Below are 57,671 nucleotides of genomic sequence, written 5' to 3' on the forward strand. Positions count from 1 at the left end.
CCCCCCCTTCCCCCACCGCCACCACCACCGCCGCGGACAATTGAGCCTGCAGTTGCGCTAGCGAATTTGGGCCCATTGTTGCGAGGCCCAGAAGGTCGCCCCCCCAGTCCTGGGTAGTAGCAGGGCCCACCACAAGTACCGTCAGCCAGAATTCCCGGCTCCATGAGAGTTCCCCAAAAAGCGGAAACAGGGTTCGAGTACCGACGAAGCCGAGCAATCCGGGCCGCAGTCCTCATCGCCTCACTCCGGGCAATCTGTTTGAGCTTGCGATTGACTTCGGCCATGCTTTCACGAATTTTCGTAGCGGCGTTATGGCCACTCGGGTCGACATACATAATCGGGTTCGCATTACCGTAGGTGAACCGGTTGGCCTGAACCGAAGGGAACGGATCCAATGTCATGGTGTCGCGGGAGGCGAAGCGTCCGGTTCCGGGCTGGTACCAGCGGGCGTGCATGTTGACATCACCGGTGTCGGGGTCCGTCCACTCGCCCTGGTAGCCCACCGACGACGCGAGACTGTTGCCGAGCTGTTCGCCGAAGGGGCCGAAGTCCGTCGAGGTGACCACCGTGCCAGTACTGGTGTGGGCAGCCACCAAATCCCCATGAGAGTTGCCGTAGGCCAGAGCCGGAGTCTGCCCCTGGTCCGCGACACTGGTCAACTCCCCCGAAACGTCACGCCCGTACTGGGAAATCGGTGTGTCCGTCCCGTCCAGCACAGCGGTCGGGTTGTTGCCGAGTCCCTGGTAAACGAAGGTGTGCTCCTGGCTTCCGGCTCCGCGCTCGGCCACACGACCCAAGGCGTCGTAGGAGTACTCACCGGACCCGTTGCCCGCGCTGATCATGCGCTCGAAGCCGTCGAACTGCGGGGTGCGCAGCTCGCCGTCGACGAATTGGGACCTGAGGGTCCCATCGGGGTTGTAGGCCCACGTGTCTCCCCCGCTGGAGGCGATGAGCTGGTTGCGCTCGTCGAACTCGAAGGTCTCAGGACCGGCCTGGACACGGTTTCCGGAGGCGTCCCAGGTGTACTCGGTCTCCTGTTCGTCCGTTGAGGTCCAAGAGATCAGGCGTGATGCCTGGTCATAGGCGAACTTGTGCCTCCCGGAAGGCATGGTGCCCTCAGTGGAGCGTTCGGTGATGTTTCCGGCACCGTCATAGGCATAGGTAGTGGACACAGTTGTCTCACCCGCGGAGGAGACCAAGGTGTCCTCAGTCAGTTGGGAGAGCGGATCGTAGCTGAAACTCCGTACTGAACCGCCGTCGGTGGTCACCGAAGCGACCTGGCCGGTCTCGTCGTAGTCGATACTCAGATCCGTGCCGGTCACCGGGTCGTGCTGCTCGATGACGCGTCCGGCGGCGTCATAGCCGAAGGTGGTGGTGCCAGTAACGACATCCAACCTGGTGTCGGCGCGTCCTGCCGCGTCATAGCTAATGGTGGTCCCCGGCGCCACGCCCTCGAAGGAGACGGTGTCCGGCCCTAGGAACTGCACCTGGTTGCCGCGGTCGTCGTAGACGATCTCGATGTACCCGTCCGGGGTACCGATCTGTTTCGGACGCCCCAGGAGGTCGTACCCGAAACCACGGTCCTCGGTGGCGACCGCAGAGCCAGTCGCCGTTTCCCGAGTCAGGACGCCCAGCTCGTTGTAGGTGCGCTCACGCACCATGCCGCCAGGCACCTCCTGCCGGACGGGGTTGCCTCCGGCATCGTAGAAGGTACTCCAAGTGCGGTCGGCCAGATCCGCAGCCGTATCGGTCGCGGGTTCGATGAGGTCGGCGACTTCCCCGTTGGGCGTGTAGGTGGTGTGGGTACTGTTCCCACGGCCGTCTGTGATCCGGGTCTGCTGCCCCAGAGCGTTGTAGCCGAAGCTGGTCGTGATGCTCTGGGAGCCATCGACCGGTTCGATGAGGCTGGTCGGCAAGCCCTGGGCGTTGTACTCAGTGCGCACCGCATTGCCAAGGGGGTCGGTCTGCTTGATGGGCAGGCCAGCGGCGTCGTACTCGGTTGACTGGGTTCGGAGCTCGTTGTTCTCCGCGTCCAGGATCCGGGTCCGGACCAGGCGTCCGGCCAGGTCGAACTCCGACAACGCCTGTGTTCCCGCCGGATCGGTGACCTTGTACAGGCGTCCGGCGAGGTCATAGTCGAATGTGGTGGCCACACCGACAGGATCGACCGTTTCCACCAGCTCACCCAGCGCGTTGTAGGCACTGGTGCTCTCGTTGCCGAGCTGGTCGGCGACCGAGACCTGGTTTCCCATCACGTCATAGGCGAGGTGCGTGGTGTAGGCCGCCGCAGCAGGGAGCCGTTCGATCTGGGTGTCGGTGACCTGCCGACCAAGGTCGTCATAGGTGGCCTCGGTTCTGGCCTCCAGTGGGTCGACCACAGCGAGCATCTCCCCGGCCGGGTTGTGGAAGAAAGTCCACTCGCCGGCTTCGGCGGCACCAGTCAACTTGGGGTCGGTGATCCCCGTGAGGTGACCCAATTGGTCCCAGGTGTAGACGCGGGTGTTGCCCAGGGCGTCAGTCTGCTCGATCATGCGGCCCAGAGCGTCGTAGCTGGTCCGCGCTCGGGGGGTCACCGGCTCGCCGTCCGCACCATCGAAGGTCGGGGCCTGGGCATCGGTCTGCTGTCCGAGCAGGTCATGGCCGAAAACCGAGGTGTTTCCTTCGGCATCCCGTTGATGGGTGAGGTTACCGACCAAGTCGTAACCAAACGCGCTGGTGGGGCTACCCGTGATGGTTAGCTCACCGTGTCGTTCGATCTTCGTCTCAGGCAGTGCTTCCTCGACCAGGCGTCCGAGCTCGTCGTAGGTCATCCGCGTGGTGAAGTCCGACGTTGTCGCTCCGCTTTCGTTTCCACGCGGGTCAGTGATCGCGGTGACCAGTCCGAGTTCGTTGAACTCGTAGCTGGTCAGGAGCTCCTCACCATCGACCTGAACGGCTTCCTCAATGAGGTTCCCGGCCGAGTCGTATGCATAGCGCATCCGCTCAACGCGTTCGGAGGGGTCGGTCAGAACGACCTCGAGGACGTTGTCGCGCGCGTCGTAGGTGTAGGAAGTACTCCGAGCCAGGCCTTCGGGGTCATGGGTCTCGCTGGCCAGTCGGGAGGCTTCGTCCCAGACCATGTCTGCGCGTGTGGTGCCGTTGCCCGTCAACGTACGGATCGGGTTGCCCGCCGGGTCGTAGAGGTGTTCCTCCAGGACTACGTCTTGAGGTTCCTCGCTGTCGTTGAGCATCGCGCCGGTGGCGATGGTCTGCGCGGGAAGCCCGTCGGCATAGTAGGTGTAGGAAGTGGTGCGGCCGACAGCGTCGGTGGTTGAGGCCAGGTTGCCGTTCGGATCGTAGGCGTAAGACTGAAGCACAAGAGGTGCGGGGGCATTGTCTTCGTCTGGGTGGCCGGTCCAGCCTTCGATGATGTGTTCGGCCACGTGACCGCGGTCAGTGTAGGTAGTGCGGAACTCAGTGCCGACTGCGTCCTGGTGGTAGGTCTGCGCGCCGGTGGGGTCGTAGCCGTAATGCTCGGTATTCCCCTCCGGGTCGGTCCGGGCCGACAGGTGCCCGTAGCGGTTGTAGGCAAACTGGGTTGCGCGGTCCGGATCACCGCCGGTCAGGTCGCTGATCGTCAGGCGGACGGGGTTGCCGTCCTTGTCGTAGACGTGGCTAGTTCGCTGCTGGTGGGAGGTGTCGGTCAGCTGGTTGGGGACGGCGGGCCCAGTCTCGGTAAGTACGCGTCCAGCGTTGTCGTAGGTGAACGTCGTAGTGATGCCGTCGGTGTTGTCCTCCGTGATGTCCGTAGAGGACTTCACCCTGCCGAGCCCGTCATGGGTGTACTCGGTAACCAGCCCGGAAGGTTCCCGCACCCGGGTCATGTCGCCGTGGGTGTTGTAGGTGAAGCGGGTCTTGCCCTCGTCGGCATCCCAGGTCTCGACCAGGAGTCCGGCCGGAGCCATCCCGCCGTCCGTGGCTGGTTCCTTGTCGTCGGTGTAGAAGTAACGGATTGTCCGACCGTCGGGGAAGTCCTCAGTGGCAGGTCCGGTTTCGGAGATCTGGTCACCGTAGGAGTTGTAGCCCCACCAGGTGCGGTAGGTAGCGTCCAGGAAGTTCTCGGATCGGGCGTCCATGTGTGAGACGAGCTGGTCGTTGCGCGGGTCGAAGGGGTCGTCCGGGTCGTGATGGAAGGAGAACCACTCCCAGTGGCAGTTCTCAGCCTCCACGTCGCGGCAGCTCATCTGCCCGAGGCGGTTGCCGCGTTCGTCGTTGAAGAACCGTAGTTGTGCGCCGTTGGGCAGGGTGGTCTTGACCAGGAACCCACCGGTGTCATAGCCGTAGGTGGTCTGGTGACCTAGTTGGTCGACGTCAGTGACAGAGCGGTAACCTGCCAACGCGTCGTAGCGTGTCGAGGAATCGGCCGCGCGCGGGTCGGTGATGGTCACCTCTGCGGTGACCTGGGGCTCTTCGTCGTTGATGTTGCCGTTGTAGAGCCGGTCTGAGTAGACCCACTTGCCGCCGTTGTGGTCGTTGTGGATCCGCACCCTTGCGGTGGACTCGTCGAAGGACAGATGGGCCGAAAGGTTCCCTTCCGGTGTGGTGACTTCCTTCAGCCGGTCTGCCGGGTCGACACCGGAAGAGTGATGCAGTGCGACGGTGTCGGGGTGCAGAGGGCGCTGGTAGATCGCGACCTCGTCGATTTGCCCCTGGAAGGGGAAGTTCCCTAGCGAGGGCAGGGTCGCGGGCCACCCGCTGTTTCCCATGCCGTGGCCGACATAGACGAACTTGGTGTTGCGGTGCTCGACCTGGCCGCTCTTGGTCCCGATCTCCTCGCCATCCAGGTAGAGCGTCTGCGTCGTCCCGTCCGAGGTGAGGGCGACGTGGTGCCACTGCCCGTCGTTGACCGCACCGTCGGTGGTGATCGGATCTACCTTGCCGGAGGTGGTCCAGAACTGGGCCCGGAGCTTGCCGTCGGTACCCACGTAGACGAGCTGGGTACGTTCCTTGGGACTGGTGGGTTTGTCCAGAGCACCAATGACGGTGCCGTGCTCGGTGGTGGAGAACCAGGCCTCTACGGTCAGGCGAGTACCGATCCGGTGCAGGATCGACTCGGGCAGCTCCGCGTAGGCGCCCGCACCGGCCTCCATCGCGTTGGTGTTCGTCCCCGCGAGCACGCCGTCAGCGCCCGTCGGCTCCCCGACCATGACGGCCTTTTCACCGCCCAGGGCCGAGGGAACCTCGTTAGCGAAGGCCTCCCCGCCCGTCTCCTCGAAACGCCAATAGCCGTAGGGATTGGCGTCCATCACTGCGGCCCGGTAGTGCGAACCATCCTCGTAGGTGTAGGAGCTGCACTCCTGCTCCGGGTTGCAGGCCTGGCTCAGCCGCTGGCCATCATAGGTGTAGGTCCACTCAGCGGAGTCGTCACCGCCGCGCGCAGTCACCGACCTGACGCGCCCGTCCGACCAGGTGAAGTCCAAGGAGCGACCGCCATCCGCGGTCACCGTCGAGACCTGACCCGAGGCATCGTGGGAGATGGTCTGGGAACGGTCTCGATGGTCGGTGATCTCCAGGAGGAGACCGGCGTCGTCGAAGACGTAGGAAGTGGAAGCCTTGTCCATCAGCCGCCAACCCGTGGCGGTCTCGGCCAACACCGCGTGCATCCCCGAGGGGGGTGTGAAACTGTCATCGGCATTGCGCGCGAACCGGTGTTGACGACCGTCGGGGTACGTCACTACGACGTTCCCGGTGCCGTCCACGTCCTGTGCCAGGCGCATGTCGTACCGGGTGGACCACCCCGCGCCGAACATCCCGTCCTGGCGAGGGTCAGCGGAGTTGTAGGTGCGCATGACGCTCAGCGGCAGCCCCGCCGTCGGTACCGCGGCGTCGGTCACACTCTGGGTGTAATTGCCGATTAGCGCGTTGACCGTTCCCTGCTCGCCCGAGCCTCCGCCCGCCAGGTTGGAGGTGACCGAGGGCTGGTCGGGTTCAGCGATCAACCGTAGCCAGCCGCTTTCTGTGTGCTGGCTGCCATCACGGACGAAGACGTTCCACCAGTACTGGTTGCCCCACTTCATCTTGCCTTCCGGCAACTGCCAGGAGGTCTCCTCCTGCCAGCCGGAGTCCACGCACTCCCAGTCCGGCCACTCCCCGTCACAGAAGTTGAACCAGAACTCCATCCCGTCGGTGGGCCAGGCGTCATTGTTGCGACCCAGAGCAGTGAACTCAGGGGCCAGGGTCGCCACGCGCGCACCGTCGCGTGGGCTGTAGTCCAGCAGCTGCGGCGGGAGGTCGGGGATCTCCAGCTGAACTTGGGCTGTCATGGGCACGCCCCAGGCCGCAAAGGACTGGGCCTTGTGGGTCATGTCGAACTGGATGGTCCATGTGCCCGGAGGCAGGGGGTCGATCTTGGCCCGGACGGTCGCGGTTTGCCCTGTGGCCACGTTCCTGGGCATCTTGGTCGTGGGAGCGACGTGGTAGACGCGGTTACCGTTCTTGTCGAAGACCTGGTAACTGAGCTCGTAGCCGTTGGTACCTGTCCAGGTCTTGTCGCCCCGGTTGGTCACCTTGACGTCAACGTTGGTGCCCCGAGTGGCGTGCGGGGTGGGGTCGAAGACCGGAGGGGTCTGAGCGAAGGCGTAGTCCGCGCGGTAGGGGCTGTAGGTGACCGTCATGTACGGCGCGCCCCACGACTCGCGGCTGCCGAACTTCTTCCACCCACTGTTGCTGGTGTTGGAGGCCCGGACGGTAATGCCGTGGTTGGGTTTGTCGCCGTCGACCCAGGCCTGGATGAGGTTGCGGCCGCGCGTCCCTAGGTCGATGCCCTCGTATCGGGCGGGGCAGGAGCTGGAGCTAGCTCCGGCCGGCATCCAACCGCGTGCGAAGCTCGCGCTCCCAAGGGCGGTGGAGTTGTAGCTGGGTCCAGGGAAGTTGGAGATGGACTTCTGCGACCAGGACTGAGTTACTTCGTGCACGTGAACGGGGCTCGGGGTGCACGAGTAGGACCAGTGGTTGAACAAGTGGAGCTTGGCGCCGTAGATCTTGTGGTTGCTGAGCTCGTTGACCATCGCGTTGAATCGCAGGTACGAGGCAGTGCGGGTGGAACCGCCGTTATAGGTGCCGGCCTTGAGCTCCTGCTCGGTGTAGCGCGAAGTATTGAACCCGGTCTGGACGTATGTGTCCTGGGAGGCGTTGTAGTTCCAGGTCGAGGTGGGGTCCACCGCGACCGGGTAGACCCGCTCTTCATCGGTGAGCCAGTCGAAGTCAGCGCTGACCTGGAGAATCCAGCGCTGTTCTTCCTGTAGGAGTTCGAAATCGACGGCTTCGGACCAGGCCCCGTCTCCGGAGCGGGGATCGATGTCGGAGTCCTCCATGTACCCGGCGGGGATATGACCGACCGGTTCACCCTCGTCGTCGACCAGGTCGATGCTGCCATCTTCCAGTAGGACGGGCTCCAGGTTTTCGAGTTCCAGCGGGAACCGCCAGACCGCGTCCGCCTCGGTCTCGGGCAGGCTGTGGAGCCAGATGGTCTCCTTGACTCCGCCTCCCTTCAAGGACTTGAGCTCGATGTCCGTCCCGGGGAGGGCCTCGGTGTAGACGATGGTGTCAGGCTCGTCCTCCAGAACCTCGCCCTGAGTGCCAGCGGCACCTTCGAGTGAGAAGGACAGGCTGTGCCCGTCCGCCAGTTCCATCCTTGCGAGCTCGTCCGCGTCCGCATTCGTCGCGAAGAACACCTCCTGAGGACCGGCTACTCCGGTCCAGGTCAGAGAGTTTTCAGGGACGAGACTGGGGTCGAGTTCCTCCCAGGAGCCGTCTTCCGCCTCGAAGTGGAGGGGTTCTTGGGAGAAGTCCGTGGAATGTGTGCCGTCCTCGTTCTCGAAGGTCCGCGAGTACTCGTCGCGTTCCTCCACGAGCTCCACGCTCGTCTCAGAGTCGAAGCCTGTGACCTGCGGTTCAGGCTCTTCTTCGGCGAAGCGCGTCGCCGGGCTCTCCAAGTCCGGCGGGGCCAGAGTGTCCGCGTCCTCCGGCAGGTCCGGCCACTCATAAGAAAGCGCTCCGTCCGGAGCATCCGCGTTCGGTCCAGCACCTGTCGGCCCTGAGGAGCTGTCGACCAAAGCAGCCTCTGCCTCGTGGCCGAGTCCTTCCGCGGTGGCATCGTCCTGGTCCGGCGTCTCAACATCAGCAGCGGACACAGGGGTCAGACGGGGCATAGCCGGGTTAGCGGGCACACTCGTCATGGAGTCCGTCAGAAGGAGCACCAAGACGCAACCGACCGCCGTGGTCTTGAGCAACCTGCTCTTGGACCTCTGGCGTCGTACCTCAGCGTTATCGCCTCTGAGGAAGAACCGAGCGAGAGCTGCGCGCACGGACGACTGCTGGCCGTTCGACACGAACGGTCACCTCCGGATTACCCACGGCGAGCCGGGCGCGAAAAACACACCTATCCCTAGGCATGCACGCTTCCCCCAAAGCCCGCAAATCCGGAACAACGCCTAAACCAGACAGAACGGCGTAAATTTAGCATAAAGAGAGCGTCGTCCCGACGGGTACAGGGATCCAGACCTGGCTTGTTGTCTAAGCGAAATGCACCCAAGAGGCACCACACGCTGGAGTAACCGGGGATGAGGAGGGTTGAGCCAGCACTCACAGCCCACCAGCTGGGGTCCCAAAGACCGGCCCGTCACGACCTCCCAGCAGACGGGACAGGTGGAACCGCCCTGCGCTGGCGGAGCACACACGACAAGAACACGAGAGGGAGCCCCCGAAATCCTCGCCCGCGACCATCGGACGCCGATGATCGCCCGTGCGCGCTCCGTTTGTGCTCCGCAGTCTTGGACCGGGACGTCAGCGGGTGGCATGACACGGCACAGGACGGCATCCTGATTCGGATGGTGCGGGACGCAACGGCACGAAGTGACACGTGGCGGCACCCGGGCGCCGGACTTCTAATCCGACGGTCGCAGGTTCGAATCCTGCTGGGTGCGCCACAAAACCCCAGGTCAAACGGGGTACGCGAGGACCTCGGAAGAGGTCCTCGCTGTGTTTTCGGGCGATGTGTGCTCCTGGTGTGCTCCCCAATACAAGGCGAGTACAGGTGGGGCGCGACCTCACAGAGCACTTTGCCGTCCCGTGACCGTGCGGGCCCGCAGTCGATGTGCCCCCGCACGCCCTTCAACACCCCGCGGCCGCCTCTGAACCCCTACCCTGCGCGGGGGCAACCGGGGGCCGGACGAGCCCTCTCAGACGCCCATCGGAGTGTCCAACACAACCGGGGAGATTCACTTCGTGTCGTGTGCATGCCGTGGTGTTGGGACCGACCAGCTCATCAACTACGCACCCGTCCGGGCCTGTCTACCCGGCCACGCACGACCCCCGTCGACGTGAGGAACGTGTTCTCAAGCTCAGGAAGCCTCTCCGCGTTCTTGTAGAGATCCTTGGCGCTGTTCGTGCCTTTCTCGGAAAGCCTCGCGCCGCTCCCGTTCGCGCCGGCTGAAGGCGGCGTTGCGCACCGACTCCTCGCTCTCGAAACCGGACCCGATCGCACCCGCCACCGTGGCCGCCGCCGTCACCAGCACAGGGATCAGCACATAGGTGCCCGCGCTCGCTTGGCCAGCGATGTACGAATCCAGAACCCCTGGCGAGAGCAATACCAGCGCCGCTGTCAAGTTGACCAGATACAGGCCCACATACAAAAAAGCTACTCCGAGGCCCAAGGTCAGTACCGTCGTCGCGTTGAACAGCACCGCCTGTTGGCGCTCGTCGCGGGGGCGCGCCCCCACCGGTTCCCACAAGTTGTGGTAAACAATGAGCCATCCAGTCATCACCGACAGCGCTCCCATTGCCGCAAGGGCCAGGCGCCAGGCTGACAAAGTGGTCGCGATCTCCCAAACTGTGGCGTTGAGCAAATAGAATGCGCTGAAGGCAAAGGCACCGACCAGCGGGCTGGTTAAGCTCCAGGTCAGGCGCCAGGGCCGGTTGGCTCGTACCATCCCCAACAACAAACGCAGATTCCCCCACTTGGAGGAGATCCGGGCATCGACTCCGGCCTGGTCGGGGGTGTGACGCCGAAAACGCGCCGCTAGTAGGGGGATGCGGTTTCGTGCGTGTGGTGCGGTCCCCTCTTGGGGAGCCCCGGGTCTGTGCATATCAGCGACGAGCTGAGCCACTACCGCACCGACCCTGCGCCGCAGCGCCATGACCCCGAAGGCCGGTAACGAGACCACGACTACGCGCCGCTGGCTGTTCATGTCACCCATGATCGCTCGCTTGCCGCTGCGCATGGGCAGGTCGGTCACGCATACGACCATGTCCCAGCCGTGCTCGGCCAACTTGGTCTCGGCGAGCTCCATCATCGCCGTGTGGCGGCTATCGCTGGGCGGGAGGCGTTCCCAGTGCACCTGGGCGGCCCAGGTTTGTTCTGAGTCGACTTGTTGAGTCAACAACTGTGGAAGGTCCTGAGCGAGCTGTTCCCCGATCAAAGCTGGCATGGCGACGGGATCAGCGATCACGCCGACCGTAAGGCGGTTCTCGTTCTGGCCCTTCTGACGTTCTGCGTCCAGCAAAATTCTGCCTCTCTAATTGAGTGAGACCCAGTCAGGAAAGCTGACACACAAGCCCTGAAGAACAACACCAGACCTTGAACCTTGCAAGCACAGACCTCATTGCCTCATAAACGGCAGCGGATCCCCTACTGAAATCTTATATGGGAAAAGTGAAAAATGTACCCGTCTCCTCAAGGGGCTACACTTCGATTTTACTGATCTTTGATTAGGCGCTTGACGGAATAGGGCACGGATCCAACCGGACCGATCGGATGAAACCGCGCAACAAACCGGGCTGTCACTGGACCGAGCACAGATGGGACCGCAGCACCCGCTCCAGCTCCTCCGAGCTCCGGAACGCCCGGTTCACCAGATGGCCCGTCGGGTGTGCCCACAGTGTCTCGCCCGGCACTCCGATTGGGTTTCCGGTTTGTCATGATTTCTGGACTGCTTTTCCGCGGTAGTGGCAGCGCCGAGCGTCTGTTTGATGGTCGAGGCAGGGCGCCCCAGTTGGCGCCCGATCACTCGCAGGCTCTGGCCTTGGTGGTGCAGATCCGCGATCCGTTCCCGGTCGGTCAGAGTCAGAAAACGCGGGTACACCTGCGCTCCGAGCGCGGCTAGGGTTGGCGGAGGGCTGGTCAGGGACTTGGTGGTCGTCTACCCGGTGGGGAGTCCACGCTACGCCCGTCGGTGTAGAGCCAGCTATTACCGGACTTGCGTACCCTGTGGTCCCAGTCCCGTGCGGTGCGCTCATTCACCCCGACTTCTCACGCGGTCTGTCGGGGCACGTGTGCGCAGGCGTTCGTACTCCTGGCGCGCTGGGTACGGCCGTTGTCGGCGTTGTGCGCTCGGCCAGGCCTGACGAGCCCACCCCAAGGCGGTGTTCCGGTTGATCTCGAGCAGCCGGGCTACCTCGGTGGCGTTGCCGATCTGGTCCATCAGTTCCAGGAACCGTGCTCGCAGACGATCCCGTTCTTCCCTCGAAAACGACACCGTGGTCGCAATGTCCTGAAAGTCAGGGTGTTGCGACCACCGTTAGAACCTGAGCTCCTCCGGGCCCGCGTGGTGTAGGTTGCGTGGCCGACTGGCCGACCAGCGGCGTAGCTCACGCCAGCGCGGGCTTGAGCACCACCTTGGTCCAGCCGTCCTCGCGGTTGTCGAAGTGCTCGTAGGCCTCCGGCGCCCGCTGCAGAGGCAGGTCATGGGACACGATGAAGGACGGCTTCGCGCGGTCCCGGTGGATCATGTCCCGCAGTTGCCGGTTGTAGGCCTTCACCGGCGCCTGGCCGGTACCGATCTTCTGGCCCTGGAACCAGAACGTCCCCATGTCGAAGGTGAGCCGACCGTTGCGGGCCATCTCGTCCGACGCTCCGGGGTCGGAGGGCAGGAAGATGCCCACGACGCCGATGCCGCCGGTGAACTTCACCGACTTGACCAGGTTGTTCATGGTCATCTCGGGGTGCTCGACACCGAGATGGTCGTGGGCCTGGTAGCCGACGCACTCGCAGCCGCAGTCCGCGCGACGGCCGTCGGTGAGGTTGAGGATCTGCTCGACCGGGTCGCCCTTGGAGTCGTCCACGGCGATCGCCCCCATCCTCTCCACGAGGCGCAGCCGGTCGGGGTGGCGGTCGACCACCATCACCTGGGACGCCCCTTGGAGCAGCGCGGAGTAGGCCGCCATCAGGCCGACCGGACCCGCGCCGTAGACGACGCAGGACTCCCCCGGCTTGAGCCCGGCCAGGCGGGTGGCGTGCCAGCCGGTAGGGAAGATGTCGGCGACCATCACGTAGTCGTCCTCCTTCTCCTGCGCGTCCTCGGGCAGCCGCAGGCAGTTGAAGTCCCCGAACGGCACGCGCAGGTACTCGGCCTGCCCGCCGGAGTAGGGGCCCATCCCGACGAAGCCGTAGGCGGCCCCGGCCATCTCCGGGTCGGGGTTGGCCGTCAGGCAGTAGGAGGGCATGCCAGTCTCGCAGTTGCGACAGAACCCGCAGCCGATGTTGAACGGCAGACACACGTGGTCGCCGACCTTGACGCGCTCGACACCCTCGCCGACCTCGACGACCACGCCGAGGTTCTCGTGCCCGAGCACCTTGCCGGGCTCCAGGTCGGTGCGTCCTTCGTACATGTGCAGGTCGGAACCGCAGATGTTGGTGGCGGTGATGCGCACGAGCACGTCGGTGGGACGCTCGATCCGGGCGTCAGGGACCTCCTTGACGGAGACATCGCGGGATCCGTTGTACACAAGGGCCTTCATGATCTTCTCCAAGAATGGGCGCGGGACGGGCCTGGTGGAGCTTTCCGCCCTTGCTCCGACCCCTGCTCTCCTAGCACCGGGACGAAACAGCCTCACGCCCACGGTTCGGACAAAACATGTCAAGGTTCCGTGACTGACCGCCACGAGAGCCGGGACGCAGGGTCCACCATCCCCGCCACTGGTAGGCCGTGGTTGGCGGCCGCTTTCGCCCGTGTGGGAGGAACCTTCCGGGGACAGGGCTTCGGCGTCGCGGCAACTGAGCAAGCGCCGCGCAGGGGCGAAGTGCTGCTGGACGTCAACGACATCCAGCTCAGCCACCAGACCGAACTGCGCTGGAACAGCAACGAGGATTGGGCGTGGTCGGGCTGTCCCGTCCGTGAGCCGCTCATCGGGCCGGAGGAGTTCGACCAGGTTCAGACGCTGTTGGGCTCGCGCGGCCGCACGCGGGCAGGGGAGCACAAAGTTCACCGCACTCGTCGGCGCTACCTGTTTTCGGGGAGCCATGGAGTGTCTCGTGCCGAGTTCATTGGAGGCGAAGAACCCACGCTTCGTCTTCTGTGGACCCGGCCTTCCGCCCATAGTCGTCCTCGAACTCTGCTGACGGGATCAGCCACGCCGTGCGCTCAGCCGCCTCCGGCGGCATGGTGCAAGCCGAAACCAACATCCCCTTCGGCGGCCTCCAGGTTCACACGAGTGACGGGAGGCGATCCCGGCACACACCAGAGCTCGGACAAGGCTCCTCATTTACGGCGGATCTGCAGGAGACAAATGGATCTTCACCCACTGGGCTTCCTCCGGTCGGCGGGGATCCAGGTCGACCTGCATAAGCCAGCGCCCGGGGCGGAGGGGGATCTCGTCGAAGCCGCCTGCGTCACCGATCGAGAGAACCCCGGAAGGCAGGACGATCACGGACGCGTGGTCGGACGAGGCCATGGGAACAGCGTGGACGTAAACGTTCAGTTCGACGTCGGCGTCGTGCGGGTCCACTATGCGGCTGTTGGCCACCTGGATGGCGACATGGTCGTCCACGGCAAAGAACGGGCCGCCGCCGGAGAGGTGGTCGCCATCCCCGTCGTAGCCTCCAACGTCATAGCAGTAGATGCAGCCCCAGTAGTAGTCGCGTACGCAGTGGAGCACGGGTTCGGTCGTCATGGTCACCCAGTGTGCGATACCGCAGCGACACTCCACCGCGCCGTCAGGGCTGGCTCAAGGGCCCAGAGACGCTGCGCGCAAGCTGAGGTAAGACGACGTTCGAGTACGTGCCCCGACAGACGGGCGATGGACAAGTACGTCGCGAAGTGCCACCGGACGCCGCCAGGGGCCGGTGCGTGCTCCGTTGGTGCTCCGCAGTTTTGGACCGGGACGCCACCGGGCAGCACGACGTGGCACAGGACGGCATCCTGATTCGGATGGTGCGGGACGCAACGACACGAAGTGACACGTGGCGATACCCAACCATAGAACTTCTCATCCGACGGTCGCAGGTTTGAATCCTGCTGGGTGCACCACAAACCCCCAGGTCAGAGGGGTGCGCGAGGGCCTCGAACGAGGTCCTCGTGGCGTTTGGGGGCCATGTGTGCTCCTCGCGTGCTCCCCAGTCGGAGCACAGTCGCAGCAGCACCCGCGAGAACCCCATCGGACTTGGCCACCTCGCAGCCACGCCACCCCTCGGATTCTCGGCTGAGTCCTCCACACCGAACCTCCTGAGACAGCCCCACCCGCCTCATGACTGCCTACTGGAAGGCCTTCTGACAGGATCTGCGGCGCCTTGAGAGCGCCTCGTTCCCTCCAGCGCCTTCCCCTCACCCCTCCACTGACCCAACGACGAGCGCGTGTTGAGGCAGTGCTGACGGAGTAAGCGCAAGAACCTATCGGACCCTAAATCCGACGCAGCACTTCCCCTGGACGAAGCCGACATTTAGGACTTGACTACCACGACCAGCCGACCTCGTTGGCCACCCGCTCAAGAGCGCGGAACAGCATCTTGGCAGCCCATCACCAGTCGACCAGCTGTGCCTCGAGAGCGCACGGAGCCTCTCGGGCCTCGCGGAGTCAGAGCTTCGAGACAGCCACTTCCAGGAGGAGCATTCACTGCTCATCGGGGACCTCCAGGTGGCCCGACCCCCGGTTCTGCGAATCCCGAACGAGAACGGGAACCCGCATCCCTCCGCGCTTCCACGCAGTGGCCCTGGTTGCCGCTGTAGCTCGACCTTCGCCAGGTCGCGTCCACGGTTGTTCTCCTCACAGTGATGCGATGAAGAGCAGGCTTTCCTCAGGGGAGAGCGCGAGGCTCCTGAGGTGCCCGTACTGCTGCTGGCAGTTTCCCACGATCACCTGGTCGGTGATCACCTGACCCGATCCGGGCGTCTCCGCGTACACGTGTGACTCCGCATGGTCCATGTCGAGGATGACCAGGGGACCGTTCATCGCGCTGTGCGCACCACGACCGAACGGGAGTACCTGAATCTGCACAGTGGGATTCAATGCCCGCCGCAGCAACGCCTGGAACCGCCACCTGCGCCGCTGACCCCGCAAGCGCGGCACTGTCCACCGCCTGGCCCGTAAGGGTGGGGAGTCGTCGCAGCAGTTGAGTGGGCACCGATGGCAGGTCGAGCGCACCATGGCCTGGCTGGCCGGCTGCCGCCGCCTGCACCGACACTACGAACGCAAGGCCGACCACTTCCTGGCCTTCGCCAGCATTGCCTGCACACTGATTTGCTACCGCAGACTCACCAAAAGAGATGAGCTCGAACTACTATTCGCCAAGAGCACCCAAATTTCCCCATTCTTGAATACTCACAACACGTTCACCAAGAAACCACACACGACGACAGAAGTTGAAATTGAGTGAATTGCAGCATATGAATTTCTTCCGAGCGCGAAGATAACATGACGACTCCCCTTAACGGCGCCAACCAAAACAGCCCTTGCCGACTCAACAGCCATGACGCAGGTCACGCCAATGGCAGGGGCGGAAAAAAGGAAGCACCAAGCGTAATAGTAATCTCTTTCGAAGTTTGAAACGAAAGCCACTTGAGAAAGCTGGTAAATAGCTTCCGTAGCTAGCGCCAATGGCAGCACATAGAGCGATGTAAGCACCATGTCCAGGAAGAAAATTTCCTTCGCCTCGCGAACAGAAACCCCCTCCCCCCGGGCACGTCTACGCAATCTTACTACGAGAGCCCCCAGACCTCCGAGGCCAGGGAACAGCCTCACGTAAAAAATTTCCGAAAGACGCCAGATTCCATACTCAACGAAAATCTTTCTCAATATTTCATTTCCCATATCGTCACATCAGTTCAGCACCAAGGCTACTAGTGGGTTAGCCACCGTCCGGACTCCCCACCAAACTTCCTTCTCGCTGAGTACCGCGGCACTCTCGCGCCGTTGCCAGGCGGGTGCGGCAAGGTCGCGGGCATTGGCATTGCACCACCCAAGGCAAGCATGCCGCACCCGTATTCGGACCATTGGCGCTGGTGAACTGGCGCAGTGCCCCGAAGCACGCCTCGATCAGGACGGCCCACGAGGCATAGGCAGGAGTGAGACACAACTCGACCTTGTGTCGACGCGCCCAGGAACAGAAGCGTAGGGTCTAGTCGGTGGACATCTCGTCCCTGATCACGCAGGCCAGAGCTCCCTCGGGCTGTGCGACCTGGATCAATATTGAACGCTGCCACACGCTTCCGGTCCACCCACTAGGCAGCCCAGCTCCACCCTGGATCCTCGACAGCCCTCGCGCCTGTGACAAAATCATGCGCACCTCCAATCATTCCTGCAGTGCCCTGCACCACACTGTCGTAGTACCTACTCGATGATATATCTCCCCTGAGAGAATTATATCGACTTCTCACCGCCTGGCTATTCGGCTTCCTTTTTGACGATTTATAGGAGAAGAAATCTGCAGCATTACTCCTAATGGAGGACCTGGCCAAGAATCTTGAACCCTTGCCAATTCCAAACGGCAAGGCCCCTGCTATATCCCAAATACCATCCACATTTTTTTGGCCAGAACTAAACAACTTCGAAATCCCAACACCGGCACCTAGGGCAAATCCGACCCACTGCAATCCTGGAATAAAGCTCATCGCAAACGCTGCATCACCAGCAATATTCCACCAGTTCAGACCATCGTCGGTCGTGTATCTGCTTGAAACCCAACCGCCGACCGCGCTTCGAGTCTCGTTCATCCAGCTCGCGTCGTTCTTGGCCTGGGTCTGAGGGTCGACCGTCGCGCTTGCACCCGTAAAAGGATTTCTAGGAGTAGGAGAGGGCTTGTGTGGACGCGCCCCTGAGAAGGTGGGCCTGTAGCTTCCCCCAGTGATCCGATGGAACTTTTGAGTTGCCCTCTTCAAAGCCTTCGGGTTGTTCTGATGCACGTACTGCTGGTTCCACAGCCACTTGTCATGGTGCCAGCTCGGCTGAGCAGGAGCTTGTTTTCGACCAGGCGAGCCAACCAGCAGCAGTCCGTCAGGATCAGTGAAGCTCATAGGACTGTTGTTGGCGTAGGCGTATCCGTGCATCTGCTGACCGTCAGCCAGGTCCATCAACGGATCGACGGAGATGAACCGGCCCAGGTCCGCCTCGTAGGCGCGGGCTCCGAGCTGGGTCAGTCCCGTGGAGGCATCGATCATCCCATCGACGAAGCCCCGCTCGCCAGGCCAGCTACCGGTCGTTCCGCGGTCCTGGCCGAACACCGTCATCCTGCGTTGAGCGACCTCGTTCGAGTTGGCGTCGATGCTCATCTGGCCGGTGTCGTGGTGGTCCGACACGATCCAGTGCAGGCGACCACTATTCTCCCGGACCGCGACAGTCTCGCCAGCATGCGTGAAGTAGCGGGTCGCTTCCTCGGTCCCCTCGGCCGGGTCCCAGGTGACCTCCATGCCCGGCAGGTACAGGGTGGTGACCCCGTTGGCCCGACGCAGGAGACGTTCACCATCGGCGTCGTACACGTACTCGGTCTCAGAAAGGTCGCCCGTGACCTTGGTCAGCTCTCCCTCGGGTCCCCATTCGAGGGTCTGGTCGTGCTCGCCACTCTTACGGGAGACCATGTTGCCGGCCTCGTCGTAGTCGTAGAAGTGAGCAGTGCTTCCCCCACTGCCGCTCTCGTCGACCTGAGTGACAGCATGAGCGGGGCCCTGACCGTCCTCGGGCGAGGTGTAGTCGCGGGTGACTCCACCACCGGGACCGTGCTGGACCTCCTGGACCCGGTTGCCGATGGCGTCGTAGGTGAACTCGTGCCAGTACGGGGCGGTACCGCCCAGCTCCGTCACCTCGGGTTCGGCGTCGCAGGCTTCCTTGCCGACGGCGTCCGGGGTCCAGACCTGGTTCAGGCGGCGCAGGTGGTCGTAGTCAAAGCACTGCACGTCGCTGGCGCGATCAGGGTCAGTCGGCTCGTCGTTGATCGAGAGCAGGTTTCCTCGGGCGTCGTAGCCATAGGTCTGGGTCGACAGTGAACCCTGCCCCTGTTGGGGGACGACACTGGCCAGAGCCAACCTGTTGGTCTTCTCGTCGAAGTCGAAGCTCTGCCAGGTGCGGCTGGCCCCCAGTACTCCGCGGTGGAGCTCTCGCTGGACGAGATTGCCGACCTTGGAGTAGACGGTCTCGGTGACGATGCGGTCGCCACCCGAGAGGGTGGTGGGGTTACCCAGGTTGTCGTAGCCGTAGGTCACGGGTTCGGCGCGCAAGGCTCCGGCAGCCGGCATGTCCGTGGATCGAACACTGCCATCGGGGTTGTAGAAGGTGCGGAACAGGTAGTTGCCTGCGAGCTCTCCCTCGCTGGCGGGGATGTTGATCTGGTGGGCTCGTGGCCGGTTCACCCGGTCGTAGCCCATCACCCTGGTGGTGAAGGCCTGTCCGTCCTCGTAGCGCGTCGAAGTGGCGGGAAGACCGACTGCCACTGAGTCGAAGGTCCACTCAGCCCGTAGGTCGCCGCCGCCGTCGCGCAGTTCGATCTGGCGGCCCAGCTCGTCGTAGACGGTCTTCAGGCTCTGGCCACGGGCGTCGGTCGTCTCGACCAGCCGGTCGAGTTCGTCGTAGACCATCTGGCTCACCCCGGTGTCGGGGTCGGTCTCGGTCACCTTGCGGCCGCGCAGGTCGTACTCGTAGGTCCAGGTGTTGTCGCCCGGGTCGGTGACCGTCCTCAACTCGGAACGCGCGGTGTAGGTGTAGAAGGTCGAGTCGAACTCACCCTCCGCCGCGGGACCGTGGTGCTTGCGCAGTTCCACGGTGTTGCCACGCGCGTCGGTGATGGCGGTGGTACCGGTGCCGCCCTCGGGTTCGGTCACCAGGGTGCGGTCACCCTGGTGTTCGGTGGTGGTGCGGAACTGCTCCACCCCTCGCGACATGTGGACGGCGTCGGTGGCCCTGTCCGCGCCGTCGTACACGGTGTGTGTCCAGCGGGGGATCTCGTCGTGGTTGTTGACCGTGAGTAGTTCCCCGTCCGGCTCCTCCGTGTTGAAGTAGGGCTCGCGGGAGATGACCGTGTTGCCACGGCTGTCGTGGAAGACGTCGGTCAGGACCCGACCTCCGCCAGGGGCCGGAGCCTGGCTCTGGCGCTCGCGGAGCATCCCGTCGAGGATCTGGTAGCTGGTGGTGTAGCGACCTGCGGGGTTCAGCGTGTGTGTGGTGACGACCGTGGGTTTGTCCTTGGACAGGTCGTACTCGAACCTCATGGACGGCGTGAAGTTACGGTCTCTGGGCCGGTCGGCCAGCCACACGTCGGTCATACGTCCCAGCGGGTCGTAGGCCAGTTCGGTGCGGTTGCCGTTGGCGTCGATCTCCGCAATCGGTTGGGAGCGCTCGTCGTACTCCACGGTGCTCTTGTGACCGAGGGTGTTGGTCGTCTCCACCTTCGAGTCAGGGCCACCGGCGACCTTGGAGGTGTAGGCGGTCGTCGTGGTGTTCCCCTTGGCGTCGGTCACCTCCAGAGCACGTCCGAACGTGTCGAAGGTGGTCTCGGTGATGGTCTGGTAGACCGGTTCGCCGTCCTCGTAGTCGGCCACCCGCTGCGTCTCGGTGGGGCGTGCCTTGGTGGGGGCATCGCCGAAGGCACCACCGTCGTGGAGGGTGCGGGTGTCGCTGACCACGTCGTCGGGGTAGGAGACGTCCTGACCACAGGCCGCGGTCACGGTCTGGGTTCGCGCGACCGGGTCGAGCAGGTGCAGGCCGGTGTTGCGCGCGTAGGTGGTGGTGGTGCACCAGTCGTCGTCGGTCACGGCCACGTCGCCCTGGTCGTGGACCGAGGCGATCATGCCGTGGTCGTCGAAGGTGTTGACCGTACGGGTCTGGCGGAAGGATCCGTCTTCCAGAGCCGTGTAGGCGTCCACCTGTTTGGTGTTGGTCAGGTGTGCTTCCAGCGTCCAGCTGTGGGAGGTGGAGGCGGTGCGCTTCTTCCAGGGAGTACTGATGGTCTTGGAGACCACCTCACCTCCGACCCCGTTCCGGACGATGCTCTCGCGAAGTTGCCCGTTGAACACCGGGTCGTCGTCCACGCTGGTCCCGGTGGAGTCGGTGACCCGAACCGTTCTCTTGCCGCTGGGCAGGTGGTCACCGTTCATGCCCTGGTAGTAGAGGTGCTCGACCTCGGTCCGAGTCTCGTCGGGATGGCCGGTGCGTTCGATCACGCGGTCGAACCCGCGCCACTGGGACCACGTTCGGTGGTCCTTGTCCACGAAACCGTCGTCGTCCATGTACGCCCACGCGGGTGTGCCCACGTAGTCGTAGCTGGTGATCACGTCGGGCTGCCCGCCCACGAGGTCCACCTCGACCAGGTCGGTCACCACGTACTTGGCGAACCAGTCCGTGATGTCGTCGGCTCCGGGGCGGTGGGTGCGCACGACGGGAAAGCAGCGCTTGGTGTTCTCGTGGGCCTTGGGTTCCTTGCCCGCCTCACAGTCGGAGTCCGCGTAGGACACGTCCACCTGGGCTCCGGTCTCGGTGTGGATGGCGGTGATCCGCCACTTGTTCATCGGGGCCAGGCCGTCGGTGGTGGAATCGACGCGGTTGGGCATCGGCGTGCCGGTGAAGGTGATGGCCGGTTTGGTCTCCGTCCCTTCGCCGGTGTGACCGGTGTGGGTGATGGAGTCCAGCCACAGGGCGGGGTCGGTGCCGTCACCGGGAGCAGGGAAGGAGTGCTTGAACTCCCAGCTGTCGACGGTGGTGTACTCGGTCCCGTCGTGCAGCTGGGTGGTGATCTTGTTCAGCTTCTTGGTGGTCCAGAACGTCGGGGAGTGCTTCCCCGCGCAGTCCTTGTCACACTCCTGGTCCAGGGGGGTGTCCGGCCAGTACTTGGCGTTGGACTCCTTGCGATCCGCGACCTTGCAGCCGAAGTCAGTGTCCACACAGCGCTCTCCGACACCGTAGAGCACCTGGGCCGGGGCGGTGGCCTGGAGGTCGTCCTTGTGCAGCCCGTAGGCGGTGCGCTTGAGGTAGCCGCCTCGGTCGTACTTGACCGGGTCCGACTTGAAGTTGAGTCCGTAGTTGTTGGTCTCTGCCTGGTAGTAGTGGGCCAGCGCGTTGCCCTGGAGGTCCACGACGTAGTCCAGGTTCCAGCGCCACGCCTGATCGCACCACGCGTCGCCCAGGTTGGACTTGTGGCAGGGTTCGCCGGCGTCGTTACCGAAGACCGGGACGGTCCAGGCCGAGTTGGTCTCCTCGTCGCCGGAGGAGTGCCCGGGCAGGCGGTTGAGGCCGAAGTGGTACTGGGTGCCGTCGACGGTGGTGACCCTCCAGTGCTCTCCGTCGTTGTCGGCGTTGGTGGCCCCGGTCAGGCGTTCGATCTTGGAACCGTCGTCGTTCTTGGGCGTCCACTCGCCGTCGTCGTAGACCAGCTCGGTGGAGCGCCCGCCCAGGTTCAGGGTGGCGTTGTGATGGGACCAGCACTGGTCCGGGATGTCGGTGTCGTCGTCCTGGCAGGTCTGGTAGCGGCGTTCGATGTAACCGGGGTGGTAGTCGAAGCCCTCACCGATCCAGGAGGTCTGGTTGTTGGTGCCGGAGGTACGGCCGTCCACGGACTGGGAAGAGTAGCCCAGGCTGATCTCCGGCTGGAGACCACCCGCGACGTTGGGCGCTTGAACGGGGTAGTTCCAGGAGAACCCACCCGACTGGGTACCGACGTTCCAGGTGGAGGAGGGGCTCAGCGAGGTGGCGGTGTAGTCACCGGTCCCCTCCTCACTGTCGGCGGCGGCCACGGCAGCCACAAGGATTCCACTGCCGGTCGCGGGGACCAGGGCATGCAGTGTCCGGACGTCGGTGTCGTTGTCAGCGCCCAGTTCGTGGGTCGTCCAGCAGCCCTCGTCGTCATCGCACTCGGTGAGCGCGACCAGGTCCAGCCGGGAGCCGTAGTCGGCTCCGAAGGCCGAGGAGAAGCCCGAGTAGTCGACCTCCACCCGGACCGGTCCAGCATCGTCGCCACCGTCGGTTCGCGTGACTCGAAGTGCGAGACCGGAGAGCCCCAACTCAGCGACCTCGGCACGGTCCAGGACCTCCACCTGAGCCGAGGTCACCGGGCCTTCCGGCTCCTCCACCTCCTGCTGCTCTTCGAGCTCAGGGGCGGGTTCGGTCTCGGGGTCCGGCTCCGCGTCGGTGTCGAGTTCCGTGTCCGGATCTGAGGCCTCCGGGCCAGCGGAGACCGGTTCCTCAGCCTCCTCTTCAGGGTGGGAGTCAGCGTCGTCGGAACCCTCCGGCAGCGGCTCCGCCGGTGTTCGGCGCTCGTTCGCTCCCTCGGCCTCGTCCTCCTCCCGGTCTTCGACCACCTTCGGCAGCGGCGAGACCCAGGACTCGAACTCCTCGGCATCGACACCGCCCACCCAGACGGTTTCGTCACCGGCAGTAAGAGCCTGAGGCGCGGTCTCCCCTTCGTCGAAGCCCAGGAGACCCGGTTCGGGCCACTCGGCCTCCGCCAGCGCCTCGACCGCAGCGTCACTCATGGTCGTGTCGTTGGGGATCGCGGCCGGTTCCGCGACGTGGCCGTCCACCGACTCCCCCAGGTCCACGTCCGGGCGGGTGTTGTAGGCCAGGGCGGAGGCGGGCAACGCGGAGACCAATCCGGTCACCAGCAACAGTGAGACGAGGGAGACGAGCGGTTTGCGGCCGCGTCGAGAGACGGGGGGCTGGGGGATGTCAGACACAGGGGGTTCCTCCCGCCCGGCAGGTGTGCCTGCCGGGCAGCTCAAGGGGCTCAGGGGACGAAGGGAAGACAGGGCGTCAGGGGACCGGCAGGTATCCCGCCATCACGTCGTGGATATCGGCTGCGGTCAGGACCCCCTGGTAGAGGTGGACATCGCTGAGGTCCCCCGCCCATGGGTCGAAGAACTCCTTCTCGAACTGAGCTCCGCCGATCATCACCGGCCCGTTCGCCTGCCATGCCCGAGGAACCTCGATCGGGTCCTGGGCCACTCCGTCCACGTACAGGGTCGCCTGGGCGAGCGTGTGGTCGTAGGTGGCCGCCAGGTGGGTCCACTGACCGAACTCGGCACTGCGGTCGGAGAGGGATCGGTGCCAGCCGCTGGCCCCGGACCGGTCCTCTGGCGGCAGCTTCATCACCCAGCTGTCGTGATCGAAGGTGTGCTGATAGCTGAGGTAGAACGCGCTGTGTACCGCGCCGTTCTGGGCCACCGCGGTGGAGTTGTGGCCCACCTCGTCCAGACGCACCCAGGCCGCGACACTGTAACTGCGGTCCGTACGCACCGCCGGGGCATCGGTGTGCAGGTGTTCCTCGCCCGCCACGTCCAAACTGACTCCGGGGGCGAAGGTGACCTCGTTCATCGCCTGGTTCCACGCGGTGAGCGGGTCCGCCTCCAAAGTGGCGTCCAGGCCATGGTCGGAGGAGTCGGTCGCAAGCGTGCCCTCGGTCTCGTCCAGGCGCCAGCGCCCTTCCAGAGCAGTGGGTCGGTTCGCCAGGTCCCACACCTCGGAACGGGCTTCCTCGGTTTCGATGAAGGGCTCGTCGAAAACGACCCGGTCCCAGACTCGAACGTCGTCGATACCACCGCGCCAGTGCTCGGAGTCGTTCGTGGAGGAGCGGGCGCCACCGACCATCAAGGGGCCCTCAGCCTGCCACGGGGTCTCCAGGGTCGCGGTGTCCTTCTGCCGCACACCGTCGACGTAGAGCACGAGTTCTCCGTCGGCCGGGTCGAAGGTACCGAGCAGGTGGGTCCACACGCCGGTCTGGGCGGGCTCGTCCGACAGGGCCCGAGACCAGCCGCTGGCCCCGGTCTCGTCGGAGGGGGCCATCTTCAGTACCCACCGGTCATGGCCCAGGGTCTGTTGATAACCCAGATAGAATCCACTGTTCTCCAGTCCGGCCTGGGCAACGGCACTACGGTTGCGGTCCTTGTCGTCCATGCGCACCCACGCCGAGACGGAGAACGCTTCGCTGGTGTCCACCACGGGCTCGTCGGTGACCAGCCGGGAGTTCTCTCCGTCGATGTCGATCGCCGCGCCTTCCAGGCGCTGGGTCTCACCGTTACTGGGACCCACACGGCCTCTCACCCATTCGAGGTCACCCGTGGCCTCCAGGGTGCGGTCTGCATTCGAGGCGTCCGCGGCCACTGTGCCCTCTCCCTCGTCCAAGGGAACGTACGAGACGGGTTCCCCGGGTGGGGCGACGGTGAACGTGTACGCCAGTCCGCATTCGGAGGAGTTGCCGTAGGCGTCGGTGATGCGGGCGTGGATCAGGTTGGGGCCGTCCCTGCGCGGGGTGATCGGCAGGGTCACGGACGCGCCCTGTTCGTCGAGGTCGACCTTGGTCGAACAGCTGGCGTCGTTGACGCTGTAGTGATACGAGGTGGCCGCATCCACGCCGTTGTTGGCGAACGTGAACTCACCCGTGCGTCCAACGGAACCATGGGGCTCGTCACCGGCCGGGTAGTCGGTGGAGGTCACCTCGGGTCCGGAGTCGGGTTTGGTGGTGTCGACCTCGATGAAGCACCAAGACGACCACGGACCCCAGTTGGAGCGGTCATGGCCACGCACCCGGTAAGCGATGAGCTCTCGCTCAGGAAGGTCACGGGCGGTCACCGGACGGTAGCTGCCTCCGGACCACTTGCCCACGGTCACATAGGCCGAGTCAGCGGCACCGACGCGACCGTCCACCCCGTCGAGTTTCCACTCGAACTGCGACTTGACCTGCTGGCCCACCCAGTAGGAGTCACGGTCACGGATCTGGGCGTTGAACCTGACCTCGGTGTTGTTGATCATCCGGGGCGCGGATCGGTCGGTCTGGCAGGTACCCCCAGGGAGTCGGAGATGGTGGAGGTCACCGGCTTCTCCGGCGGGTGGTTGTAGTTCACCACGAGCACCGGGGGCTTCTTCTTGGTGTTGACGCGCCGCCAGGCGGTCGTGCCCCTCTCGTCGCGTTCCTTGAGCCTGAGCCGGATGTGGGAGGCGTTGTTGTTGACTCCCCACCGGTAGGCGTTGGTGGCGTCGAACTCCACTCCGCTGCTCTTGGGACAGGTCGCCCAGCCGCCCTTGACGTTCTGGGTGTCCTGGAGGGTGCGGGTGGTGGGCTGGTTGTTCCAGGTGGTCTTGTTGGTGAAGGCGTCGGTGCGGTGCAGTTGGATGTGGGCGTTGCTGGTGCAGTCCCATCCCCACTCGATCTCGGTCCGTAGCGTGGCCGAGTTGATGATGGTGTTGGGGTGGTTCGTCCTGGCCATCACGGTGAACTGGAAGAACGCGCGCCGAGTGTAGGTCCGGTCCCACTCGACCCTGCCGATGCCCACGTCGTCGACCTTGGGGTTGTAGTAGGCCTGGCCGGGGAACGCGGAGTCGACGTAGGCCCAGTTGGGGCGGCTGGCGCTCACGGAGGGGTCGATGTAGACGGGGAACTCGGTGGCCTCGTCCACCAGCATCCCCTGGTCCGGGAGGAGCCGGATGCTGTCGACCTCGACCGAGGTCGGGACCATTTGCACGCGTGCGCCCGAGGGCGCGGACACCGTGGGGTCCTCGCTCTCGTGGCCCGCGCCCGTGGAGTCCCACATGGCCGGGGCCTGTGCGGAGAACACACTCTGGCCGCCTGCGTCGCCCACAGCGTCGAGGTTGCCGTGCTCGTCCGCTGTCATGGTCACGCCGGTGGTACGCAGCGGGAGCGCGATCTCGGCCAGATCGGGAAGTTGGGCGGCTTCGGGGGTGTGGACGACCAGGACCTGGCTGAAGCCCTCGACACCGGCGGTCAGGACGAGGTCCACGTCGGGAAGGACGTCGGTGTAGGTGGCCTGCTCCCCGTCCAGGGCGGGCTCGGGGAGGTCGTTGATCCAGCCCAGTGCGGCGGTGTTGGATCCGATGCCGATGTGGGCCATCGCGTCGTCTCCGCCGCCGGAAAAGGCGATGTCCATGCCCGCGGCCCGTGGACGCACCGCGCCGTCCTCAGCCATGACCAGGGTCGTGTCCACCTCCACCCAGCCCCCGTCGGAGCGCACTCGCTGGGGGATCGTGGAGATCTCAGCGGTGAGTGAGCCGTCGGGGTTGGCGAAATGCTGGGTCTTCTCGTCGGTCAGCCCGGGGATCTCGACCGGTTCGCCCGTCTGCTCCGCCAAAGCCAGCGCGTCGAACTCCTGTTGCTCCTCGGAACTGGCGGGGTCCGGTGATTGCGGCTGCGCCGCCACAGGAGGCGCGATGGTCAGGGTGAGGAGCAGAGCAGTGGCGGTCGAGACCGCCGTCGCACGGGTCCAGGGGCGACGCATGGGATTGCCGTTCGTGTCAAGGGGATGTGAGAACCCGGGAACAGCCCTCGCACCTGGGATCAAGGCAGGACTTTAACCAGCGCTTACATCAATCCACAATCACCCAAATCTCCCGCCCCACACATCTGGAACCGGGAACCACCCTTGACGTGCACTTCCTTGAAGGTGTCCACATTCGGCCACGTCAACGCGTAAACCAACCACCGAGCACGCGAACGGAAACCGCCCCTCTCCTCTTGACCTTGCCAGCGACACACCTGGTCAGAGCATCCTGACGGAACGTAGGAGACGAAACCGTCTCGATGCCAGAAGCAGACAAAGGACCACCCGATAACCCGTTTTCGTGCTGATCTCAGACGGAACCCGGTTCCGCCGCGTTCCACGTCCACGAGCGCGCAGCACACACAGGAGGGTCGAGGTCCATGCCCCTGGCATCTCGTATCAAGAGCACCGCTGAACGTTTCCTGCCACAGGCAACCCGTGAACGCCTGGAGACCGAACGCCAGGACGCCGCCGCTCGTGTGGCCGAGGAACGCCGTCTGGCCAAGATCTCCAAGCGCCGCGAAGCACTTCTCATGAACGATTCAACGGTGCGGGCCTTCTCCTTGGGCGATGGAGAGTTCCTGGGCCGAACCGTGGAGCGGTTCACCGCCGCAGGTGCTTCGGCTCGCAACCTGGAACTGGTGACCGCTGCCCTCGAACACGCAGGGGTCGACTACTTCCTGGTGCGGGGACGGTCACCGTTGCGCCATGTGGTGGGGTGCACCGGTCCGAGCGTAAGAGGGTCCTGGACGCCATGCGTGAGCTGTACGGCAACAGCCCCTTGTTCGCGATCAAACCGGGCAGTGGTGGCATCGTCAGCGCCTTTTCTGCTTACGTGGATGGAGCCTTGGCCGAGGAGGTCAAGTCGGGACCGATCATCCGCTTCACCGAACCCCTGCTCTCCCCCGGTGGTCAGGTGATGGCCGGGTTCGAGTACGGCTGCGACGTGCAGTTCTGGCGAGACGGGGAGACGCTGCTGGAGCGGGACAACCTCGAGGAGTTGCTGGGACGGTTGCGTGTGCAGCCACCGGCCGAGGTGTTGGCCGACTCCCTGGTCGCCCCCACCCGTAACAGGATCGCGGACGTGCTTCCCGCTTCCCAGCGCAAACCCGCCACGCTGACGGTGAACGGGCGGGAGCACCCCACGTTCGAGCCGTTCACCTGGAAACTCGCCGACGACGTCGACTTCCCGATCGACGTGGTCTACACGTGGGTGGACGGCGAGGACCCCGAGCACGCCACCAAGCGGGCGCGCCACCAGCCGGAGTCGGCTTCCGCCCATGAGCAGGCTTCCAACGCCTCACGCTTCACCAGCCGTGACGAGCTGCGTTACTCGCTGAGGTCGCTGGAGGCCTACACGCCGTTCGTCCGCAACGTGTACCTGGTCACTGACGGTCAGATTCCCGCCTGGTTGCACACCGAAGCCCCTGGCATCAGCGTGGTCGACCACCGCGACATCCTGCCCGCCGAGGCACTGCCGACCTTCAACTCCCACGCGATCGAGTCACGACTGCACCACATCCCCGGCTTGGCCGAGCACTGGCTCTACCTCAACGACGACGTGTTCCTGGCCCGCCCGGTGCGGGCTGGTCAGTTCTTCCATGCGAACGGGATCGCCCAGGTTCCGTTCTCTCCTTTCCAGTTCGGTACCGGTGACCCGGTGGCGGGCGAGCCCGCTCCGAACTCGGCGGGGAAGAACGTGCGTGCGCTCCTGGAGCGGGACTTCGGCCGGGCCATCACGAACAAGTTCAAGCACGCTCCGCACCCGCAGGTCCTGGAGATGGAAGAGCGCTACCGCGAGGAACTGGAACGCACCGCTCGATCCCGATTCCGCTCCCTGTCGGACGTGGCCTTCACCGCCACACTGCACCACCACTACGCGGTGTTGACCGGGCGGGCGGTTCCGGGTGAGTACCGGATGCGGTACGTGAACTTCGGGCTCCCGGACGCGGCCGAACGGCTGGAGGCGTTGCAGTCCGCTGAGGTGGACTTCTTCTGCCTCAACGACGTCGACACTCCGGACGAAGCCCAGGAAGCGGTGGCTCTGATGGTTCACGGGTTCTTGGAACCCCGATTCCCGTTCCCCTCCCGCTACGAGAAGAGCTCCTGACCGGACGGTCCCTCGCGGCCTCTTCCGGCAACCGAGCCATGGCGGGTTGGCTCCTGGGCTGCTTCCGGAACCGTTGCGAGGCCACTTGCCGCAGGGGCGTGGCCGGAGTGGGCCTCTCGAATGGCCGCCGCGACCGGGGCGGGCGCGGCGGCCTTCGGGGCCAGGTGGATCAGCCGACGGGGTATTCGACGGCGATGTCCAGCACCCAGGTGATGCCGAAGCGGTCGGTGAGCTGGCCGTAGAGCGGCGCCCAGGCCGAGGGGCCGATCGGCTGCCTCACCTCGGCTCCTTCGACGAGCTTGTCCCAGTAGCCCTGGAGTTCGGCGGGGTCGGAGCCGCGCAGGGAGACGAAGAACGGGTCCTTGCCCTGGTCCCACTCCAGGTTCGGGTAGGCGTCGTAGGCCATGACGCGGAATCCGTTGTCCGCGACGACCTGTCCGAAAGTGACGTGGTCGGCGGTCTCCGGGGCGGTGTTCCCCATGTCGGCGTAGCTGGCGATGGTCAGCTCACCGCCGAACACGGACTGGTAGAACTCCAGAGCTTGGCGGGCGTTGCCGCGAAAGTTCAGGTGCGGGGTGACGTTGACGGTCATGACCAAGGCTCCTTGTTCTTGGGAAGAGCCGGACGGGCTCTGCCGGGTACAAGGCAAGACTCGCGGTAGTAGCGGTCATATCCCGGCCGCTTCTCGCGCAGAATGGACGCCATGGCCACGTCACCCTCGCGGATGTTGAAGCTGCTGTCGTTGTTGCAGACCAGGCGGGACTGGCCTGGGCGGGTTCTCGCGGAGCGCCTGGACGTCAGTGATCGCACTCTGCGTCGGGACGTCGACCACCTGCGCGAACTCGGCTACCGGATCATCGCGGTCAAGGGTCCCGACGGCGGTTACCGGCTCGACGCGGGTTCGGAGCTGCCGCCGCTGCTGTTCGACGACGACCAGGCGGTCGCACTCGCGACCGCCCTGCAGGTCGCCGCTGTCTCGGGGGCCACGGCGAGCGAAGCCGCTCTGCGGGCGCTGACGACCGTCCGGCAGGTGATGCCGTCACGGCTGCGGTACCGGATCGATCGTCTGACGTTCACGACGCTTCCCGGTGACACCTCCTCACCGGTGGATCCGGACGTTCTCGTCGCGGTGAGTACGGCGGTCAGGGAGTGCGCGGTCCTGCGATTCGACTACGTGTCGGTGGGGAGTGATCCGACGGGCGATCCCTCGCGGCAGCGGGTCGAACCGCATCATGTCGTGTTCGGGGGCGGACGCTGGTATCTCGTCGGCTGGAGCCTGGACCGGGAGGCCTGGCGTGTGTTCCGGCTCGACCGCATGACACCCGGCATCCCCACGGGTCCGCGTTTCACTCCGCGCGAGGTGCCCGGTGGAGACGCCGGTGACTTCCTCGCGGGCAGGTTGAAGGGCTCCGACGCCGGGAACGCCTGGCCCTGCACCGGCGAGGTGGTCCTGGAACTGCCCGTGCGGAAGGTGACTCCGTTCGTTCACGATGGAATCGTCGAGGAACTCGGGCCGGGCCGGTGCCGACTGATCGTCGGTTCCTGGTCCTGGGTGGCCCTCGCCGCCTCAATCGGCCGGTTCGAAGCCGCCGTCTCCGAGGTCTCGCCCCGCGAGCTGGCCGACGCCTTCGGCGAGCTCGCACGCCGTTTCGCTGACGCCGCTGAGCGGGGTCCGAGCGAACCCGCTTAGCCGTGTCACTCCTCTGGCACGTGGGACCGCAGCCGTTGGACCAGGGTGGCGATTCGCCGTTCCCGCAGTTCCGGGGCGGCGGTGACGATCTGGAGGAGCAGGGGGTACCGCTCGGCTGCGGTCAGGCTCGCAAATCGTGACTCCGCGGTGGGCGATGCTCTCAGGGCCTCAGTGAGGTCGGCGGGCGCCTCGATGGTCGCCGACCCGGGGTAGGCGCGTTCCCAGCGGCCGTCGCTTCGGGCCCTGTCGATCTCCGCCTGCCCCCGTGGCCGCATGCGTCCCTGTGCGGTCAGTTCCCGGGCGATCCCGACGTTGCGCAGCGACCAGGTCGACCTGTTCCGTCTCGGGGTGAACCGCTGAAGGAACGTGCTGGCGTCCCGTCTCTCCTTCCGGCCGTCGATCCAGCCGCCGCACAAGGCTTCCTCGAGTGCCTGGGCATAGGTGAGGGACGTGGGTGAGGACGTTCCCTTCTTCGCCAGCACAAGCCAGACACCGTCCGAGACGTCCTCGTTCGTGTCGAGCCATGCCCGCCATGCTGCCGCGTCGGAGACCAACAGGGGTTCTTCGTCCATGGACCCACTCTCACGTGAGCTCCGGTCGGATCGTGTCCGCTACTCGGTGAGATTCCGAGAACGACCTCGGGGTTCTCACCCCCGGCACGGGCACGTCGGCGCGAGCATCCCGGATACGAACCTCCTCCGTTCGGGTGGTCGGTGGCACTGCAATCCCGACACACGTGTCGGTATTGGAGTGCGTCGCGCCCTCAGGGCAGGTCGGCGATCTCCCGCAGTCGTGAACGCAGCCGTGCGGCCATGTCGACCTCTCCGGGTGCGAGCAGCCACTGGACCTGGAGGCCGTCCATGAGCGCGACCAGCTCGAACTCCAGGCCCTCGGCGGTGACACCGGGGCGCAGCAGGCCACGCCGTCCCAGGTCGGCCAGGGCCCGCGACACGTCGTGGCGAAGGTCGGCGTAGCGGCGGCGGAAGTAGGCGTGCGCCGGGTGGGCGGGATCGCAGGCCTCGGTGGACAGCACCGCGAACAGGGAGACGATGCCGGGCTGGGCCTGGTTGTGTTCCACCACGCGTGTCAGGCGGTGGAAGTAGTCGGCCCCGTCGGCGGGGTCGTGCCCGTCGAAGAACAGCTCGCCGTTGATCCGGTCGCGTTCGGTCAGCACCGCCTCCAGCAGGGCTTCCTTGGTGGGGAAGTGGTGCAGCAGCCCGGCACGGGAGACCCCGCAGGCCGCGGCCAGGCCCGCCATGGTGGCCCGGTGGTAGCCCACGGTGCCGAAGACGGTCAGGGCGGTCCGCACGATCTCCGCGCGGCGGCGCCGCCCCTTGACGTAGCCGCCCGTGTCGGCTTCGGGAGGCGCTTCGCCGACGGGATGGAGTGCGCCGGCTGACATGCGGGTGACGGCCTCGCGGATCTCGGCGAGGCCCCTGGGAGCGGCGTCCAGGGCGCTGTGGATGGTCAGCCCCTCGACCAGGGCGTCCATCAGGCTCGCGGTGAGCGGGTCGAAGTGGTTCTCCAGGGCGGCGCGGCTGCGGCCCATCCACTCCACGGTGATGTCGCGGAAGGAGGGGTCGCGTGCGGCCAGGGTGTACAGCTCGTGAGTGAGCACCAGTTCGCGTGGCGAGGAGAAGGTGTCGTCGGCGATGATCGCCACCACCGCGTCCACGGCCCGGGGCCGGTCGCGCGCGGCGCGCAACCGCTCCTCGAACCGGTTGCTCACGCTGTGGGCGAAGCGGCTCAGGCCCTCGCGCAGCAGCTCGTCCATACCGGTGAAGTGGTAGGTCATCGACCCCAGCGGCACGTCGGCGGCCTGGGCGATCCGACGGTGGGAGGCCCCGGCCACCCCGACCTCGACGATGACGTCCAGGCAGGCGTCGATGATGCGGTCCCGGCGGTCGGGGTCGTGGCGACGGGACACTCGGGCACCTTTCGGGTCGAGGGGCCTGCTCATGCCGGGCGGTCGGCGGAGCGGTCCTGGGAAGACCGTACCCCGGCCCTCCGAACCGCTGCCGGGAAGGGGAAGTCGGCGGGCACGAGCGCCTTCCTCACACCTCCTGAGATGTGTACGATCGTACTCATGATCGTTCACGAGACCACCGGCCCCACAGTGCGGGACCGTCGGGCGCGGGTGGCCGTGGGGGCGTTGTTCTTCACCAACGGCGCCCTGTTCGCCAACCTCATCCCCCGCTATCCGCAGATCAAGGCCGACCTGGAACTGGGCGAGGCCGCCTACGGACTCGCCGTCGCGGCCTTCCCCGCCGGGGCGATCGCCGCCGGGCTGGGCGCGGCCGTGCTCATCCGCCGGTTCGGGTCGGCCCGGGTGGCGGTGCTGGGCACCGTGGCCACGGGAGCGGGCACCTGGGCGGCCGCCTTCGCTCCGAGCCTGTGGGTGTTCGCCGCCGCCCTGTTGGCGGCCGGGGCGATGGACTCCCTCACCGATGTGGGCCAGAACGCCCACGGGCTGCGGGTGCAGCGCCGCTACGGGCGCTCCATCCTCAACAACTTCCACGCCGTCTGGTCCATCGGCGCGGTCACCGGGGGAACGATGGCGGCCGCAGCCATCGCCTGGGAGGTCCCGCGCCAGGTGCATCTGGGACTGAGCGCGGTGCTCTTCTCGGCCGTGGCGCTGTGGGCGCTGCGCTGGTGCCTGCCCGGACCCGACAACGGAGCCGAGGGGAACGGTGCGGCCGCGCCGACCGAGATCGCCGACCAGGCCGTCGACGCGGCTCGCAGGCGCCTGTGGGTGGTCTGGGTCCTGGTCGCTCTGGTCCTGCTGGCCATCTCCGGCAGTATCGTCGAGGACGCGGGCAGCACATGGGCCGCCGTCTATCTGTCGGGATCGCTGGGCGCACCGGCCGCCGTGGCAGCGACCGGGTTCATCGCCATGGTCGGCGCCCAGTTCGTGGGACGGATGATCGGCGACCGGTGCGTGGACCTGTTCGGCCAGCGCGCGGTGGCACGCGTCGGCGGGGCCCTCACCGCCGTTGGCATGGGCCTGGCCCTGGCCTTTCCCACCGTGCCGGGCACCCTCGTCGGTCTGGCCGTCGCGGGCCTGGGCATGGCCACCCTGATCCCCGCGGCCATGCACGCGGCCGACCAGACTCCGGGTCTGCGCCCGGGGACAGGGCTGACGGTGGTCTCCTGGCTGATGCGTCTGGGCTTCCTGCTGTCCCCGCCCCTGGTGGGCCTGGTGGCCGAGGCGACCAGCGTCCGGCTGGGCCTGACGCTGGTCCCGGTCGCGGGACTCGCCGCCATCGCCCTGGCCGGAGTCCTGTCCGGCCGGACGAGCAGGTTTTCGAGACCGACCACCCAGGAGGCATCGTGAACACCGCACCCGCCCCGCGCCGCGTCGGCGCCATGCTCCCCCGCGACCTGGCCTCGGACCAGGTCCTCGACTTCGCCCGCCGAGCCGAGACGCTGGGCTTCGACGAACTGTGGGTCGTGGAGGACCTGGGGTTTCGCGGCGGCGTCGCCCAGGCCGGTGCGGTGCTCGCCTCGACCTCACGGATCAGGGTGGGGATCGGCATCCTGCCCGCCGGAGCGCGCAACGCGGCCTTCGCCGCCATGGAGATCGCCACCCTGGCGCAGCTCTTCCCCGGACGGCTCACCGTCGGCATCGGTCACGGCATGCGCGACTGGATGGAGCAGGTGGGTGCACGTCCCGCCAGCCCGCTCACCCTGATCCAGGAGTACGCCACCGCCCTGCGCACCCTGCTGCTGGGGCACCCCGGCCCGGCCCCGGGCCGCTACGTCCACGTCCAGAACGTGCTCCTGGACCAGCCACCCGCCCAGGTGCCCCCGCTGGTGTTGGGGGTGCGCGGGCCCAGGTCACTGGCGGTCGCCGGAAGGGTCGCCGACGGCGTCCTCCTCGCGGAGCCCGCCAACCCCGCCTACATCCGCGCGGCCCTGGCCCAGGCCCGCTCCGAGGTGTCCGGCCACGCACCGATGGTCATCACCTACGACGCCGCCGCCGTGGACACGGACCCCGAGGCCGCTCTGGAGCGGGTGCGTCCCGCGCTCGCGTCGGTGGGCGACAGGGACTGGGCCCCGCACATCACTCCCCTGCCCTTCGCCGAAGGGCTGATCGCGCACCGCGCCGCGTGTTCCGGGCCCGAGGAGTTCGCCGCGACCCTGCCCCGGGCCTGGGTGGAGGAGCTGTCCCTGGCCGGAACCCCCGAGGGGGTCCGCGCCGGTATCGCCGCCCGGCACGACGCGGGCGCCCACACGGTCGTGCTCGCCCCCGCCGGCCCTGACCCCAGTGCGGAGCTGGACCGACTGGGTCGGGTCCTGGAGCACCGGCGGCGGTGAGTGGGGACCCGGCGGGGACGGATGCGGCGATGTCGGCCCGGCAGAGCATCCTCACGGTGAGCGCCCGTCACCCGGCCCTGGTCGGATACCGGGGGTTGTCGCTCCACCAGGTCGTGCGCGAACTCGACGTCACCGCGCCCGCGATCTACCACCACTTCCCCGGTGGCAAGGAGGAACTGGTCGTGGCCGCCCCGAACCACCGTCTGGAGGGGGTTCACCGCGCACTGGTGAGGGGTGGGTCCCCTGGCGTCCACACAACGGTCATCGTCGGAGTCGCGTGATGACGGGAACGGCCCGTGCCGAGGCCGCGCTCACGCACGGAACCCGCGCGGGTGGCGACGAATCCGCCGCCACCCGCCGAACAGGCCCTACACGGCGCCGGAGCAGGACTCCCGCGCGGCGGTCCACCGTGCGAACACCTCGTCGTAGCGAAGAGCGCGCCGCGCGTCGGGCGTCACCTCGCCGAACGTCAGGCCCAGCCGCTCACGTGCGCCGTCCAGGTCACGGACCTCGCCGATCCCGACCAGTGCCAGCGCGGCGGAGCCGAGCAGGGTGACGTCAGGGTCGCTGGCCACGTGCACGACCCGCCCGAGGACGTCCGCACGCAACTGCGCCACCTGGGCCGACCTGGCCGATCCGCCCGCGAACAGCAGCGGCAGTTCGCGGTCGGGGTCCAGGACGTCGGCACCCTCCCGCACGGTGAAGCTGGCGCCCTCCTGTGCCGCGCGCAGGATCTCTGCGGGACCGTGCTCCAGGCTCTGGCCGGTGATCGACCCCCGCGTGGCGGGGCGCCAGCGCGGGAAGCGCTCACCGGAGAGCCCGGGGAAGACGAACAGGTCACGGCTACCCGGTGCGACCGCGCTCAGGCTCTCCTCGTCGGCGGCCCCCACGAGCGATCGCCACCGGGCCACCGCTCCCCCGGTCATCCCGGTCGCCCCTCCCGCCGTCCACCTGCCGGGCACCACGGCGGGGTTGACCACGGCCCCGTGCGGAGCCCGGGCGGGGTCGTGGACCAGGCGGGCCATCACATCGGTCGTGCCCGCCACGTCCGCGATCCCCGAGGGGTCGTCGCCCAGGAGCAGACCGATGCCGACCGAACCGTCGGGCCCGCCGCACACGACCGGGGTGCCCTCCGGCAGCCCGGTGCGGTGCGCGCCGTCACGGCGCAGTTCGCCGACCACGGCGGTCGGTTCGACCTGGGGCGCGAACCAGTTCTCAGGGATCCCGAGGGAGCGCAGTACCTCCCGTTGCCAGGTCCGGTCGCCCACGTCGGAGGCCAGTGTGTAGGCGGCGTCCACGGTGTCCCAGGCCGTGTGGCCGGTCAGGCGGGCCACGAGGAAGTCCTTGGGGCTCAGCAGCGAGCGGACGCGTTCACCTGCCCCGGACTCCGCCAGGGCCAGGGCGAGGGCGACCGCCCCGCCTGTGAGGGCGGGGCGTCGCGCCGCGGTGAGCAGTGCCGTCCGGGACTCCTCCGGCGCGCGGTGCAGCAGGTCCAGTCCACGGGTGTCGGACCAGCCGCCCCCGGGCAGCACCGGCTCCAGGCGGGCGTCCACCGCGACCGTGCCGATGTGCGCGGACACGCACAACGCGCGGGGGCGTGGCTCCACGGCCAGTTCGCGCAGGGAGGTGGCGACGTCGGCGAGGAGCTCGTCGGCGTCGAAGAGGTCGCCCGCGCCCGAGGTACGGGCGACCCGCACGGAGCGCAGGAGCCGACCGGACAGCCCGAACAGGCCGGACCGCACGGCGGAGGTGCCGACGTCGACGGCGACGACGGCGGGTTCGCGGCCGCTCATTCCGCGTCGATCCTGAGCAGCAGCGGGAACTCCGGGAGCGTCCAGCTGTTCGTGAACTCTATGGCGCGCTCGGCGTCGGAGTAGGTGACGCGCAGCGAGTGCAGCACCGCCCCTCCCTCCTTCGCCGACAACAGCTCCGCCTCGGCCTTGTCCAGCAGCGCGGCCGTCATGGTCTGGTTCGCCCAGCGCAGCTTCAGGCCGTACCGCTCCGTCAGGGTCCGGTAGAGGGAACCGTCCACCAACGGCTCCCGCGCCAGGCCGGGAGCGACGGCGTAGGGAACCCAGGCGTCCTGGACCGCGGCGGCGACCCCGTCCACCAGACGGAGGCGCCTGATCCGGTTCACCGCGCCGTCGACCTCAAGTCCGAGCCCCTCGGCGACCTCCTCCGGAGCCTTCTCCTCGGTGGCCGCGAGGATCTGGCTGGAGACGGCCTCGTCGGCGCCCGCGAGTTCCTCGGCGAACGAGCGCAGCCGGTTGAGGCGCCGCCCGCGTCGGGGGTTCTCGCGTACGAACGTCCCGCTCCCGCGCTTGCGGGTCACCAGTTCGTCGGCGAGGAGCAGGTCCAGGGCCTGTCGCACGGTCATGCGGCTCACCTGGTAGCGGCGGGCGAGTTCGGGCTCGCTCTCCAGCTTCGCACCGGACTCCAGGGCCCCTGAGGTGATCTGGGCGAAGAGGTCGTCGTAGATCACCTGGTAACGGGCGCTTCTCGTCATCAGATGACGCCCTCTTCGCGGAGCTGTCGGATCTCCCCGTCACCCAGCCTCAGGATGGTCCCGTACACGTACTCGTTGTCCTCTCCGACCCGCGGGGGTGCCTTGCGCACCGAGGGGGGTGACTTCTCCATGTGAATGGGGTTGTTCGGCATGCGGATGGTTCCCAGGGAAGGGTGCTCGGCCTCGACAATCATGCCACGCGCGGCCAGTTGCGGTGAGGCGGCGGCCTCGCGGACGCTGGCGACGTTGGCGTAGGGAACACCGGCGTCGTCGAGGCGCCCGGCGATCTCCTCCCGGGTGAGCCCGCCCGCCCACTCCTGGATCGTCTCCTCCAGGGCCTCCTGGTCGGCCATCCTGCCCTCCACTGCGGCGTACCGGGGGTCGGCGGCCAGGTCGTCGCGGTCCATCACCGCGCACAGCTTCGGGAACAGCGATGCCGTACCGGCCTGGATGTAGATCGGGCCGTCCGCCGCCTCGTACACGTTGACCGGAGCGGTCAGCAGGTCCCGTGAACCGGAACGGGGCATCTCCAGCCCGAGCATGAGCTCCGCGATCAGGCGGGTGCCCAGCGCGGAGAACATCGTGTCGTAGCTGGCGACGTCGACCAGCTGCCCTTCGCCGGTGCGTTCGCGGTGCGCCAGGGCGGCGAGCGCGCCGATCGCCCCCTGGTAACCGGTCGTGTAGTCGGCGATGTACGTGCCGCTGAGCGTGGGCCGCCCGCCCGGCTCACCGGTCATGCTCATCAGACCGGAGGAGGCCTGCGAGATGGCGTCGAACAGGGCCCGGCGCGAGTCCGGCCCGGTCTGCCCGAAGCCGGAGATCGACACGAGGATGACGGACTCGTTGAGTTCCTTCATGCGCTCGTACCCCAGCCCCATCTTCTCCAGGGTGCCGGGCCGGTAGTTCTCGACGACGACGTCCGCCCAACGCACCAGGTCCTCCAGGATCCGCCGGGCGCGGGGGTGGCGGGTGTCGAGGGTCGCGGCCTGCTTGTTCCGGTGGTACAGGAACATGTAGATGCTCTCGCCCTGCCAGTACGGACCGTGGTGCCGGGAGTCCTCGCCGCCGGGGCGCTCGACCTTGACCACCTCGGCTCCGAAGTCGCCGAGGATCTGGGCGCACAGCGGACCCGCGATGAAGCGTGACAGGTCCAGGACCTTCACTCCGTCGAGCGGCCCCGGGCCCTTCCCGCTGCCTTGCTGTTCCATGTCGTCTCTCCTCTGCCTCAGCTGCCTCAGCCGGTGTACGGGGTGAAGGCCTCGTAGGTCCAGGCGTTCGCCTCGCGGTCCAGCACGAGGTCGACCACCAGCGGCACCCCCGAGGAGAAGCCCTCGCGCACGGCCTCCACCAGCGACTCCTGGTCGGTCACGCGCACCCCCTTCAGACCCATGCCGCGGGCGACCTGCGCGAAGTCGACGTCCTGGAAGTCCACGCCGACGGTACGGCCGTTGAAGTGGAGGACCTGCTCCTGGCGGATGTTGCCGTAGCTGGAGTCGTTGAGTACCACGACGACCACGGGGCCGCCCACGCGGGCCAGGGTCTCCAGCTCACCGAGGCTCATGCCGAGGGAACCGTCACCGATCAGCGCCAGGACCGGACGCTCGGGGGCCTCAGCGACCGAGGCGATGGCGGCGGGCAGGGCGAACCCCATGTTCCCGAAGCCGACCGGCTTGATGTAGCGGTAGGGGACGGGCATCTCCCACAGGAAGGACCACACCCCGGGGTTGCCCGCGTCCGGGATGAGCACGGCGTCCTCGGGAGTGACGTCCCGCAGCCGCCGCACGGCCACGGCGGGGGAAACGGTGCCCGGGTTCTGCGGCTCCACCGCGGAGCTGAGCTCCCACCACTCCTGCTCGGCCTTCCGCAACTCCGCGACCCACCCCTCGCGGGAGGCGCGCGCCCGCTCGGACCGGTCCGAGGTGACCTCGGTGAGGTCGCGCGCGAAGGCGGCGAGATCACCCACCACACCGGTGGTCACCTCGGCGTAGTAGCGGCCGATCATGGCGGGGTCGATGTCGACCTGCACGACCTCGGGGAGTGCGCGGCGCCACCGCGTGGTGGAGACGGCGTTGAGGCTGTTGCCCAGCGCCAGCACGAGGTCGGCGTCCCCGATCACCCGGGTGGTCAGGTTGGTCCCCATCCGGCTCAGCGCCCCGAAGACGAGGGGGTGGGTGGTCGGGACGGCGCCCATGCCGTTGAACGTGGTGATGACGGGGATGTTCAGGGCCTCTGCCAGGGCGAGGACGTCGTCGCTGGCCTGGCCCCGGTTTCCGCCGTTGCCGAGCCAGATGACCGGCCGTTCGGCGGCGAGGACCCGGGCGGCCACCGCCTCGACCTGCGAACGGGCCGCCACGGGGCGCGCACCGACCCAGGACCGGGCCGGGTGCACGGCGGGCAGCGCGGGCGGGTCGGGCATCGGCTGCTCGATGGTGTCGCGGGCGAAGTCCAGGTGCACCGGGCCCGGGTTGCCGGTCATGGCGTTGATGTAGGCCTCCTCCATGGCCTGCTTGATGGAGGTGGGGTGCGCGACCAGGCGTCCGTACTTGACGTAGTTGCGGAAGATGTCGACGTGGTCGGCGTTCTGCGCGTCGTCCTTGTGGATGTTCTCGCCGTTGTTGTTGCAGGTGACGATGATCGCGGGGCTGGAGTCGCGGAAGGCTCCGCCGACCCCGGTGAGCAGGTTCGTGGCACCCGGTCCGGTGGTGGAGATCGCCACCGCGGGCCGACCGGTGAGTCGGCCGTACGCGTCGGCCATGACCGCTGCCGCGTTCTCGTGGCGGGTGTGGACGAACTCGATGGAGTCCGTGTCGAGGATCGCGTCGGTGATGGCGAGGGTCTGCCCGCCCACCACGCCGAAGACGTGGGTGACTCCGAGCGACTCCAGCATCTTGACGACGAACGCTCCGCCGGTCATCTCCGTCATGGGTTTCTCTTTCGTTCTCATCGGGTGGATGTCTGGTGGGGGGCACTGGCCCACCCCGCGGCGCTGAGCTTCCCGTCGGCTCGGCGCACCCAGATCTCGAAATCGGTCCTGTCGTGGTCGACCGCGGTGACCACGCCCGCCGCCTCGAAGGGCTCGTGCACGTCCACGGTGTTGAGGAACTTGACGCGCATCCAGCCACCCGTGAGGAGGGGGGCGCCGACGGCCCGGGTCAGTAGTTCGGCGAGAACGCCGAACTGCTGTTGCCCCTGCACGATCGGCACCCTCAGGCCCGCCTCGCGAGCGAGGTCGAGGTCGTTGTGGATGTTGCGCACGTACTCCCCGACACGGGAGAACACGGCGGCCTGCTCGGTGGTGAGGCTCTTGGCCAGGGGCGCGAGCACCTGGCCCGGCCGTGGCGCGTCCGGGTCGAAGGGGGCTGCCCCGGCCGGGACCTCGCCGGTGACGCGGCGCGGACCCGCGCCCGGTGCCGACGAGCCCCGGCCCGCGACGTCTCCAGGTCTGGTGCGCAGGATCTCGACGCCGCGGTGGCGCAGCACGCTGCGCCCGTCCTGGCCGGTGGCGGTGGCCTCCATCACGACGTAGCCCTGGCCGCGCCGTTCGTAGGCCTCCGTGTAGGTCCCCTCGAGGGTGACGTCCTCGTCGAGGTAGGCCGGGGAGTCGAACCACAGCTGTTCCTCGGTGTGCAGGCCCACGACCCTGCTGGCGGCGTACACCGTGGTGAACAGCTGCACGAGGTCGTTGCCCAGCAGCGCGGCGTGGCCGACGCGGCGCCCCTCGAAGGGGCTCGACTCCAGGTGCCACGGGTGGTGGTCGTCCTGGGTGAAGGCGAACCGCTTGATCTTGTGGTCGTCGACGCGCACCGTCACCGGGCCGAGCCGCTCGGGGATCTCCAGGTTCTCGAAGAGCGGCTCCTTCAGACCGGCCTCGGGGTCGTTCCCGGGCCGGGCCGATCGCGGGTCGGTGAGGTCGCGCCACGCGGATCCGGGGTTCATCGGGTCTCCTCCCCCACCTCGTTGATGTCCGACCGGTTGGTCTCGGGTGCCAGGTAGGCGCAGACCAGTCCGATGCCCAGGGACGCCACGGTGAGCGCGGCGATGGGCCAGGGGTCGCCGTCGGTGGCGGCGAACAGGGCCGTGGCGAGGAAGGGCCAGAAGCCGACCAGGATCGAGGGGATCTGCGCGGCCAGGGAGACGCCCGTGTAGCGGACCTTGGTGCCGAACAGCTCGGAGAAGAAGGCGGGCTCCACCCCGTACACCGCGCCGACTCCGATGGCGTAGGCGAGGGCGTACACCACGTACATCAGCAGGAGGTTGTCGGAGTCCAGGGCCCAGAAGAACGGGAAGACGATCGCGGCGCCGAACAGGGAGCCGCCCATGAAGACGGTGCGCCGTCCGACTGTGTCGCTGATCCTGCCGAAGAAGTAGTAGGTGTAGATGGCGAACGCCGCGGCGATCGACGAGGCGATCAGCACGTGCGTGCGCGGGATGTCGGTGTAGTTCTCGACGAAGGTCAGGCCGATGGTGAGCACGATGTAGCCGAAGACGGCCTCGCCGAAGCGCATGCCCATCGCGAGCAGGAGGGGCTTCTTGAACCGCCGGAGGATCTCGGCCAGCGGCATCTTGTCCTTGACCTTCTCGGACTCCTGCTTGTTCTCCAGTTCGGCCTGCGCGGCCTGGAAGGTGGGGGTCTCGGTCAGCTTGAAGCGGATGAACAGGCCCACGACGATCAGCACGGCGCTGAGCAGGAAGGGGATCCGCCAGCCCCAGGCGAAGAGCTGGTCGTCCGGCAGGAGCGAGACGATCGCGAAGATCCCGGTGGAGCACACGAGCCCGACCGCGTTGCCGATCTGCGGGAAGCTGCCGTAGGCGCCGCGTTTGTTCTCCGGGGCGTACTCGACAGCCACCAGTGAGGCCCCGCCCCACTCGCCGCCGACGGCGAAGCCCTGCGCGAGCCGGAGGGCGACCAGCATGGCCGCCGCCCACAGGCCGATCTGGTCGGCTGTCGGCAGGAGGCCGATGAGGAAGGTGGACACGCCCATGAGCATGAGCGTGGTGATCAGCGCGACCTTGCGGCCGAACTTGTCCCCGAAGTGGCCGAAGACGACGGCGCCGAGCGGTCGGGCGACGAAGCCGACACCGAAGACGGCGAACGCGGACAGGGTGCCCAGGATCGGGTCGTCCGGGTTCGGGAAGAAGAGGGGTCCGAAGACCAGGGCGGAGGCGGTGCCGAAGATGAAGTAGTCGTACCACTCGACCGCCGTGCCGACGAGGCTGGCGATGGCGGCCCGCTTGGCGAGCTTGGCCCGTTCCTGTGGTGTTTGGGGCGCTGACGGCGCGGTGTTGGTCATGGTGCTTCCTCAGAACGTCGGGGGGATACCGGAGCGTGCCGGGTCCTTCAGATCAGTGGAGTGGGGCGTTCGGGCGCGTCGCTGATCTCGGCGGAGGCCCAGCCCACGGCGGTTCTGACTCCCTGGCCGTTCTCGACCCACACCTCGAGTTCGAGTCGACCGTCCGACTCGCCGAGGACCGCTCCGGTGGTGGTGAGCACGTCACCGACGTAGGCGGGAGAGACGAAGCGCAGATCCAGGTCGCCGCTGGTGAACCACGCGGCGCCGAAGAGGTCCACGAGGTTGGCGACGATGTGGCCGGTCTGCTGCTGTGCCTGCACGATGGTGCGGTCCAGGCCGGTGCGGGCGGCCTTGGCCCGGCTGGTGTGCACATTGGCGTAGCCCTTGCCGGCCCAGGAGAAGACCGACATCTGGTCCTGGCTGAAGCTGGTGGTGCGGGAGGGGATCGCGGCCCGGACGGGAGCGTCGTGGACGGCGACGGTGAGGGCGGGCACGCTCTCGTCGACGACCCCCCGTACGGAGCGCTTGCGGGAGGACTCCTCTGAGCGGCCCTTGCCGACGATGTCGCCCGCGACCGTGCGCATGATCTCCTTGCCCACGTGCTCGACGAGCACGCGCCCGTCGGCACCGCGCGCCGTGGCCTCGAGGGTGACGTACCCCTGGCCCCGGGACTCGTACTTCTCGGTGTAGCCGCCGTCGACGGTCACCGTCTCCCCGACGCGGGCGGGTGAGCGGAACCGCAGTGTCTCGTGGGTGTGCAGGCCCTGCGCGGTGTTGCCGTCGTAGCCCTCGTAGAAGAGGAAAAGCAGGTCGTTGGCGAGCACCAGGGGGTGGCCGACCGGCCCGCCGAACGGCGAGGTGCGGAAGTACCAGTCACCGAAGTCGTTCTGGGCGTAGGCGTAGCCCAGGACCTTCTGCTCATCGATGTCGAGGGTGACCGGACCGAAGCGCTCGGGGATCTCCACCAGTTCGTAACGCGCTTCCTTCAGGGATGCCATGGCTCCTCCGTGGGAGTGAAGCAGGAAGTGATGAACACAATGTGTCTAGACAACTAGATGGATGTTACGTCTGTTGTTTATGGAGTGTCAAGGGTCACAAGAGGCCGTTGTTTCACCGACCCGAAACGACGACCGCGCTGGTCCGGGCGCTGCTACACGGCGTGAACGTGTGAGTCGGTGTCCGTGGCCGCCCCCGGGGAGAGGCCCGAAGAGGGAGCCCGCAGAACGGGTCCGGAGAAGGGCGCCGGAGAAGGGCTCGGCGGGCTCGGCCCCCGGGGAGAAGAGCCGGGGGCGCGAGGATCGGGGCGCCGACGGTCGGCCCGAAGAGCCTCCGGTGCGCGCCTGATCCGACCCCGCCCGGAATCCGGTGGGCCGCCTGTGCCAATCTGGGACGCCGACGCGGACGAACGGGAGTTGACCATGAGCGACCTGATGAGACCGGGTGTGTGGGGCGTGCTCGCCACACCCTTCACCGGTGCGGCCCTGGAGGTCGACACTGCGGGGATCGAACAGCTTGTGAAGCACGCGGAGAGCGCCGGGGTCACCGGGTTCACCGTGCTGGGCGTCTTCGGGGAGGCCGCGCAGCTGGACCGCGAGGAGCGCCGCCTGGTCCTGGAGACGGTCCTGGCCGCCACCGACCTGCCGTTGGTCGTCGGCTGCACGAGCCTGGGAACGGCGCCGACCATCGAGGAGGCGAAGACCGCCGTCGAGCTGGTCGGCGACCGGCTCGCGGGGGCCATGGTCCAGGTCAACAGCGCCGACTCCCGGGTGCTCGAAGCCCACCTGGACGCCGTCCACGAGGCCACGGGCGCCGACCTGGTGGTGCAGGACTACCCGGTGGTGAGCGGTGTGCGCATCTCCGCGGCCGTCCTGGGCGACCTCGTCGCCCGAAAGTCCTACGTCAGCGCGGTCAAGGCGGAGGCTCCGCCGACCCCCGCCGCCGTCGCCGAGCTGACCGCGCGCTGCGACGTGCCCGTGTTCGGCGGCCTGGGCGGAATCAACCTGCTCGACGAGCTCGCCTGCGGCGCCGCGGGCGCGATGACCGGTTTCTCCTACCCGGAGGCCCTGGTGGAGTGCGTGAACGCCTGGGACCCGTCCGACCCGGGGCGCAGCCGTGCCGCACTGCTGGAGTACCTGCCGCTGATCACCTTCGAACAGCAGGTGGGGATCGCCCTGGCCATCCGCAAGGAGTGCCTGCGCCAGCGCGGCCTCATCGCCGAGTCCGGTGTCCGCGCACCGGCCAGGAGCCTGCCCGAGTCCCTGCGACCGCTGCTCACCGACCACATCGCCCGGGCCCAGGCACTCTGACGGGCGGCGGCGCGGTGGCCCTCCGCGAGGACGGCCTCGCGCTGGCGCCCCCGGCACCCCGGCGACCGGGAGCCGGAATCGGGTCAGATGGCCGCTTCGAGGACGTGGACGCGCGTGATCGCGCTGACACAGCGCGCGCCACAGCCGTCGTTCGGGCTGATCAGCCGCGGCCCCTGTCCGCCCGGCGTCGCCCCGTCCATGGGCTTCACCGAACTCACCCAGGCGATCAGGACGGGCGCCCCCAGCGAGCACACGCGTCCCGGTGAAACCCGCCGGAGAGAACGGACACCGTCACCGCAGTCCCCTTTCGCGGCACCCTGAGATGACCGGCGAGGATCAGTGATCGCCCTCCTGGAGCAGCTCGTTCAGGCGCTTCAGGACCCGCAACTGCGCGGGGTTGTACAACTGAACGAGGGCCTCCGCCATGGTGTGCTTCGCGCGTCGGGCACCGCCCGGTGCGTCCGAGGCCGGGTCAGCCGACCACGGGTCCCGTTCCCGGCCCCGGTTGACCACCGGCAGCAACCGCACGGCGAGGGCCTCGACGGTGGCGGCGTCCGCGTCCGGAGGTAGGGCCTCGAACTCCACGTCCGTCTCCTCGGGTTCGCTGATCATCTCGCGGAACCTGTCCATGGTGTCCTCGCTGAGCACGGAGGAGTACACCATGAGCAGGGACCGCTGCCGCTCGGAGAAATCTCCGGAGAGGGGGGCGAACTCGGGCGGGACGTGCGCCGGGGCGCGGTGGCGCAGGAGGACCGCCAGTTCCTCCCGTACCCGGTTGAGCCGGTCGACGGTCGCCTCCAGTTCCCGGTCCAGCGCGCGGATCGCCCCGTCCGGGTCGTCGTCGGCACCGTCCATCGACCCGATCTCCGACAGCGGCACCCCCAGGTCGCTCAGGCGCCTGATCCGGAGGAGCCGGACCAGGTGCGCGACCTCGTACCGCTTGTATCCGTTCGCCGACCGTTCCGGCACGTCCAGCAGCCCGATCTGGTGGTAGTAGCGCACGGCCTTCACCGTCGTCCCGGCGAGCTCGGCGACCTGCTGGGTGCTCCACGACACGAGTTGCCTCCCTGATCCGCGTGTGACCGGTGCCTGAGCGCATTCCACACCCTGCCCTTGGGGCAGGGTCAAGGGCTTGACCCTGCCCCAAGGGCAGGCCCTGGAATGGGCTCCGGTGCGCGGCCGAACGGGCGGGGCCGCGCCCCGTCCACTTCGGACCGCCCGCTCACGGACCCTCCAAGGAGCCCACGTGCGACACCTGCGCACACCCTTCCAGATCATCCGCGCGCACCTCGGCACCTACCTCGTGCTGAACGCCCTGGTGTACGGCCTGTTCCTCCTGGGGATGGGCGCCGCCCTGCTCTTCCCCGAGCTCAACGCCGCCATGGTCACCTCCCAGGAGGAGGACGGGACGGTGGACCTGGTGACCTCTCTGCTCCAAAACGCCTGGCTGTTCGCCCTGACCATCCTCGCGGTCAACGTGCTGACGGTAGCGCTGGCAATGATCCTGCTGCCGTCGATGGTCGTGCCCTTCGCCGGGATCGTCCTGTTCGCCTACAAGGCGTTCACCATCGGTGTCATCCTCGCCCCGATGGACGCGACGGTGGCGAAGGTCCTGATCCCGCACTCCGTGACCATCCTCATCGAGCTCCAGGCCTACGTGCTCCTCACGCTCGGCGCGTACCTGCTGGGCCGGGGCTGGGTGCGTCCCCGCACGGTCGGCGCCCGTAACCGCCGGGAGGGGTACCTCCACGGACTGCGGCAGGTCGGTTGGCTGAGCCTGCCCGCCATGGCGCTGTTCGTCGTCGGCGCGGTCTACGAGGCCTTCTCGCTCATCCACATCGTCCCGTTCCTGGTCACCTGAGGGGTGTAACGCCTCCGGTACCCTCAGGGAACACCTGGGCCTGGACGTGCTCATCGGCCTGCCGAAGAAGCCCCCGCGACGCACGTGAGGCCACGCCCCGACGGTCGGCCGCGACGGCGGGTCAGGCCCCGGTGCTCAGGGGGCCGATGGCCCGCCTCGCCGCGGCGTACCCCAGGGCCTCCTCCAGTTCGGCCACGGCCAGGCGCATCCGCTCCACGACGGCCGGGTCGGAGTACTCGCCCCGGGCGTTCGTCCGCGATCCCGCCCGCGAGACCACCACGCAGTCCACGAGGACCGCGCCCAGCAGCGTGAGGGTGGGCATCAGGGGCGCGTGGGCGCGCATGCCGCCCGCCTGGCCCGGGGAAGCACTCACCAGGAGGGTGGGCTTTCCGACCAGCCCTCCGGAGCCCACCAGCCAGTCGATGGCGTTCTTGGTGACCCCGGCCGGACCGTGCGCGTACTCCGGGGTCGCGATCACCACGCCCCCGGCGCGCTCCGCCAGCTCGCGGAACTCCCGGACCGCCTCCGGCCAGGCGTCCTCGTCGTTCTCCACGTCCGGGTTGAACAACGGCAGACGCCCGGCGAGGTCACCGCCGACCACGGTGATCCGTGTGCCCACTCTCTGGGCCAGGTCCAGCAGGGCCGCGTTGAACGACCCCCGCCGCAGACTTCCGCAGACGCCCAGCACGACGTGGTCCGGCATGTGCCCGCCCTCCGAGATGCCCGCCTCGCCGTGCCCGTGTTGGCGCGGCGGGGCCCGGCCCCCGGCAGGGGTCCGGGCCACGAGTGTGTCACCCCTTCGGCCGCGACAGGTTCCGGATCGGTTCGGCGAGTTCGGTCTCGAAGAACCTGAAGAAGCCCTCCGGATCGGGGCCGGCGTTGATCAGCGCCAGGTGGTCGAATCCCGCGTCCACGAACTGCCGCGCCATGTCGATGTGGCGTTCGGGGTCCGGGCCGTACCCGAAGCCCTCCGCCATGTCCTCGGTCCTGACCAGGGCGGTCGCGGCCTCGAAGTTGACCGGGTTCGGCAGCTCGGCTTGGACCTTCCAGCCGGTGAGTCCGAACCTGAAGAGCTCCCGGGCGGACTCCAACGCGGTGCGGTCGTCGGCGGCCCAGGCCAGGGGCACCTCGCCGTAACAGGGACCGTTGCCGCCCCGTTCCCGGTAGGTGTCGGTGAGCGCGGAGTCGGGTTCGGTGGCGAAGAGGCCGTCGCCGTGTTCGGCCGCGAGGCCCGCGGCCCTGGACCCTCCGGCGGCCACGACCACCCGGGGCGGGAGTTCGGGGAGGTCGAAGACACGCGCGTCCTCCAGGACCAGGTGCTCACCTCGGTAGGAGTGGTAGCCGCCGGACCAGAGCAGCCGCATGATCTCCACGGCCTCCACCAGCATGTCGTGGCGCACCGCCACGTCGGGCCACCCCCGGCCCACCACGTGCTCGTTGAGGCGCTCCCCCGCGCCCACACCGAGCGTGAACCGGCCCTCGGAGAGGATCGCCGTGGTGGCCGCCGCCTGCGCGACGATGGCCGGGTGGACCCGCAGGAAAGGGCAGGTCACACCGGTGGCGATCTCGATCCGTCCGGTCCGTTCGGCGATCGCGGCCAGCATGGACCACACGAACCCGGAGTGCCCGTGGCTGAACAGCCACGGATGGAAGTGGTCGCTGATCTCGACGAAGTCGAACCCGGCCCGCTCGGCGCGTACCGCCTGTTCCACGATCTCGCGGGGCCCGTAGCCCTCGGCGAAGAGCTTGTAGCCGATCCGCATGCGTACCTCCTCGACCGGTTTCCTGATCGTGTCCGGTTCCACCTGTGGCCCTGACCCGTGCGACCTCTACGGAAACTCCATCTCCCGGAAAGACGTGCCGTACCGAGGGCGGACTCGCGGCACCGAGTACGTGTGCGGCTCCCACCCGTCGGACAGGGCGCGAGCGAGGATTCAAGGATGGGAGGGCCAGCATGGACGACCGACGACCACCCGGGACCCGGTCGCCGACCATCGGGGGCTCGGCGACCGGGTACGCCTTCTGGTCAGCGGGAGCGCCGCCGTGAGGATCCGCTCCGTGAGGTGCGCCGGTCGCTCTCCTTGCGCAGGGCCTCCACCAGCTCGTCCTTGGTCATGCTGGAGCGGCCACGGACGTCGAGCTGCCGGGCCCGCTTGTAGAGGTGGTCCTTGGTGGCCTCGGCGTCCACTCCCCCCGCGGTGGGACGGTCGGCGCCGGGACGCCGCCCGGCCCTCGGGTTCTTCGCCTGCTCGTCCGAGGGTCCGCTCCCGTTCCCCTCCTTGGCCTCCCAGTGGTCGCCGACCTTCTCGAACTTGCGCTTGACGGCGGCGAAGGCGACCCGGTGGGCCCGCTCGCCCTCCCCGTACTCGTCGACCGCGCTGTCGTGCGCCTCGATCCAGGTACGCTGCGCCTTCTTCGGCGACCTGCGCAGGGTGTCGGGCAGTTCGTCCACACCGGGCATCGTTCTCATCTCCCGCCGAGGTCAGGTGTCCTTCGGGCTGGTGAACCGTTCACTGTTCCCGTAACCGGCGGGGGCGGGCGCGAAACTCCGGCGGTCCGACGGGATGCCCGGCCGGGATGGGTGGGTGGGCGGGAGACGATACCGGGCGTCCGCCCGGGTGAAGATCAGGTGGGGTGGCGGGCGGCGGCGATCTCATCCCGGTGTTCCATCGCCCAGGAGGCCAGGGCGGACAGGGGTTCCAACAGCGTCCGACCCAGCGGGGTGAGGCTGTACTCCACGCTCGGTGGGACGGTGGGGAACACCTCCCGGTGCACCAGGCCGTCCTCCACCAGTCCGCGCAGGGTGCGGGTCAGCATCCGCTGGCTGATGTCCTCGATGGCGCGGTGGAGTTCGTTGAACCGATGCGCGCGTTGACCCAGCAGGACCACCACCAGCACCGTCCACTTGTCGCCGACCCGTCGGAGCACGGCGGTGACCGGGCAGCGCTCGTGCTCCTCCGCCGGGACCGGGTTCGGCAACGGGGTCCCGACGATGAAGGGCACATCCGTGTGCGTACCTGACATCAGACTGCCTTCTTCCCAGTGGGCGCGGGGTCACCGATGATGAGGTGCCCACCCAAAGTAACCGGGAGAGCCATGAGCACGAAAGCCCCGAGGCCCGGTGGCACCGGCCGTCAGCGCGTGATCGTCGTCAGCGGCGCGACCGACGGTATGGGGCGTGCGTTCGCCCGCCCTGGCCCGGGCACGGTCCGGTGACTCGGTGGTGGCGCTCGGCAGCAACCCGGAGAAGGGGCGGCGCCTCCTGGAGGAGGGGGCCCGGTCGGGCGCGGCGGGAGGGATCGAGTTCGTCCGGGTCGACCTGGCCAGCGTCGGCGGCACGCGGTCGGCGATCGCCCGGATCGTCGCGACCCACGAAGCCGTCGACTCGCTCGTGCTGTTCGCCAACCGGCACAGCCCGCGACGTGTGCTCACCGAGGACGGGCTGGAGCGCACCTTCGCCCTCTACTACCTCAGCCGCTTCCTGCTGGGAGAAGGGCTCGGACCCCTGCTGCGGCGCGGTGCCCGCCTGGTCATCGTGAACGTCGCCGGTGTGGGGGCCAGGGCGGGCCGCATCCACTGGGACGACCTGCGGCTCGACCACCGCTACGGCACGGTGCGGGCACAGCTCCAGGCGGGGCGCGCCAACGACCTCCTCGGGGTGTCCCACGCCGCCCGGCCCGGTGAGACGGTCCCCTACGTGCTCTACCATCCGGGCTTCACCCGGAGCGGTGATCTCGGCCCGCTCCCGGCCCCGGCACGGCTGTTGATCCGGGCGCTCGCCCGGGTCGCGGCCCGCCCCGTGGAGGAGTCCGTCGCCCCCGTCCACGGGTTCGTGGACGACCCACCGAAGGCGCCGCTCACGGCCATCGACCGTGGCCGGTCCCTGCCGCTGGACCTTCCTACCCTGGCCCCCGGGGACGCCGAGCGTCTGGCCGAGGTCACGCGGGAGCTCCTCCGAACAATCCCCTCGGGAGGCGGGAGACACGAGCGCTGACGGCCGGGCGGCTCAGGACGGGAGGCTGGCGCCGGCGAACAGTACCAGCAGGGGCAGGGCCAGGTTGTTGACCGAGTGGACGGCCACGGCGGGCCAGACCGAACCGCTGCGGCGCATGACCTCGGCGGCGATCACGCCCACCACGAAGGCGGCGGGCAGGATGAGGTTGACGCCATGGAAGACGGCGAAGATCGCCGAGCTTCCGAGGACACCGATCCACGGGCCGTAGCGCAGCAGGGCGTTCGTGACGACCCCGCGGAACAGGAACTCCTCACCGATCGGGGTGAGCACGGCCAGGAAGAGGATGGTGAGGACGAGGCCGATCACGCCGCTGCCCGCCGTGTCGTAGTACACACCCTGGGGATTGCTCTCGTACCCGGTCAGGCTGGTGATGGCCATGATCACGAACCCCTTCAGCACGAGCGCGATCACACCCCACCCGGCGCCGATGAGCATCCAGCGCCACGTGGTGCGCCGGACGCCGAAGGCCGCGAGGGAGCGAAGGCGCACCGCGTAGGCCACTCCGAATCCCAGGAGGCCGCCGACTCCGGACCACGCGGAGACGAGGAGTCCGTAGACCATCGGGTCCAGGTCGAGTGGCCCGACCGGGCCGAGGAGCACGAGGGCGACGACGCTGATCATCACACCGAGCAGGCCGAGCACGACCTCGGGCCAACCCGGGCGGGTCGGGGCGGTGTCCTGGAGGCGGACGCTGTGCTCCGTGGACATCGTGGGCTCCTCGGTGTGGAAGTGGGTTCGGGTGGGTGGGGTCGTCGGCCGGACGGGGGCGGAGCCGGTGCCGCCCTGGCCGTCCGGCCCGTGCTGATCCGTCAACGACGCGGTTCCCAGCGGAAGACCCGGGTGGCGAGGGCGACGGCCACGACGACCCACGCCAGGGTGGGCGCCAGGAGGAGCAGGGCCTCGGAGACGGCGACGCCGCCGTTCCAGGCGTTGACCACCAGTTCGGCGGCGGAACCGCCGGGGAGCAGGCGCTTGACCAGGGTGAGTTCCTCGGTGCCGGTGAACCCCACCCAGCCGGAGATGGCGAGCACGCCGATCATGACGGGCAGCGTGGTCACCTGCGCGTGCTCGGGTGAGGTGGTGACCCCGGCCGTGGCCAGGGCGAGGCCGAGCATCATGACCACCGTGGTCAGGACCGCCGACACCAGCAGGAGCGGCTGGGCGGGCGCTGCGGCGACCACGGACAGCACGGTGAGGACCACGGCGACCTGCACGAGGGTCACGGCGGTGACCGGCAGCAGCAGCCCGGTGAGGATGCGGACGTCGTCCGCGGCCGTCGAGCGCAGCCGCTTGAGGAAGAGGTTCTGGCGGCGCGACGCGAGCGTGGTCACGGCGGTCGTGTAGAGGGCCATCACCACCACGAGGAACATGAGGACCGAGGCGACGGCGCCCAGGTCCAGCAGGTCGGGCGCGCGGTCGTGCAGGTACATGTAGAAGGCGCTGCCGGCGAGGGGCACCAGGAGCATGGTGACCAGGACGAGCCGGTTCCGGAGGATCTGGATCAGCTCACTCCGAGCGATGGCGAGCATGGTGGGTTCCTTTGCGTGAAGGGTGTACGGGGCCGGGGCCGCGTTACTCGGTGCCGATGGAGCGGAAAACGTCGTCGAGCCGCGTGGGCCCGGCCTGGAGGTCGCCCAGTTCCACCGCGTGCTCCCGGGCCCAGTCCAGGAGGACGTGCAGGTCCTTCTGGAGGCTGGTGGTCTCGACGAGGAGGGAGCCGTCGCCCTGGGGCACGCCGGGGAGCGGCGGCTCCGGGGCGGACGCCGCCAGGGTGAACCGGACCGTCGCGGGCAGGGTCCGGGTGAGCTCGGAGACTGTCCCCTCCCGGTGGAACACCCCGCGGTGCATGAGCCCGATCCGGTCGGCGCGCTGCTGCGCCTCCTCCAGGTAGTGCGTGGTCAGGATGATGGTGGACCCGTCCTCGCGCAGTCGGTCCACGGCGTCCCAGAGGTCGTCCCGGGACTGGATGTCCAGTCCGGTGGTGGGCTCGTCCAGGAAGACGAGTTCCGGGGTGCCGTAGACGGCGGTGGCGAAGTCCAGGCGGCGCTTCTCACCGCCGGAGAGTTGGGAGACCCGCGTTCCGGCCTTCTTCGTGAGGCCGACGACGTCCAGCAGTCGCTCGGCCCGGTCGGTGCGCCCGGAGAGGCTGCCGATGAGCCGGACCGACTCCCTGACGGTGAGGTCGGGTGAGAACCCGCTCTCCTGGAGCATGATCCCGGTCCGGGGGCGCACGGCCCGTCGGTCGCGCGGGTCGTGTCCGAACACCCGCACGGTGCCCGAGGTGGCGGCGCGGTGACCCTCGATCGTCTCCAGGGTGGACGTCTTGCCCGCGCCGTTCGTGCCGAGCAGGGCGTAGAACTCGCCCCGACCCACCTGGAAGGAGAGGTCGCGGACGGCGTGGAAGTCGCCGTAGCGGACGTTCAGGCCCTCGACGTCGATGACTGGTGTGGCGGCTGTTGAGGTCATGTCCCCATTCCAGCCGTGCGGGCGGATTCCCGGCAGTGCGGCCGTGTCACGACCCGGCGGTGACATCCGTGGGGCCAGGAGGTGACGTGGTGTCACTGGTGGGTCGACGGGGCCGGAAGAATACTGGGACGGTCCACGCAGTCGTTCCCCGGAAGGGTCCGCATGACGTCAGAACCCACCGAGGTGACGCAGGGGCAGCTGCGCACGGTCAACACGAACATCGTGTTCGGGTCGCTCTCGGCGGTCGGGGCCCTGCTGATCTCGACCAACGCCCAGAGCGTGGGCCAGGTCCTGGTGCTGGTGCTGGGGTTGCTGGCGGCCCTGCTGTCCGTCCGTGGCTGGTCGGCCCGGGCCTTCCGCGTCGTGCTGCTCCCGTGCCTGGTCGCCAGCATCGTCGCCCTGGTCGCCGGGGTCCTCTTCCTGGACAGCGCGCCGGCGCCGTTCGGCGTCTCCGTCGTGGGCACTGTCCTCGTCCTGCGCCTGCCGCACCGGTACCAGCGCCCGTCGGCCCTGGGGCTGCTCGCCCTGGTGACCGGTGTCATCGTGCTGAAGGTGCTGCTCGAACCCCACCTGGGCGAGGCCCTGCTGGAGTACGCCGTGGGGTCGGCCAGCATCATCGTGGTGGGGGTGGTCTTCGCGACGCTGAACCACCTGGTGGCCCGGCTGGTCTCGGAGCTGGAACTGGCGCGCGAGCGCGACGCGGAGCTGGCCGTGGCCCGGGAGCGCGTCCGTTTCGCCGGGGACCTGCACGACATCCAGGGCCACACGCTGCACGTGGTGAAGCTGAAGGTGGCGCTGGCCCGGAAGCTGGTGCACACCGACGCCGACCAGGTGGAGCGGGAGCTGGACGAGGTCTACTCCCTGGTGGGCGAGACCATCACCGAGACCAAGGAACTGGCCCACGCGCAGCGGCGGCTCAACCTGTCCGCCGAGTTGGAGAACGCCAAGAACCTCTTCGAGGCGGCCGGGATCGACGTGCGCGTCGTGCGCCGTGGCGAGGGTGAACCGGACACGCGGGCGGCGGAGACGCTCGGCCAGGTCCTGCGGGAGACGACCACCAACATCCTGCGGCACGCGCAGGCCGAGGAGGTGCGGATCACGCTCACCGGGTCCGGCATCACCATCGTGAACGACGGGGCGCGCGGGGAGGCGGCCCCCGTGCTCGGGGGGCTGGCCGTCCTCCGCGACCGCGTGGAGCGGGACGGTGGAACACTGACAGTGGAACAGGGGGACGGGCGGTTCCTGACCGCCGCCGCGTTCCCCGGGCGGAGGGACGACCGATGATCACCGTGGTACTCGCCGACGACGAGGCCCTGCTGCGCAAGGCGCTGGCGGCCCTGCTCCCGCTGGAGGGCGAGATCACCGTCCTGGCCGAGGCCCACGACGGCGAGTCGGCCGTGGCCGCGACCCTGGAGCACCGCCCCGACGTGCTCGTCATCGACCTGGAGATGCCGGGTGTGGACGGGCTCGGCGCGGTGGACCGCATCCGCCGGGAGCTGCCGGACCAGGTGATCCTGATGCTGACCCGGCACGCCCGCCCCGGTGTGCTGCGCCGGGCGCTCCGGCTCGGTGTGCAGGGGTTCGTGAGCAAGTCGGCCGATCCCGCGCACATCACGTCGGTGATCGGCACCCTGCACGGGGGCAAGCGTTGGGTGGACCCGGACGTGTCGGCGCTGGCCGTGATCGACGACTGCCCGCTCACCGAACGGGAGATCGACGTGCTGCGCGCCACCAGGGACGGGTACTCGGCCGCCGACACCGCCGCCCGCCTGCACCTGGCCGAGGGCACGGTGCGCAACTACCTCTCGAACGCGATGCGCAAGACGCAGACGCGGACCCGGCACGAGGCGGCCCGGTACGCGCGGGAGCACGACTGGCTCTGAGGACCCGCCATGGCCTGGGCACTGTTCGACCTCGACGACACCCTGATCGACCACGACTCGTTCACGCGGTTCACCCTGCGCCTCCTCGCACGCTCGCCGTTGCGTGTGGCGGGTGCGGTGGCGCTGTCACCGCTGGTCGCGGTGGCGTTCGCGCGCCCGTCCTGGCGGGTGCACGCCGGATCACTCCTGCTGTGGGCGGGCACGGTCGGTGTGGGCGAGGCCCGTCTGGACCGAATCGTCCGGGACCACGTGCGGGAGCTGGACGTGCGGGAGCGGCTGAGACCGGACGGCGCCGCCGCGCTGGCCGCGCACCTCGAAGCGGGCGACGACGTGGCGGTGGTGACCGCATGCGCGGACCGGCTCGCGGTGCCCCTGTGCCGGGAGATCGACCCCCGCGTGCGCGTGGTGGCCTCGACCCTCCGGCGCGCGTGGGGCGGTCTGGTCGCGGAGCGGCACTGCCACGGCGCCCGCAAACCCGCGATGGCCGCCGAGGCCGGGGTTCGGGGGGAGGTCGCGGCCGCCTACGGGGACAGTGCCTCCGACGCGGCGATGCTGGACCTCGGGCGGGTGGCGTACCTGGTCAACATGGGCGGCGGGGCCGCCGAGCGGCTGCGGGAGCGGCTCCCGGGACCGGACCGCGTGGAGTGCGTGGAGTGGCCCGTGCGGGAGCCGGACACAGGAAACCGGCCCGACCGGTGAGGGTCGGGCCGGTGACGCGGGCGGCGTCCGAGGGGTCCGCCCCCGGGAACTCCGGGCACCCGGGGCCACTCCTCGGGACGCGCCCGGGGTCGAACTAGACCAGGTCGAACCGGTCGGCGTTCATGACCTTGTTCCACGCGGCGACGAAGTCCTGGACGAACTTCTCCTTGGCGTCGTCGGAGGCGTACACCTCGGCCACGGCGCGCAGCTCGGAGTTGGAACCGAACACCAGGTCCACGCGGCTGCCGGTCCACTTGACCGCACCGGAGGCGTCCTTGGCGACGAAGGTCTCCGAGGTCTCGGAGGTCTCACCGGTCGCGTGCCAGTTGGTGTTCAGGTCGAGCAGGTTGACGAAGAAGTCGTTCGTCAGCGCGCCCGGCCGGTCGGTGAAGACGCCCAGGTCCGAGTTGTCGAAGTTGGCGCCCAGCACGCGCAGGCCGCCCACCAGGACGGTGGTCTCCGGAGCGCTGAGGCCGATCAGGTTGGCGCGGTCCAGCAGCAGGTACTCGGCGGGGAGGCGGTTGCTCTTGCCGTAGTAGTTGCGGAAACCGTCCGCGACCGGCTCCAGGTAGGCGAAGGAGTCGGCGTCGGTGTGCTCGTCGGAGGCGTCCACGCGGCCCGGGGTGAACGGGACGGTGATGTCCTGACCAGCTGCCTTGGCGGCCTGCTCGACACCCACACCACCGGCGAGGACGATCACGTCGGCGACGGAGACCTTCTTCGCGGAGGAGGCGTTGAACTCGTCGACGATGCCCTGGAGCTTGGCGAGCACGGCGCGCAGCTCGGTCGGGTTGTTGACCTCCCAGTCGACCTGCGGCTCCAGACGGACGCGGGCACCGTTGGCGCCGCCGCGCTTGTCGCTGTCGCGGTAGGTCGAGGCGGAGGCCCACGCGGTCGAGACCAGCTCGGCCACGGAGAGGCCGGACTCGGCGATCCTCTCCTTCAGGGCGGCGATCTCGGCGTCACCGATGACCTCGCCCTCCTGGGCGGGCAGCGGGTCCTGCCAGACGAGGTCCTCGGCCGGGACCTCGGAGCCGAGGTAGCGGGCCTTCGGGCCCATGTCGCGGTGGGTCAGCTTGAACCAGGCGCGGGCGAAGGCGTCCTTGAAGGCCTGGTGGTCCTCGTAGAAGCGGCGCGAGATCTGCTCGTAGACCGGGTCGACGCGCAGCGACAGGTCGGTGGTGAGCATGGTCGGCTTGTGCTTCTTGCCGGGGACGTGGGCGTCGGGGATGATCTCCTCGGCGTCCTTGGCGATCCACTGGTGGGCGCCGGCCGGGCTCTTGGTGAGCTCGTACTCGAACTCGAAGAGGTTCTTGAAGAAGCCCTCGCTCCACTGGGCGGGGGTGGTGGTCCAGGTGACCTCCAGGCCCGACGTGATGGCGTCGCCGCCCTTGCCGGTGCCGTGGTTGTTCTTCCAGCCCAGACCCTGCATCTCCAGACCGGCGCGCTCGGGCTCGGCCTCCAGGTTGCTGTCCGGGGCGGCGCCGTGCGTCTTGCCGAAGGTGTGGCCACCGGCGATGAGGGCGACGGTCTCCTCGTCGTTCATCCCCATGCGGCCGAAGGTCTCACGGATGTCGCGGGCGGCGGCCAGCGGGTCCGGGTTGCCGTTCGGGCCCTCGGGGTTGACGTAGATGAGGCCCATCTGGACGGCGGCCAGCGGCTTCTCCAGGTCGCGGTCGCCGGTGTAGCGCTGGTCGTCGAGCCAGGTGGTCTCGGGGCCCCAGTAGACGTCGGCCTCCGGCTCCCACACGTCCTCGCGGCCACCGCCGAAGCCGAAGGTCTCGAATCCCATCGACTCCAGGGCGACGTTGCCGGTGAGGATGAAGAGGTCGGCCCAGGAGATGTTCTGGCCGTACTTCTTCTTCACGGGCCACAGCAGACGGCGGGCCTTGTCCAGGTTGCCGTTGTCGGGCCAGCTGTTGAGGGGGGCGAAGCGCTGCTGACCGGCGCTGCCGCCACCGCGGCCGTCGTGGGAGCGGTAGGTGCCCGCGCTGTGCCAGGCCATGCGGATCATGAGCGGGCCGTAGTGACC

36 protein-coding genes and 4 pseudogenes (1 of these 40 running past the window's edge) are annotated in these 57,671 nt (G+C 67.9%); 12 read left to right on the forward strand and 28 right to left on the reverse strand.

The window, feature by feature from the left end:
• From D452_RS28980 to D452_RS28985, 7 genes and pseudogenes are all read right to left on the reverse strand, one after another.
• A partial coding sequence (locus tag D452_RS28980; RefSeq protein ID WP_239646453.1) for a DNRLRE domain-containing protein occupies positions 1-8,171 on the reverse strand: 8,171 nt, incomplete at its 3' end.
• A gap of 1,209 nt (positions 8,172-9,380) precedes the next feature.
• Positions 9,381-10,541 carry a hypothetical protein gene (locus tag D452_RS0125520; protein ID WP_026129679.1) on the reverse strand — a complete coding sequence of 387 codons (1,161 nt, stop codon included), beginning with the start codon at positions 10,539-10,541 and terminating at the stop codon, positions 9,381-9,383.
• A 453-nt stretch (positions 10,542-10,994) separates the two neighbouring features.
• Positions 10,995-11,278: pseudogene (locus D452_RS32055) on the reverse strand (helix-turn-helix domain-containing protein); the annotation flags it as partial.
• Between the two features lie 347 nt (positions 11,279-11,625).
• A complete protein-coding gene (locus tag D452_RS0125530) occupies positions 11,626-12,774 on the reverse strand; it encodes a glutathione-independent formaldehyde dehydrogenase (RefSeq protein ID WP_026129680.1) in 1,149 nt (382 codons plus the stop codon).
• Positions 12,775-13,518: 744 nt separating this feature from the next.
• Positions 13,519-13,926, reverse strand: a complete 408-nt coding sequence (locus D452_RS0125535; RefSeq protein ID WP_239646454.1) for a hypothetical protein — start codon at positions 13,924-13,926, stop codon at positions 13,519-13,521.
• 943 nt (positions 13,927-14,869) lie between these two features.
• Entirely contained in the window at positions 14,870-15,019 is a 150-nt protein-coding gene (locus D452_RS32000; RefSeq protein ID WP_387519390.1) for a DUF397 domain-containing protein, read from the reverse strand.
• On the reverse strand, positions 15,016-15,246 hold the full coding sequence (locus tag D452_RS28985; RefSeq protein WP_017546973.1) for a Scr1 family TA system antitoxin-like transcriptional regulator: 231 nt from the start codon (positions 15,244-15,246) through the stop codon (positions 15,016-15,018). Before D452_RS28985 ends, D452_RS32000 begins: the two co-directional genes overlap by 4 nt.
• Positions 15,247-15,310: 64 nt before the next feature.
• Between D452_RS28985 and D452_RS30535 the strand changes: the two are divergent.
• A pseudogene (locus D452_RS30535) lies at positions 15,311-15,508 on the forward strand (transposase); the annotation flags it as partial.
• A gap of 961 nt (positions 15,509-16,469) precedes the next feature.
• Here D452_RS30535 and D452_RS0125545 read toward each other — a convergent pair.
• Both D452_RS0125545 and D452_RS32005 read right to left on the reverse strand, forming a co-directional pair.
• Complete coding sequence (locus D452_RS0125545) at positions 16,470-22,901, reverse strand: RHS repeat-associated core domain-containing protein (protein WP_017546974.1); 6,432 nt, start codon at positions 22,899-22,901, stop codon at positions 16,470-16,472.
• A 76-nt stretch (positions 22,902-22,977) separates the two neighbouring features.
• Positions 22,978-26,453 (reverse strand): annotated as a pseudogene (locus tag D452_RS32005) (LamG-like jellyroll fold domain-containing protein).
• A 422-nt stretch (positions 26,454-26,875) separates the two neighbouring features.
• Here D452_RS32005 and D452_RS28995 point away from each other — a divergent pair.
• Positions 26,876-28,605: pseudogene (locus tag D452_RS28995) on the forward strand (Stealth CR1 domain-containing protein).
• Between the two features lie 169 nt (positions 28,606-28,774).
• Here the strand turns inward: D452_RS28995 and D452_RS0125560 are convergent.
• Entirely contained in the window at positions 28,775-29,197 is a 423-nt protein-coding gene (locus D452_RS0125560) for a VOC family protein (RefSeq protein WP_017546976.1), read from the reverse strand.
• Between the two features lie 111 nt (positions 29,198-29,308).
• Here D452_RS0125560 and D452_RS0125565 point away from each other — a divergent pair, with 111 nt between their 5' ends.
• Complete coding sequence (locus D452_RS0125565) at positions 29,309-30,295, forward strand: helix-turn-helix transcriptional regulator (protein ID WP_026129681.1); 987 nt, start codon at positions 29,309-29,311, stop codon at positions 30,293-30,295.
• 5 nt (positions 30,296-30,300) lie between these two features.
• Here D452_RS0125565 and D452_RS0125570 read toward each other — a convergent pair whose 3' ends face one another.
• Together D452_RS0125570 and D452_RS31050 are read right to left on the reverse strand one after the other, a co-directional pair.
• Entirely contained in the window at positions 30,301-30,867 is a 567-nt protein-coding gene (locus D452_RS0125570; protein ID WP_017546978.1) for a YdeI/OmpD-associated family protein, read from the reverse strand.
• 191 nt (positions 30,868-31,058) lie between these two features.
• Positions 31,059-32,222: a TetR family transcriptional regulator gene (locus D452_RS31050; protein ID WP_017546979.1), complete on the reverse strand. Its 1,164-nt coding sequence runs from the start codon at positions 32,220-32,222 to the stop codon at positions 31,059-31,061.
• Positions 32,223-32,381: 159 nt separating this feature from the next.
• Here D452_RS31050 and D452_RS0125580 point away from each other — a divergent pair, with 159 nt between their 5' ends.
• From D452_RS0125580 to D452_RS0125590, 3 genes are read left to right on the forward strand one after another with little or no spacing between them, the layout of a single operon-like run.
• On the forward strand, positions 32,382-33,629 hold the full coding sequence (locus tag D452_RS0125580; RefSeq protein WP_017546980.1) for an MFS transporter: 1,248 nt from the start codon (positions 32,382-32,384) through the stop codon (positions 33,627-33,629).
• Positions 33,626-34,612 (forward strand): LLM class flavin-dependent oxidoreductase, encoded by a 987-nt coding sequence (locus D452_RS0125585; RefSeq protein ID WP_017546981.1) that lies wholly within the window; start codon positions 33,626-33,628, stop codon positions 34,610-34,612. Before D452_RS0125580 ends, D452_RS0125585 begins: the two co-directional genes overlap by 4 nt.
• A gap of 29 nt (positions 34,613-34,641) precedes the next feature.
• A complete protein-coding gene (locus D452_RS0125590) occupies positions 34,642-34,893 on the forward strand; it encodes a TetR/AcrR family transcriptional regulator (protein ID WP_017546982.1) in 252 nt (83 codons plus the stop codon).
• 87 nt (positions 34,894-34,980) lie between these two features.
• Here D452_RS0125590 and D452_RS0125595 read toward each other — a convergent pair whose 3' ends face one another.
• Genes D452_RS0125595 through D452_RS0125625 form a run of 7 tightly spaced genes read right to left on the reverse strand, consistent with a single transcriptional unit; the run spans position 34,981 to position 43,407 of the window.
• Entirely contained in the window at positions 34,981-36,405 is a 1,425-nt protein-coding gene (locus D452_RS0125595) for a xylulokinase (RefSeq protein WP_017546983.1), read from the reverse strand.
• Entirely contained in the window at positions 36,402-37,118 is a 717-nt protein-coding gene (locus D452_RS0125600) for a GntR family transcriptional regulator (protein WP_017546984.1), read from the reverse strand. The genes D452_RS0125595 and D452_RS0125600 overlap by 4 nt, the downstream gene beginning before the upstream one ends.
• Positions 37,118-38,326 carry a CaiB/BaiF CoA transferase family protein gene (locus tag D452_RS0125605; protein ID WP_017546985.1) on the reverse strand — a complete coding sequence of 403 codons (1,209 nt, stop codon included), beginning with the start codon at positions 38,324-38,326 and terminating at the stop codon, positions 37,118-37,120. Before D452_RS0125605 ends, D452_RS0125600 begins: the two co-directional genes overlap by 1 nt.
• 26 nt (positions 38,327-38,352) lie before the next feature.
• Positions 38,353-40,041, reverse strand: a complete 1,689-nt coding sequence (locus D452_RS0125610) for a thiamine pyrophosphate-binding protein (protein ID WP_017546986.1) — start codon at positions 40,039-40,041, stop codon at positions 38,353-38,355.
• Positions 40,042-40,058: 17 nt separating this feature from the next.
• Positions 40,059-41,054 (reverse strand): hotdog family protein, encoded by a 996-nt coding sequence (locus D452_RS0125615; protein WP_017546987.1) that lies wholly within the window; start codon positions 41,052-41,054, stop codon positions 40,059-40,061.
• The gene (locus D452_RS0125620) at positions 41,051-42,409 is read right to left on the reverse strand and encodes an MFS transporter (RefSeq protein ID WP_017546988.1); all 1,359 of its coding nucleotides are present in this window, start codon (positions 42,407-42,409) and stop codon (positions 41,051-41,053) included. Before D452_RS0125620 ends, D452_RS0125615 begins: the two co-directional genes overlap by 4 nt.
• A 47-nt stretch (positions 42,410-42,456) precedes the next feature.
• On the reverse strand, positions 42,457-43,407 hold the full coding sequence (locus D452_RS0125625; protein WP_017546989.1) for a MaoC family dehydratase: 951 nt from the start codon (positions 43,405-43,407) through the stop codon (positions 42,457-42,459).
• 420 nt (positions 43,408-43,827) lie between these two features.
• On the opposite strand from D452_RS0125625, the gene D452_RS0125630 reads away from it, so the two are divergent.
• Entirely contained in the window at positions 43,828-44,715 is an 888-nt protein-coding gene (locus D452_RS0125630) for a dihydrodipicolinate synthase family protein (RefSeq protein WP_026129682.1), read from the forward strand.
• Positions 44,716-45,051: 336 nt separating this feature from the next.
• On the opposite strand, the gene D452_RS0125640 is transcribed toward D452_RS0125630, so the two are convergent.
• The gene (locus D452_RS0125640) at positions 45,052-45,771 is read right to left on the reverse strand and encodes a MerR family transcriptional regulator (protein ID WP_017546992.1); all 720 of its coding nucleotides are present in this window, start codon (positions 45,769-45,771) and stop codon (positions 45,052-45,054) included.
• Between the two features lie 190 nt (positions 45,772-45,961).
• Between D452_RS0125640 and D452_RS0125645 the strand changes: the two genes are divergently transcribed.
• On the forward strand, positions 45,962-46,576 hold the full coding sequence (locus tag D452_RS0125645) for a stage II sporulation protein M (protein ID WP_017546993.1): 615 nt from the start codon (positions 45,962-45,964) through the stop codon (positions 46,574-46,576).
• A 121-nt stretch (positions 46,577-46,697) separates the two neighbouring features.
• Here the strand turns inward: D452_RS0125645 and D452_RS0125650 are convergent, their stop codons facing one another.
• The 4 genes from D452_RS0125650 to D452_RS0125665 all read right to left on the reverse strand — a co-directional run bounded on the left by D452_RS0125650 (position 46,698) and on the right by D452_RS0125665 (position 49,600).
• Positions 46,698-47,279 carry an NADPH-dependent FMN reductase gene (locus tag D452_RS0125650; protein ID WP_017546994.1) on the reverse strand — a complete coding sequence of 194 codons (582 nt, stop codon included), beginning with the start codon at positions 47,277-47,279 and terminating at the stop codon, positions 46,698-46,700.
• Between the two features lie 88 nt (positions 47,280-47,367).
• Complete coding sequence (locus D452_RS0125655) at positions 47,368-48,339, reverse strand: TIGR03557 family F420-dependent LLM class oxidoreductase (RefSeq protein ID WP_026129683.1); 972 nt, start codon at positions 48,337-48,339, stop codon at positions 47,368-47,370.
• Between the two features lie 263 nt (positions 48,340-48,602).
• Positions 48,603-49,037, reverse strand: coding sequence for a ChaB family protein (locus D452_RS0125660; RefSeq protein ID WP_017546996.1), 435 nt, complete (start codon positions 49,035-49,037; stop codon positions 48,603-48,605).
• Between the two features lie 164 nt (positions 49,038-49,201).
• On the reverse strand, positions 49,202-49,600 hold the full coding sequence (locus D452_RS0125665; RefSeq protein ID WP_026129684.1) for a winged helix-turn-helix transcriptional regulator: 399 nt from the start codon (positions 49,598-49,600) through the stop codon (positions 49,202-49,204).
• A gap of 154 nt (positions 49,601-49,754) precedes the next feature.
• Here D452_RS0125665 and D452_RS29005 point away from each other — a divergent pair, with 154 nt between their 5' ends.
• Positions 49,755-50,570, forward strand: coding sequence for an SDR family NAD(P)-dependent oxidoreductase (locus D452_RS29005; RefSeq protein ID WP_017546998.1), 816 nt, complete (start codon positions 49,755-49,757; stop codon positions 50,568-50,570).
• A 12-nt stretch (positions 50,571-50,582) separates the two neighbouring features.
• Here D452_RS29005 and D452_RS0125675 read toward each other — a convergent pair whose 3' ends face one another.
• The 3 genes from D452_RS0125675 to D452_RS0125685 form a co-directional block, all read right to left on the reverse strand.
• A complete protein-coding gene (locus D452_RS0125675; protein WP_040694907.1) occupies positions 50,583-51,299 on the reverse strand; it encodes a CPBP family intramembrane glutamic endopeptidase in 717 nt (238 codons plus the stop codon).
• Positions 51,300-51,400: 101 nt separating this feature from the next.
• Positions 51,401-52,120: an ABC transporter permease gene (locus tag D452_RS0125680; protein WP_017547000.1), complete on the reverse strand. Its 720-nt coding sequence runs from the start codon at positions 52,118-52,120 to the stop codon at positions 51,401-51,403.
• A 43-nt stretch (positions 52,121-52,163) separates the two neighbouring features.
• A complete protein-coding gene (locus D452_RS0125685) occupies positions 52,164-53,057 on the reverse strand; it encodes an ABC transporter ATP-binding protein (protein ID WP_017547001.1) in 894 nt (297 codons plus the stop codon).
• A gap of 162 nt (positions 53,058-53,219) precedes the next feature.
• On the opposite strand from D452_RS0125685, the gene D452_RS0125690 reads away from it, so the two are divergent.
• Genes D452_RS0125690 through D452_RS0125700 form a run of 3 tightly spaced genes read left to right on the forward strand, consistent with a single transcriptional unit; the run spans position 53,220 to position 55,639 of the window.
• Positions 53,220-54,341, forward strand: coding sequence for a sensor histidine kinase (locus D452_RS0125690; RefSeq protein ID WP_017547002.1), 1,122 nt, complete (start codon positions 53,220-53,222; stop codon positions 54,339-54,341).
• The gene (locus D452_RS0125695; protein WP_017547003.1) at positions 54,338-54,940 is read left to right on the forward strand and encodes a response regulator transcription factor; all 603 of its coding nucleotides are present in this window, start codon (positions 54,338-54,340) and stop codon (positions 54,938-54,940) included. The genes D452_RS0125690 and D452_RS0125695 overlap by 4 nt, the downstream gene beginning before the upstream one ends.
• A gap of 9 nt (positions 54,941-54,949) precedes the next feature.
• Positions 54,950-55,639, forward strand: coding sequence for a haloacid dehalogenase-like hydrolase (locus D452_RS0125700; protein ID WP_017547004.1), 690 nt, complete (start codon positions 54,950-54,952; stop codon positions 55,637-55,639).
• A 94-nt stretch (positions 55,640-55,733) separates the two neighbouring features.
• On the opposite strand, the gene katG is transcribed toward D452_RS0125700, so the two are convergent.
• On the reverse strand, positions 55,734-57,671 hold the 3' portion of the coding sequence (gene katG / locus D452_RS0125705) for a catalase/peroxidase HPI (RefSeq protein WP_017547005.1). Its footprint extends 285 nt past the window's final position; only the last 1,938 of its 2,223 coding nucleotides appear in the window; the start codon falls outside the window, past its right edge — the gene reads right to left on this strand; it ends in the stop codon at positions 55,734-55,736.

The organism is Nocardiopsis prasina DSM 43845 (genome assembly GCF_000341265.1).
Lineage (GTDB): Bacteria > Actinomycetota > Actinomycetes > Streptosporangiales > Streptosporangiaceae > Nocardiopsis > Nocardiopsis prasina.

What these genes read in the sequence shown, in the direction of transcription:
- D452_RS0125530 (WP_026129680.1), bottom strand. Translation starts at nt 12,774, where the DNA reads ATGAAGGCCCTTGTGTACAACGGATCCCGCGATGTCTCCGTCAAGGAG.
- D452_RS0125535 (WP_239646454.1), bottom strand. Translation starts at nt 13,926, where the DNA reads ATGACGACCGAACCCGTGCTCCACTGCGTACGCGACTACTACTGGGGC.
- D452_RS0125560 (WP_017546976.1), bottom strand. Translation starts at nt 29,197, where the DNA reads ATGACCGTCAACGTCACCCCGCACCTGAACTTTCGCGGCAACGCCCGC.
- D452_RS0125565 (WP_026129681.1), top strand. Translation starts at nt 29,309, where the DNA reads ATGGCCACGTCACCCTCGCGGATGTTGAAGCTGCTGTCGTTGTTGCAG.
- D452_RS0125570 (WP_017546978.1), bottom strand. Translation starts at nt 30,867, where the DNA reads ATGGACGAAGAACCCCTGTTGGTCTCCGACGCGGCAGCATGGCGGGCA.
- D452_RS0125580 (WP_017546980.1), top strand. Translation starts at nt 32,382, where the DNA reads ATGATCGTTCACGAGACCACCGGCCCCACAGTGCGGGACCGTCGGGCG.
- D452_RS0125590 (WP_017546982.1), top strand. Translation starts at nt 34,642, where the DNA reads ATGTCGGCCCGGCAGAGCATCCTCACGGTGAGCGCCCGTCACCCGGCC.
- D452_RS0125595 (WP_017546983.1), bottom strand. Translation starts at nt 36,405, where the DNA reads ATGAGCGGCCGCGAACCCGCCGTCGTCGCCGTCGACGTCGGCACCTCC.
- D452_RS0125600 (WP_017546984.1), bottom strand. Translation starts at nt 37,118, where the DNA reads ATGACGAGAAGCGCCCGTTACCAGGTGATCTACGACGACCTCTTCGCC.
- D452_RS0125605 (WP_017546985.1), bottom strand. Translation starts at nt 38,326, where the DNA reads ATGGAACAGCAAGGCAGCGGGAAGGGCCCGGGGCCGCTCGACGGAGTG.
- D452_RS0125610 (WP_017546986.1), bottom strand. Translation starts at nt 40,041, where the DNA reads ATGACGGAGATGACCGGCGGAGCGTTCGTCGTCAAGATGCTGGAGTCG.
- D452_RS0125615 (WP_017546987.1), bottom strand. Translation starts at nt 41,054, where the DNA reads ATGAACCCCGGATCCGCGTGGCGCGACCTCACCGACCCGCGATCGGCC.
- D452_RS0125620 (WP_017546988.1), bottom strand. Translation starts at nt 42,409, where the DNA reads ATGACCAACACCGCGCCGTCAGCGCCCCAAACACCACAGGAACGGGCC.
- D452_RS0125625 (WP_017546989.1), bottom strand. Translation starts at nt 43,407, where the DNA reads ATGGCATCCCTGAAGGAAGCGCGTTACGAACTGGTGGAGATCCCCGAG.
- D452_RS0125630 (WP_026129682.1), top strand. Translation starts at nt 43,828, where the DNA reads ATGAGCGACCTGATGAGACCGGGTGTGTGGGGCGTGCTCGCCACACCC.
- D452_RS0125650 (WP_017546994.1), bottom strand. Translation starts at nt 47,279, where the DNA reads ATGCCGGACCACGTCGTGCTGGGCGTCTGCGGAAGTCTGCGGCGGGGG.
- D452_RS0125655 (WP_026129683.1), bottom strand. Translation starts at nt 48,339, where the DNA reads ATGCGGATCGGCTACAAGCTCTTCGCCGAGGGCTACGGGCCCCGCGAG.
- D452_RS0125660 (WP_017546996.1), bottom strand. Translation starts at nt 49,037, where the DNA reads ATGCCCGGTGTGGACGAACTGCCCGACACCCTGCGCAGGTCGCCGAAG.
- D452_RS0125665 (WP_026129684.1), bottom strand. Translation starts at nt 49,600, where the DNA reads ATGTCAGGTACGCACACGGATGTGCCCTTCATCGTCGGGACCCCGTTG.
- D452_RS0125675 (WP_040694907.1), bottom strand. Translation starts at nt 51,299, where the DNA reads ATGTCCACGGAGCACAGCGTCCGCCTCCAGGACACCGCCCCGACCCGC.
- D452_RS0125680 (WP_017547000.1), bottom strand. Translation starts at nt 52,120, where the DNA reads ATGCTCGCCATCGCTCGGAGTGAGCTGATCCAGATCCTCCGGAACCGG.
- D452_RS0125685 (WP_017547001.1), bottom strand. Translation starts at nt 53,057, where the DNA reads ATGACCTCAACAGCCGCCACACCAGTCATCGACGTCGAGGGCCTGAAC.
- D452_RS0125690 (WP_017547002.1), top strand. Translation starts at nt 53,220, where the DNA reads ATGACGTCAGAACCCACCGAGGTGACGCAGGGGCAGCTGCGCACGGTC.
- D452_RS0125695 (WP_017547003.1), top strand. Translation starts at nt 54,338, where the DNA reads ATGATCACCGTGGTACTCGCCGACGACGAGGCCCTGCTGCGCAAGGCG.
- D452_RS0125700 (WP_017547004.1), top strand. Translation starts at nt 54,950, where the DNA reads ATGGCCTGGGCACTGTTCGACCTCGACGACACCCTGATCGACCACGAC.